Annotated in this window: 54 protein-coding genes and 2 pseudogenes (2 of these 56 running past the window's edge); 36 read left to right on the top strand and 20 right to left on the bottom strand. The window is 73.0% G+C overall.

Annotated elements, in window-relative coordinates; all coding sequences use genetic code 11:
- Together ACZ4V1_RS08345 and ACZ4V1_RS08350 are read left to right on the top strand one after the other, a co-directional pair.
- A protein-coding gene (locus tag ACZ4V1_RS08345; protein ID WP_468331277.1) for a LacI family DNA-binding transcriptional regulator crosses the window boundary here: on the top strand, positions 1-354 show its 3' portion. 696 nt of this gene lie to the left of the window's left edge; 354 of the gene's 1,050 nt are visible here — the last part of the coding sequence; its start codon lies beyond the left edge, outside the window; the stop codon is at positions 352-354.
- Between the two features lie 69 nt (positions 355-423).
- Positions 424-1,467: a LacI family DNA-binding transcriptional regulator gene (locus tag ACZ4V1_RS08350; protein WP_468331280.1), complete on the top strand. Its 1,044-nt coding sequence runs from the start codon at positions 424-426 to the stop codon at positions 1,465-1,467.
- Positions 1,468-1,749: 282 nt separating this feature from the next.
- Here ACZ4V1_RS08350 and ACZ4V1_RS08355 read toward each other — a convergent pair whose 3' ends face one another.
- Positions 1,750-2,667, bottom strand: coding sequence for a LysR family transcriptional regulator (locus ACZ4V1_RS08355; protein WP_468331283.1), 918 nt, complete (start codon positions 2,665-2,667; stop codon positions 1,750-1,752).
- Between the two features lie 127 nt (positions 2,668-2,794).
- On the opposite strand from ACZ4V1_RS08355, the gene ACZ4V1_RS08360 reads away from it, so the two are divergent.
- The 17 genes from ACZ4V1_RS08360 to ACZ4V1_RS08440 all read left to right on the top strand — a co-directional run bounded on the left by ACZ4V1_RS08360 (position 2,795) and on the right by ACZ4V1_RS08440 (position 19,867).
- A complete protein-coding gene (locus ACZ4V1_RS08360) occupies positions 2,795-3,796 on the top strand; it encodes a fumarylacetoacetate hydrolase family protein (protein WP_468331286.1) in 1,002 nt (333 codons plus the stop codon).
- Positions 3,793-4,755: a cyclase family protein gene (locus ACZ4V1_RS08365; protein ID WP_468331289.1), complete on the top strand. Its 963-nt coding sequence runs from the start codon at positions 3,793-3,795 to the stop codon at positions 4,753-4,755. Before ACZ4V1_RS08360 ends, ACZ4V1_RS08365 begins: the two co-directional genes overlap by 4 nt.
- 23 nt (positions 4,756-4,778) lie before the next feature.
- Positions 4,779-5,909 (top strand): FAD-dependent oxidoreductase, encoded by a 1,131-nt coding sequence (locus ACZ4V1_RS08370; protein WP_468331292.1) that lies wholly within the window; start codon positions 4,779-4,781, stop codon positions 5,907-5,909.
- A complete protein-coding gene (locus ACZ4V1_RS08375; RefSeq protein ID WP_468331295.1) occupies positions 5,906-6,940 on the top strand; it encodes an amidohydrolase family protein in 1,035 nt (344 codons plus the stop codon). The genes ACZ4V1_RS08370 and ACZ4V1_RS08375 overlap by 4 nt, the downstream gene beginning before the upstream one ends.
- Before the next feature lie 5 nt (positions 6,941-6,945).
- Positions 6,946-7,878 carry a VOC family protein gene (locus tag ACZ4V1_RS08380; protein WP_468331298.1) on the top strand — a complete coding sequence of 311 codons (933 nt, stop codon included), beginning with the start codon at positions 6,946-6,948 and terminating at the stop codon, positions 7,876-7,878.
- A 129-nt stretch (positions 7,879-8,007) separates the two neighbouring features.
- Positions 8,008-9,075: an MBL fold metallo-hydrolase gene (locus ACZ4V1_RS08385; protein WP_468331301.1), complete on the top strand. Its 1,068-nt coding sequence runs from the start codon at positions 8,008-8,010 to the stop codon at positions 9,073-9,075.
- Between the two features lie 23 nt (positions 9,076-9,098).
- Positions 9,099-10,070 (top strand): fumarylacetoacetate hydrolase family protein, encoded by a 972-nt coding sequence (locus ACZ4V1_RS08390; RefSeq protein ID WP_468331304.1) that lies wholly within the window; start codon positions 9,099-9,101, stop codon positions 10,068-10,070.
- The gene (locus ACZ4V1_RS08395; RefSeq protein WP_468331307.1) at positions 10,067-10,819 is read left to right on the top strand and encodes an SDR family NAD(P)-dependent oxidoreductase; all 753 of its coding nucleotides are present in this window, start codon (positions 10,067-10,069) and stop codon (positions 10,817-10,819) included. The genes ACZ4V1_RS08390 and ACZ4V1_RS08395 overlap by 4 nt, the downstream gene beginning before the upstream one ends.
- A complete protein-coding gene (locus ACZ4V1_RS08400; protein WP_468331310.1) occupies positions 10,816-11,613 on the top strand; it encodes an SDR family NAD(P)-dependent oxidoreductase in 798 nt (265 codons plus the stop codon). Before ACZ4V1_RS08395 ends, ACZ4V1_RS08400 begins: the two co-directional genes overlap by 4 nt.
- Complete coding sequence (locus ACZ4V1_RS08405; RefSeq protein WP_468331313.1) at positions 11,610-12,365, top strand: CoA transferase subunit A; 756 nt, start codon at positions 11,610-11,612, stop codon at positions 12,363-12,365. Before ACZ4V1_RS08400 ends, ACZ4V1_RS08405 begins: the two co-directional genes overlap by 4 nt.
- Entirely contained in the window at positions 12,362-13,012 is a 651-nt protein-coding gene (locus tag ACZ4V1_RS08410; protein WP_468331316.1) for a CoA transferase subunit B, read from the top strand. The genes ACZ4V1_RS08405 and ACZ4V1_RS08410 overlap by 4 nt, the downstream gene beginning before the upstream one ends.
- 155 nt (positions 13,013-13,167) lie before the next feature.
- Positions 13,168-14,382 carry an FAD-dependent monooxygenase gene (locus ACZ4V1_RS08415; RefSeq protein WP_468331318.1) on the top strand — a complete coding sequence of 405 codons (1,215 nt, stop codon included), beginning with the start codon at positions 13,168-13,170 and terminating at the stop codon, positions 14,380-14,382.
- A gap of 23 nt (positions 14,383-14,405) precedes the next feature.
- Positions 14,406-15,446, top strand: coding sequence for a cupin domain-containing protein (locus tag ACZ4V1_RS08420; protein ID WP_468331321.1), 1,041 nt, complete (start codon positions 14,406-14,408; stop codon positions 15,444-15,446).
- Between the two features lie 32 nt (positions 15,447-15,478).
- Positions 15,479-16,345, top strand: a complete 867-nt coding sequence (locus tag ACZ4V1_RS08425) for a fumarylacetoacetate hydrolase family protein (RefSeq protein WP_468331324.1) — start codon at positions 15,479-15,481, stop codon at positions 16,343-16,345.
- A gap of 97 nt (positions 16,346-16,442) precedes the next feature.
- Entirely contained in the window at positions 16,443-16,892 is a 450-nt protein-coding gene (locus tag ACZ4V1_RS08430) for a MarR family winged helix-turn-helix transcriptional regulator (RefSeq protein WP_468331327.1), read from the top strand.
- 47 nt (positions 16,893-16,939) lie between these two features.
- Positions 16,940-17,755, top strand: coding sequence for an IclR family transcriptional regulator (locus ACZ4V1_RS08435; RefSeq protein ID WP_468331329.1), 816 nt, complete (start codon positions 16,940-16,942; stop codon positions 17,753-17,755).
- Between the two features lie 711 nt (positions 17,756-18,466).
- Positions 18,467-19,867, top strand: a complete 1,401-nt coding sequence (locus tag ACZ4V1_RS08440) for an MFS transporter (protein ID WP_468331332.1) — start codon at positions 18,467-18,469, stop codon at positions 19,865-19,867.
- Positions 19,868-19,909: 42 nt separating this feature from the next.
- On the opposite strand, the gene ACZ4V1_RS08445 is transcribed toward ACZ4V1_RS08440, so the two are convergent.
- The 4 genes from ACZ4V1_RS08445 to lnt all read right to left on the bottom strand — a co-directional run bounded on the left by ACZ4V1_RS08445 (position 19,910) and on the right by lnt (position 25,060).
- Entirely contained in the window at positions 19,910-21,910 is a 2,001-nt protein-coding gene (locus tag ACZ4V1_RS08445) for a helix-turn-helix domain-containing protein (protein ID WP_468331335.1), read from the bottom strand.
- A gap of 132 nt (positions 21,911-22,042) precedes the next feature.
- On the bottom strand, positions 22,043-22,843 hold the full coding sequence (locus ACZ4V1_RS08450; RefSeq protein WP_468331337.1) for a 3-hydroxybutyrate dehydrogenase: 801 nt from the start codon (positions 22,841-22,843) through the stop codon (positions 22,043-22,045).
- A 55-nt stretch (positions 22,844-22,898) separates the two neighbouring features.
- The gene (locus ACZ4V1_RS08455) at positions 22,899-23,378 is read right to left on the bottom strand and encodes an NUDIX hydrolase (protein WP_468331341.1); all 480 of its coding nucleotides are present in this window, start codon (positions 23,376-23,378) and stop codon (positions 22,899-22,901) included.
- 68 nt (positions 23,379-23,446) lie between these two features.
- Positions 23,447-25,060 carry an apolipoprotein N-acyltransferase gene (gene lnt / locus ACZ4V1_RS08460; protein ID WP_468331344.1) on the bottom strand — a complete coding sequence of 538 codons (1,614 nt, stop codon included), beginning with the start codon at positions 25,058-25,060 and terminating at the stop codon, positions 23,447-23,449.
- Positions 25,061-25,148: 88 nt separating this feature from the next.
- Here lnt and ACZ4V1_RS08465 point away from each other — a divergent pair.
- Positions 25,149-25,335, top strand: a pseudogene (locus ACZ4V1_RS08465) (O-antigen ligase family protein); the annotation flags it as partial.
- A gap of 173 nt (positions 25,336-25,508) precedes the next feature.
- On the opposite strand, the gene ACZ4V1_RS08470 reads toward ACZ4V1_RS08465, so the two are convergent.
- Positions 25,509-26,051: a hypothetical protein gene (locus ACZ4V1_RS08470; protein WP_468331347.1), complete on the bottom strand. Its 543-nt coding sequence runs from the start codon at positions 26,049-26,051 to the stop codon at positions 25,509-25,511.
- Positions 26,052-26,130: 79 nt separating this feature from the next.
- Positions 26,131-26,916 (bottom strand): glutamate racemase, encoded by a 786-nt coding sequence (locus ACZ4V1_RS08475; protein ID WP_468331350.1) that lies wholly within the window; start codon positions 26,914-26,916, stop codon positions 26,131-26,133.
- 39 nt (positions 26,917-26,955) lie between these two features.
- On the opposite strand from ACZ4V1_RS08475, the gene ACZ4V1_RS08480 reads away from it, so the two are divergent.
- Positions 26,956-28,167, top strand: coding sequence for a glycosyltransferase (locus ACZ4V1_RS08480; RefSeq protein ID WP_468331353.1), 1,212 nt, complete (start codon positions 26,956-26,958; stop codon positions 28,165-28,167).
- 22 nt (positions 28,168-28,189) lie between these two features.
- On the opposite strand, the gene ACZ4V1_RS08485 is transcribed toward ACZ4V1_RS08480, so the two are convergent.
- Positions 28,190-29,494: a TerD family protein gene (locus ACZ4V1_RS08485; protein WP_468331356.1), complete on the bottom strand. Its 1,305-nt coding sequence runs from the start codon at positions 29,492-29,494 to the stop codon at positions 28,190-28,192.
- Positions 29,495-29,794: 300 nt separating this feature from the next.
- Between ACZ4V1_RS08485 and ACZ4V1_RS08490 the strand changes: the two genes are divergently transcribed.
- From ACZ4V1_RS08490 to ACZ4V1_RS08505, 4 genes are all read left to right on the top strand, one after another.
- The gene (locus tag ACZ4V1_RS08490) at positions 29,795-30,235 is read left to right on the top strand and encodes a DUF6643 family protein (protein ID WP_279563018.1); all 441 of its coding nucleotides are present in this window, start codon (positions 29,795-29,797) and stop codon (positions 30,233-30,235) included.
- 42 nt (positions 30,236-30,277) lie between these two features.
- Positions 30,278-31,105 carry an MOSC domain-containing protein gene (locus ACZ4V1_RS08495; protein ID WP_468331359.1) on the top strand — a complete coding sequence of 276 codons (828 nt, stop codon included), beginning with the start codon at positions 30,278-30,280 and terminating at the stop codon, positions 31,103-31,105.
- Positions 31,106-31,309: 204 nt separating this feature from the next.
- On the top strand, positions 31,310-31,915 hold the full coding sequence (locus ACZ4V1_RS08500) for an Rv1733c family protein (protein WP_468331362.1): 606 nt from the start codon (positions 31,310-31,312) through the stop codon (positions 31,913-31,915).
- Positions 31,916-32,023: 108 nt separating this feature from the next.
- Positions 32,024-34,471 carry a right-handed parallel beta-helix repeat-containing protein gene (locus ACZ4V1_RS08505; RefSeq protein WP_468331365.1) on the top strand — a complete coding sequence of 816 codons (2,448 nt, stop codon included), beginning with the start codon at positions 32,024-32,026 and terminating at the stop codon, positions 34,469-34,471.
- 169 nt (positions 34,472-34,640) lie between these two features.
- Here ACZ4V1_RS08505 and ACZ4V1_RS08510 read toward each other — a convergent pair whose 3' ends face one another.
- The gene (locus ACZ4V1_RS08510) at positions 34,641-37,043 is read right to left on the bottom strand and encodes a hypothetical protein (RefSeq protein WP_468331368.1); all 2,403 of its coding nucleotides are present in this window, start codon (positions 37,041-37,043) and stop codon (positions 34,641-34,643) included.
- A 304-nt stretch (positions 37,044-37,347) separates the two neighbouring features.
- On the opposite strand from ACZ4V1_RS08510, the gene ACZ4V1_RS08515 reads away from it, so the two are divergent.
- The gene (locus ACZ4V1_RS08515; RefSeq protein ID WP_468331371.1) at positions 37,348-38,169 is read left to right on the top strand and encodes a DeoR/GlpR family DNA-binding transcription regulator; all 822 of its coding nucleotides are present in this window, start codon (positions 37,348-37,350) and stop codon (positions 38,167-38,169) included.
- 163 nt (positions 38,170-38,332) lie between these two features.
- Positions 38,333-38,806, top strand: a complete 474-nt coding sequence (locus tag ACZ4V1_RS08520) for an SRPBCC family protein (protein WP_468331375.1) — start codon at positions 38,333-38,335, stop codon at positions 38,804-38,806.
- 50 nt (positions 38,807-38,856) lie between these two features.
- Here the strand turns inward: ACZ4V1_RS08520 and cds1 are convergent, their stop codons facing one another.
- Complete coding sequence (gene cds1 / locus ACZ4V1_RS08525; RefSeq protein WP_468331378.1) at positions 38,857-39,981, bottom strand: L-cysteine desulfhydrase Cds1; 1,125 nt, start codon at positions 39,979-39,981, stop codon at positions 38,857-38,859.
- A gap of 347 nt (positions 39,982-40,328) precedes the next feature.
- On the opposite strand from cds1, the gene ACZ4V1_RS08530 reads away from it, so the two are divergent.
- Positions 40,329-40,652 carry a hypothetical protein gene (locus ACZ4V1_RS08530; protein ID WP_468331381.1) on the top strand — a complete coding sequence of 108 codons (324 nt, stop codon included), beginning with the start codon at positions 40,329-40,331 and terminating at the stop codon, positions 40,650-40,652.
- 184 nt (positions 40,653-40,836) lie between these two features.
- Entirely contained in the window at positions 40,837-41,367 is a 531-nt protein-coding gene (locus ACZ4V1_RS08535; protein ID WP_468331384.1) for an ATP-binding protein, read from the top strand.
- 114 nt (positions 41,368-41,481) lie between these two features.
- On the opposite strand, the pseudogene ACZ4V1_RS08540 reads toward ACZ4V1_RS08535, so the two are convergent.
- Both ACZ4V1_RS08540 and ACZ4V1_RS08545 read right to left on the bottom strand, forming a co-directional pair.
- Positions 41,482-41,711: pseudogene (locus ACZ4V1_RS08540) on the bottom strand (ABC transporter ATP-binding protein); the annotation flags it as partial.
- A complete protein-coding gene (locus ACZ4V1_RS08545; RefSeq protein WP_468331387.1) occupies positions 41,708-41,992 on the bottom strand; it encodes an SHOCT domain-containing protein in 285 nt (94 codons plus the stop codon). The pseudogene ACZ4V1_RS08540 and the gene ACZ4V1_RS08545, both read right to left, overlap by 4 nt.
- Positions 41,993-42,371: 379 nt before the next feature.
- On the opposite strand from ACZ4V1_RS08545, the gene ACZ4V1_RS08550 reads away from it, so the two are divergent.
- Positions 42,372-42,467 (top strand): tautomerase family protein, encoded by a 96-nt coding sequence (locus ACZ4V1_RS08550; protein ID WP_468331390.1) that lies wholly within the window; start codon positions 42,372-42,374, stop codon positions 42,465-42,467.
- A 42-nt stretch (positions 42,468-42,509) separates the two neighbouring features.
- Positions 42,510-42,908, top strand: a complete 399-nt coding sequence (locus ACZ4V1_RS08555) for a VOC family protein (RefSeq protein ID WP_468331394.1) — start codon at positions 42,510-42,512, stop codon at positions 42,906-42,908.
- Between the two features lie 32 nt (positions 42,909-42,940).
- Here ACZ4V1_RS08555 and ACZ4V1_RS08560 read toward each other — a convergent pair whose 3' ends face one another.
- Positions 42,941-44,179 carry an ROK family protein gene (locus ACZ4V1_RS08560; protein WP_468331397.1) on the bottom strand — a complete coding sequence of 413 codons (1,239 nt, stop codon included), beginning with the start codon at positions 44,177-44,179 and terminating at the stop codon, positions 42,941-42,943.
- A gap of 64 nt (positions 44,180-44,243) precedes the next feature.
- Entirely contained in the window at positions 44,244-44,912 is a 669-nt protein-coding gene (locus ACZ4V1_RS08565; protein WP_468331400.1) for an alpha-ketoglutarate-dependent dioxygenase AlkB family protein, read from the bottom strand.
- Between the two features lie 245 nt (positions 44,913-45,157).
- On the opposite strand from ACZ4V1_RS08565, the gene ACZ4V1_RS08570 reads away from it, so the two are divergent.
- On the top strand, positions 45,158-46,291 hold the full coding sequence (locus ACZ4V1_RS08570; RefSeq protein WP_468332309.1) for a methyltransferase: 1,134 nt from the start codon (positions 45,158-45,160) through the stop codon (positions 46,289-46,291).
- Here ACZ4V1_RS08570 and ACZ4V1_RS08575 read toward each other — a convergent pair.
- Complete coding sequence (locus ACZ4V1_RS08575) at positions 46,281-47,141, bottom strand: class II fructose-bisphosphate aldolase (RefSeq protein ID WP_468331404.1); 861 nt, start codon at positions 47,139-47,141, stop codon at positions 46,281-46,283. The two genes, ACZ4V1_RS08570 and ACZ4V1_RS08575, sit on opposite strands and share 11 nt — an antisense overlap.
- A gap of 59 nt (positions 47,142-47,200) precedes the next feature.
- Positions 47,201-48,082, bottom strand: coding sequence for an SIS domain-containing protein (locus ACZ4V1_RS08580; RefSeq protein WP_468331406.1), 882 nt, complete (start codon positions 48,080-48,082; stop codon positions 47,201-47,203).
- A 160-nt stretch (positions 48,083-48,242) separates the two neighbouring features.
- Here ACZ4V1_RS08580 and ACZ4V1_RS08585 point away from each other — a divergent pair, with 160 nt between their 5' ends.
- Positions 48,243-49,022, top strand: a complete 780-nt coding sequence (locus ACZ4V1_RS08585; protein ID WP_468331409.1) for a DeoR/GlpR family DNA-binding transcription regulator — start codon at positions 48,243-48,245, stop codon at positions 49,020-49,022.
- Positions 49,023-49,064: 42 nt separating this feature from the next.
- On the opposite strand, the gene ACZ4V1_RS08590 is transcribed toward ACZ4V1_RS08585, so the two are convergent.
- Complete coding sequence (locus tag ACZ4V1_RS08590; RefSeq protein ID WP_468331412.1) at positions 49,065-50,024, bottom strand: hypothetical protein; 960 nt, start codon at positions 50,022-50,024, stop codon at positions 49,065-49,067.
- A 201-nt stretch (positions 50,025-50,225) separates the two neighbouring features.
- Between ACZ4V1_RS08590 and ACZ4V1_RS08595 the strand changes: the two genes are divergently transcribed.
- The 3 genes from ACZ4V1_RS08595 (at position 50,226) to ACZ4V1_RS08605 (ending at position 53,985) form a co-directional block, all read left to right on the top strand.
- On the top strand, positions 50,226-50,471 hold the full coding sequence (locus tag ACZ4V1_RS08595) for a heavy-metal-associated domain-containing protein (RefSeq protein ID WP_468331415.1): 246 nt from the start codon (positions 50,226-50,228) through the stop codon (positions 50,469-50,471).
- A gap of 76 nt (positions 50,472-50,547) precedes the next feature.
- Complete coding sequence (locus ACZ4V1_RS08600; protein WP_468331418.1) at positions 50,548-52,812, top strand: heavy metal translocating P-type ATPase; 2,265 nt, start codon at positions 50,548-50,550, stop codon at positions 52,810-52,812.
- A 447-nt stretch (positions 52,813-53,259) separates the two neighbouring features.
- Positions 53,260-53,985, top strand: coding sequence for a phosphatase PAP2 family protein (locus ACZ4V1_RS08605; protein WP_468331421.1), 726 nt, complete (start codon positions 53,260-53,262; stop codon positions 53,983-53,985).
- Here ACZ4V1_RS08605 and ACZ4V1_RS08610 read toward each other — a convergent pair.
- From ACZ4V1_RS08610 to ACZ4V1_RS08620, 3 genes are all read right to left on the bottom strand, one after another.
- Positions 53,958-54,410 carry a phospholipase gene (locus ACZ4V1_RS08610; RefSeq protein ID WP_468331424.1) on the bottom strand — a complete coding sequence of 151 codons (453 nt, stop codon included), beginning with the start codon at positions 54,408-54,410 and terminating at the stop codon, positions 53,958-53,960. The genes ACZ4V1_RS08605 and ACZ4V1_RS08610 overlap by 28 nt on opposite strands.
- Before the next feature lie 324 nt (positions 54,411-54,734).
- Positions 54,735-55,496: a cupin domain-containing protein gene (locus tag ACZ4V1_RS08615; RefSeq protein ID WP_468331427.1), complete on the bottom strand. Its 762-nt coding sequence runs from the start codon at positions 55,494-55,496 to the stop codon at positions 54,735-54,737.
- On the bottom strand, positions 55,490-55,564 hold the 3' portion of the coding sequence (locus ACZ4V1_RS08620; RefSeq protein WP_468331430.1) for a DUF6807 domain-containing protein. 855 nt of this gene lie beyond the right edge of the window; only the last 75 of its 930 coding nucleotides appear in the window; the start codon falls outside the window, past its right edge; its stop codon occupies positions 55,490-55,492. The genes ACZ4V1_RS08615 and ACZ4V1_RS08620 overlap by 7 nt, the downstream gene beginning before the upstream one ends.

Raw genomic sequence — 55,564 nt, forward strand, 5'->3', positions numbered from 1 at the left:
TACTCCGACGACGGCGGCTTCAAGGCGGGCATGACACTGCTGACGGCCGACCGTCCGCCGACCGCCGTGATGACCGGTGCGGACGTCGCCGCACTGGGCGTCTACCGCGCCGCACACGAACTCGGCCTGCGCATTCCCCGGGACCTGTCGCTCGTCGGCTACAACAACACCGCGCTCGCCGCCCTGGCCCCCGTGCAACTGACCAGCGTGGACCAGGCGGGACACACCATGGGTTCCGCCGCCGCCCGGATGCTCGTCGAGCGCGTCGAAAGCCGAAGGGACAGAGCCATGCAGACCACGATGACCCCCCGTCTGGTGGTGCGCTCCACCACCGGCGCGCCGCAGGGACGCTAGGCCGTGGACCGGCGACCGACCGCCACTCCCCCAGCTCACCGCGAACGTGGCTCCGGCGGAGCGACGGCGGTGGCCGGACCTGTCGGCCGCCCACGTCCCCGGGTCGGCATCAAGGACGTGGCGCGGGAGGCAGGCGTCTCGCTCGGTACGGTCTCCAACGTCCTCAACCGGCCCGAGATCGTGTCCGAGGGAACGCGCTCGCGCGTCCTGGAAGTGATCGACTCCCTCGGCTACGTCCGGGCCGAGGGCGCGCGGCAGTTGCGCGGCTGGGCCTCCCGGGTGATCGCCGTCATGGTGCTCGATATGGCGAACCCGTTCTTCACCGCGCTCGCCTCCGGGGTGGAACAGGCCGCCCGTGAGGCGGACCTCGGCGTCATGGTCTGCACGGGCGCCCACGACCCGGCAGAGGCGGCACGTCACCTGTCGCTGATCACTTCGCACCAGGTCCGCGGTGCCGTGCTGGCCTCCGGCGAAGGAGTCGGGCGCACCGTCGCGGCCTTCCGCCGCAACGCCGTGCCCTTCGTCGTGGCCGACCAGTACGCGCCCCAGCCCGCGGCATGCTCCGTCGGCATCGACGACGTGGCGGGCGGACGGGCCGCGGTACGGCACCTGCTCGAGCGGGGCCACCGCTCCCTCGCCTACGTCAGCGGCCCCGACCGCCTCCAGCAGGTGCGGGACCGCCGCCGGGGCGCCCTCACCGCGATCAGCGAGTCCGGCCTGCCGTCCGCCGCGCTGAGAGAACTGTCCTGCGACGCCCTCACCGTGACGGCCGGCAAGGACGCCGGGCACCGCGTCCTCGGTCTGCCCGAGCGGCCCACCGCCGTCTTCTGCGCCAACGACCTGCTCGCCCTCGGTGTCCTGCAGGCCCTGTACGAGGCCGGTCTGAGAGTGCCGGACGACATCGCGGTGGTGGGATACGACGACATCGAATTCGCCGCGTCCGCCGTGGTACCGCTCACCTCGGTGCGACGACCGGCATCCGCTATGGGACGGCAGGCCGGCCGACTGCTCATCGAGGACACGGCCCACGGGATCAGGCACACGCACCGCCACGTCGTGCTGCAACCCGAACTGGTCGTACGCCGGTCGACGCTGGCGGCTCCCGCGCGCTGACGGGGTCGGCTCGGGGCCGTGGGGAGCGTGTGCGGGAGCGATGACGGGTACGGCGGGGAAGACGGGCACGGCGAAACTCCGGCCGACGGTACGGGAGGGTCGACCGCGGAGACGATGATCATCTCCGGCTGTCGGAGAGACGTCGAGCGAGAACGCACCGACGGGCCCCGTCCGAGCATGCGTCCTGCCGGGCGGCCCTGCCCACCCCCACCGTCATTCACGTTACGGATGGTGTCCATCCGTAAGGTGAATAGGGCCCTCCGTTCACGTGCGGGGCTTCGCTCATCCCCCGGTCTCGTCGGCCATCCGCCTGCCGACCCGGGCGGCGGTCTCGCGCAGCCAGATGTGGGCCGCGTCGTGGGTGTGCACCGGGTGCCACCACAACGCCTCTCGCAGGGGCACCGCCTCGTAGGGCGGCTCCACCACGCGCACGGCGGCGAGCGGGGCGAGGAGCCGTGCGAGGCGGGCCTGGATGAGGGCGATGCGCCGCGTTCCGCTGACCAGCAGCGGCATGATCTGGAAGCTGTCGACGGAGACCTCGACGCGGGGCTCGATGCCCAGCATCCCGAGCTGGCGCACGGCCGGGGCGTCATAGGTGCGCTGGTAGGTGACCCAGGGCAGCCGGGCCAGGTCCTCCCGGGTCAGCCGGTCGTCGACGCTCGGGTGGTCGTCGGCGACGAGGAAGACCCACCGGTCCTGGTAGAGGTCGGTGGCGGGGAAGTCGCTGATGACGCCGTGCGGCATGAGCAGGCCGTCGGTGGTGCTCAGCAGGGTGTCCGTGGCGTCCACCACGGTGGTCGGCGTCTGCGCGAAACGCAGCCGGATGCCGGGGGCCTCCTGGTGCACGACCCGGGCGAGTTCGGCGCCGAAGACGGCGACCGCGTAGTCGGACGCCACAAGCTTGAACTCACGGCTCTCCGTGGCCGGGTCGAAGTCCGCCTGGCTGGCGAAGAGACGTTCCAGCAGGTCGTAGGCGGTGGACGCGCGGTCGAGGAGAACCTGCCCGAGGGCGGTGAGTTCGTAGTGGCCGCCGACCCGGGCCAGCAGGTCGTCGTCGAAGTGCCGGCGCAGGCGGGAGAGTGCCGCGCTCATCGCCGGCTGGCTGAGGCCGACGCGCTGTCCGGCGCGGGTGACGTTGCGCTCTTCGAGGAGAGCGCGCAGGGCGACGACGAGGTTGAGGTCCAGGCGACTGAGATTCACGGCGACTTTTCTCGTTGTTCGGCGATGACCTGCGGAAATTCGACTCATGGATGACTGCCATCCACGGAATCTATTTCCCTGATCGCGGGTGGCGAGTCCAGATTAGTGCCATCGCAATCAGGAGGACATGTCCGTGAAACCTGAAGCCGCGTCCGCCCTCTTCGCCGGACCCTTCGCCCTCGCCACCCTTTCGGCCCTCGACGGGGCCGCCTTCCCCGCTCTCGTCACCTCCGACGCCCAGGTGATCGACCTGCGAGACGCTCTGGACGACGCCGACCTGAGCGTGCGGGACCTCCTGAACGACTGGGAGGCGGTGCTGCCCCGGTTGACGGCCCTGGCCGGCGACAGCGCGCCACGACGCGCGCCGCTGGCGGACTTCCGGGTGCACGCACCGGTCGAACCGCGCCAGGTGTTCCAGTCCGGCGCCAACTACCGGCAGCACGTCATCGACCTGCACGTCGCGCACCGCGCCCCGGGTGACGACCGGCCGGAGGAGGAGCGCCGCGCGGAGGCCGCGGAGATCATGGACCGGCGGGCGGCCGAGGACTTGCCGTACGTGTTCATCGGCCTGCCCAGCGCGATCACCGGTCCCTACGACGACGTCGCGCTGCCCGCGTGGGCCGAGAAGCCCGACTGGGAACTGGAACTGGCCGCGGTGATCGGCCGCCCGGCCTACCAGGTGTCCGTCGAGGAAGCCCTGGACCACGTCGCGGGCTACACGATCGCCAACGACCTGACCGACCGGGCCACCGTCTTCCGCCGGGACATGCCGCAGATCGGCACCGACTGGCTGCGCAGCAAGAACGCCCCGGGCTTCACGCCGCTCGGGCCCTGGATCGTGCCCGCCGCCTCGGTCGGGGACACGGGCGACCTGCGTCTGACGCTGAAGCTCAACGGCGAGACCATGCAGGACGAGTCGACCAAGGACATGATCTTCGACGTCGCCCGGATGGTCTCCTACGCCTCGCAGACCGCCCGGCTGCTCCCCGGCGACCTGGTGCTCACCGGCTCCCCGGCCGGCAACGGCATGCACTGGGGTCGGCTGCTGCGCGACGGCGACGTCATGGACGCCTCCATCACCGGGGTCGGCGCCCAGCGCACCCGTTGCGTGGCGGAGGCGGCCCGATGACGCTGGACCGCACGGACCCCGAGGGGTCGATCGCCCGGACCGCGAAGGCGTGCTCGAACTGGGGCCGCTGGGGCGGGGACGACGTGCTCGGCACGCTCAACTTCCTCGACGAGGCCAAGCGCCGCGAAGGTGCCGCACTGATCCGGCGGGGTGTCAGCTTCTCCCTCTCGCAGCGGTTCGACATCGACGGCCCGCAGAAGGGCTGGCGGCGGCGCACCAACCCGGTGCACACCATGCTGGACACCGGCACGGACGCGGCCCTCGGCAACCAGGGCCTGCCGCACGGCATCGGCGGCGCCGACGACGTCATCGCGATGCCGCTGCAGTGCTCCACCCAGTGGGACGGGCTCGGCCACATCTTCGACCACGGCAAGGCGTGGAACGGGCGCCCGGCCGAGCAGGTCGTCACCTCCGACGGCGACCAGGTCACCGGCATCGAGCACATGGCCCCGCATGTCGCCGGACGCGGAGTACTCCTGGACGTCGGCCGGGTCGTCGGTGAGAACGGTGAGCTGCCGGACGGCTTCGCGATCACCGAGGAGCACCTGGCCGCGACCGCCGAGGCGCACGGTGTGCGGGTGGGTCGCGGCGACATCGTCCTCGTCCGCACCGGCCAGCTCGCCCGGGTGCGCCGCGACGGATGGGGCGACTACGCCGGCGGGCCCGCCCCCGGCCTGTCGTTCACCACGGCGGGCTGGCTGCACGGCAGCGAGATCGCCGCGATCGCCACCGACACCTGGGGCTTCGAGGTCCGCCCGAACGAGTTCGAGCACGCCTTCCAGCCGCTGCACCAGGTCGCCATCCCCCACCTCGGCCTGCTGATCGGCGAGATGTGGGACCTGGAGGCGCTCGCAGCGGATTGCGCGGCCGACGGGGAGTACGCCTTCTGGCTCACCGCCGCGCCCCTGCCCATCACCGGCGCGGTCGGCTCACCCGTCAACCCGATCGCCGTCAAGTAAACAGCGGAACGAGGGAGTTCCCCATGAGCGAAGCCCGTAAAGTCCTGGTGATCGGCGGGGGTGCGGCCGGCAACGCCGTCACGATCCTGCTGCGTCGCGCCGGCCTCACCGTGGACCTGGTCGAGGCCAAGGACGACTGGAACGCCACCGCCGGCTCCGGCATCACCCTCCAGGGCAACGCCCTGCGCGTCCTGCGTGGACTCGGCGTCTGGGAGCAGGTGGAGACGTCCGGCTTCGGCTTCGGCTCCGTCGGCATCACCGCCCCCGACGGCACCGTCCTGCACGTCCAGGACGACCTGCGCACCGGCGGCGACGACCTGCCCGCCACCGTCGGCATGCAGCGCCCCCGGCTCCAGCAGATCCTCATCGACGCCGTGCGCGCCGGCGGCGCCGCCGTCCGCCTCGGCACCACCGCCGAGATCCTGGACCAGGACGCCAACGGCGTCTCCGTGCGCCTCTCCGACGGCACCGAGCACCGCTACGACCTCGTGGTCGCCGCCGACGGCCTCGGCTCCCGCACCCGCGCCGCGATCGGCATCAAGGACAAGCCGGAACCGACCGGCATGGCCATCTGGCGCATCGCCGCCCCGCGCCCGGCCGGCGTCACCCGTACCGACCTCGCCTACGGCGGCTCGGCCTACATCGCCGGCTACTGCCCGACCAGCGAGACCACCCTGTACGCGTACGTCGTCGAGGCCAACCGTGACCGCGCGTCGATCCCGCCGGAGTCGTACGCCGACGAGATGCGGCGCCTGACCTCCTCCTACGGCGGCTTCTGGCCGGAGATCACCGAGCACATCACCGACCCGGCGAAGGTCAACTACACCTGGTTCGACCGGCTGCTGGTCGAGGGCTCCTGGCGCCGCGGCCGGGTGGTGCTCGTCGGCGACGCCGCGCACTGCTGCCCGCCCACTCTCGCCCAGGGCGCCGCGCTGTCCCTGGAAGACGCCTGGGTGCTCTCGCAGATGCTGACCGGGTCCGACGCGTGGGACGACGTCCTGTTCCAGGCGTACTACGAGCGGCGGATCGCCCGTGTCCGCCCGGTCGTGGAGGCGTCCGTACAGATCGGGCAGTGGCAGCTCGACGGGGTGCGCGACGCGGACGTGCCCGGCCTGATGGGCCGCACGATGACCATGCTCCGGGAGCTGCCGTGACCGCCGAGAACGCGCCCACCGCCGTGACCGCGGCGAACGCGCCCACCGTGGACGTGCACGCCCACGTCCTGCTGCCCGAGGTCGAGGCGCTCGTCGCCGGCCTGCCCGGCCACCCCGAGGCCAGGGAGCTGGACGCCCGCCGCAACGGCCCCGCCGCCCTCGCCGTCAGCGGCCCCATGGTCCGCGAGCGCGTCCCGAGGCTGACCGACCCCGCCGTTCGCCTGGCCGCGATGGACGCGCAGGGCGTGGACGTGCAGCTGGTCAGCCCCTCGCCCTCGCACTACCACTACTGGACCGACGAGGACACCGCCGAGAAGCTGTACCGGCTCGCCAACGAGGCCACGGCCGCGCACTGTTCGACCGCCCCCGAGCGGCTGCGCGGACTCGGACTGGCCCCGCTCCAGCACCCCCAGCAGGCGGTACGCGCCCTGGACCACGCCCTGGAACAGGGCCTGGCCGGGGTGGAGATCTCCAGTCACGCCCCGGGACGCGACCTGTCCGACCCGGCCTACGAGCCCTTCTGGACCCGGGCCGGGGAAACCGGCGCGCTCGTCCTCCTGCACCCCTTCGGCTGCACCCTGGACGAGCGGCTGGACCGGTGGTACCTGTCCAACACGGTCGGACAGCCCACCGAGAACGCCGTCGCGCTGTCCCACCTGATCTTCTCGGGCGTGCTCGACCGCCACCCGGGGCTGACGCTGATCGCCGCGCACGGCGGCGGCTACCTGCCCACCCACATCGGCCGCTCCGACCACGCCTGGTCGGCCCGCTCCGACGCGGGCGCCGACTGCGCGCACCCGCCCAGCAGCTACCTGAAGCGGCTGTACTTCGACTCGCTGGTCCACGACCCGCACGTGCTGCGGGAGCTGATCCGGGTGGCCGGCGCGGACCGGGTGCTGCTCGGCTCCGACTTCCCCTTCGACATGGGCACCGAGGACCCGGTCGGCGCCCTGCGCGCCGCGCGCCTGTCCGACGCCGACTTCCACGCCGTCCGGGGCGGCAACGCCGTCGCCCTCCTCCGGAAGGACTGATCATCATGCGCCTGCTCACCCACCTGCGGCACGTCGACCTCGCCGTGCCCGACTACGACAAGCAGCTCGACTTCTACGCCGGCGTCTGGGGCCTGACCAAGGTCGCCGAGGACTCCGGCATCTCCTTCCTGGCCGCCGAGGGCTCCCCGGAGCAGTACGTCGTGCGGCTGCGCAAGGCCGAGGAGAAGCGCCTCGACCTCGTCTCCTACGGTGCCGCGTCCCCCGCGGACGTCGACACCCTCGCCGAGCGACTGCTCGCGGGCGGCGTCCAGTTGATCTCCCGGCCGGGCAAGGTCGAGACCCCCGGCGGCGGTTACGGCTTCCGGTTCTTCGACGTCGACGGCCGCACCATCGAGGTGTCGGCCGACGTCGAGGTCAGGCGGCACCGCAGGATCGAGGAGAAGGAGGCCATCCCGGTCAAGCTCTCCCACGTCGTCCTCAACTCCCCCGACCTGAACCGCACCCGCGAGTGGTACGAGCGCCACCTCGGCTTCGCGCTGTCGGACACGCTCAGCTCGCCGCACATGGGCGAGGTCATGCACTTCATGCGGATCAGCAGCCAGCACCACTCCATGGCCCTCGCGAAGGGCCCGCACACCGCGCTGCACCACATCTCCTTCGAGATGCGCGGCATCGACGAGTACATGCGCGGCTCGGGCCGCGTCATCCGGGCGGGCCACAAGAAGGTCTGGGGTCCCGGCCGGCACATGGCGGGCGACAACACCTTCACGTACTTCCTCGACCCGCACGGCAACACCGTCGAGTACACCACCGAGCTGGAGTGCCTGGACGAGGACACCTGGCACCCGCACGTCTACGACTTCTCCCAGCCCGAGGTCACCGACCAGTGGGGCACCGCCAACCCGATGAACGAACTGATCGCCAAGGAGTCGTTCAACGACCCCGACCGCGGCGTGTTCGTCGCCCCGCCGGTCTGATCCGCTCCCCGCGCACCGGGGACGCGGCGGCGGCGTCCACGCCCTGACTCCCGCCGCCGCGGCCCCGGCCCCCGCTCCCCCTTCCCCCCCACGGCTCCCGCATCAACGACGATCGAAGGAACCGCCCCGATGACCCCTCGCACGACCCCGCTGTCCCGTCGCGGCCTGCTTGCCGGCGGCGCGGCCGCCACCGCGCTCGCCGTCACCCCGCAGGCCGCCGCCGCGCCCCGCGCCGAGCCGCGGGACAAGTCCCGGCCGGGAAAGGGCACGGTCGTGCACCTGCTGGGCACGGCGGGCGGCCCCCCGCCGTACAGCGAGCGCATGGGCATCGCCTCCGCCGTGACCGTCGGCACCGACACCTACCTGGTGGACTGCGGCCGGGGCGCCGTGACCCAGTACCTGCGGGCGGGACTGTCGATGCCGTCGCTCGAGGGGATCTTCCTCACCCACCTGCACGCCGACCACATCGTCGACTACTTCGACTTCCCGCTGCTGTGCGCCGGCGTCATGCCGCCCCAGCCGGGGTTCGGCGGCACGGTGCGGGTGTGGGGTCCTGGACCGAGCGACACGGTCACTTCGGGTCCCGTCACCCCCGAGCAGCCCGCGCCCGGAATCGTCGAGACCACCCGGCGTGCGAACGCCACCTTCGCCGCCTCCACCAACGCCTTCGTCGCCGGGGGCTTCGGCATCGACCCCGTGTCCATGCTCGACGTGACCGAGCTGTCGGCACGGCCCGGCACGGTGGTGACCGTCCTGGACACCGCCACCGTGAAGGTGACGGCGACCCGGGTCCCGCACGGCAACATGTCCCCCTCGTACGCCTACCGGTTCGACACCGCGGACGGTTCCGTCGTCTTCTCCGGCGACACCAGCCGCAGCGACGACCTGATCGCGCTGGCCCACGGCTGCGACCTGCTGGTCCACGAGGCCGTCGACGCCGCGTGGTTCGAAAGGCAGGGCATGCCCGCTCCCCTCGTCGACCACATGCGCGAGGTGCACACCGACGTCGCCGAGGTGGGCGCCATCGCCGCCGCCGCGGGGGCGCGCCAGGTGGTCCTCAGTCACCTCGCGCCGGCCGACCCGGCCCAGTTCTCCGACCGCGAGTGGGGCGCGGCGGCCCGTGCCTCCGCCCGGGCGGCCGGCTACCGGGGCCGCGTCACCGTGGGTCACGACCTCATGCGCATCCCCCTCTCCTGATCACACTCCGCTGGAGCCGCACCATGCGTTTCGCCGCATACGAACACCGACACCACCACCGGGTGGCGGTCGTGGAAGAGGACGGCACCCTCTTCCCCCTGCCGGGCGTCACCTCGCTCACCGCACTGATCCAGCGGACCGACGGGCTCCCCGGGCTGCTCGCCGCCGGCGCCGCGGCCCTGGACGTCCCCCCGGGCCCGCATGTCTCCCAGGTCCGGTTGCTGCCTCCGCTGCAGCCCACGTCCGTACGGGACTTCGTGACCTTCGAGGAACACGTGGAAGGGGTGCGCCGATCCGTGGAGGGCACCGGCGGCGTCCCCGAGCAGTGGTACGCGGCCCCGACCTTCTACTTCACCAATCCGCACGCGATCTACGGCCCCGGGGACGGCGTCCCCGTACCCCCCGGTTCGGCCGTGCTCGACTTCGAACTCGAAGTGGGCGCCGTGGCCGGCCGGGAGGGCCGCGACCTCACCGCCGAACAGGCCCGCGACCACATCGTCGGCTACACCGTCTTCAACGACTGGTCCGCGCGGGATCTCCAGGGCGCGGAGATGAAGGTGGGCCTCGGCCCGTGCAAGGGCAAGGACACCGCCACCACCCTCGGCCCGTACCTGGTCACCGCGGACGAGCTGGAGCCCTACCGGGACTCCGAAGGCTTCCTGCGCCTGGCCCTGACCGCCGAGGTCAACGGCGAGAAGGTCGGCGAGGACCTGCTGTCCAACATGAGCTGGACGTTCGAGGAGATGACCGCCTACGCCTCCCGCGGCACCCGCCTCGTCCCCGGCGACGTCCTCGGCTCCGGAACCTGCGGCAACGGTGGCTGCCTCGCCGAACTCTGGGGCCGGCGCGGCGAACAGACCCCGCCGCCCCTGAAGCCCGGCGACACCGTCACCCTCATCGTCGAGGGCCTCGGCACCCTAGCGAACACCGTCGTCCCCGGCGTCGAGCCCGTCCCCCTCCCCACAGGCCGGCGCCGCTCCCGGGAGCGGCCGTGACCGAACTGCACCCCAAGAGGCTGCTCGGCAAGGTCATCGTCGTCACCGGCGCCGCACGCGGACAGGGCGCCGCCGAGGCCGAGGCCCTCACCCGGGAGGGCGCCCGCGTCATCGCCACCGACGCCACCGAAGCGCCCGGCTGCCGGCGCCTGGACGTCACCCGCGAGCAGGACTGGGCCGAACTCGCCGCCGAGCTGCGGGAGTCGTACGGGCACGTGCACGGCCTGGTCAACAACGCCGGCATCACCTGGCGGGCCCGCCTCGGCGACGTACGCCCCGAGGATATGGCCCGCGTCCACGCGGTCAACGTCACCGGCCCACTCCTCGGCATCCAGCACCTTGCCCCGCTCATGCCGCCCGGCTCCTCGGTCGTCAACGTCGGCTCCTCGGCGGCCCTCACCGCGCACTACCCGGTCGCCTACACGACCAGCAAGTGGGCGCTGCGCGGCCTGTCGAAGACCGCCGCACTGGAACTCGGGCCGCGCGGCATCCGCGTCAACACCGTCCACCCCGGCTACATCGAGACCGAGATGACCGCCTCCGCCGCGCCCGCCTTCCGCGAGGCCAACGTCAAGGAGACGCCGCTCGGCCGCACCGGCACCGTCGGCGAGGTGGCGCCGCTGGTCGTGTTCCTGCTGTCCGACGACGCGTCGTTCATCAGCGGCGCGGAGATCCCGGTGGACGGCGGCATGACCGCGCACGGCGGCGTCAAGTCCGTCTCCGACGCCCTGCGGGAGGGGGCGCCGTGAAGCGGCTGGAAGGCAAAGTGGCGCTGATCTCGGGGACCGCGCGCGGCCAGGGCCGGGCCGCCGCGGTGCGGTTCGCCGCCGAGGGCGCCCTCGTGGTCGGCGGTGACCTGCTCCACGAGGAAGCCGTGGAGACCCAGCGCCTCATCGCCCGCGAGGGCGGCACCGCCCTCACCCCCGGCCCGCTCGACGTCACCGACGGGGAGGCCGTCCGTGCCTGGGTGGAAGAGGCGGTGGACGCGTTCGGCGGCATCGACATCGTGTACGCCAACGCGGGCGCCGTCCGGTTCGGCGCGATCGACAGCCAGCCGTACGAGGACTTCGCGTTCACGATGCGCGCCGAACTGGACTCGGTGTGGCTGACCGTGCGGGCGGCCTGGCCGCACCTGGTGCGCAGCCGCGGCTGCGTCCTGACCGTCGGCTCGACCGCGGGACTGACCGGTTCCCTCACCAACGACCGGACGGCCCATTCGGCTTCGAAGGGCGCGGTCATCGCGCTCACCCGCCAACTGGCCGCCGAGGGAGCACCGCACGGCGTCCGGGTGAACTGCGTGAGCCCGGGGACGATCGACACCGAGGGCTCGCGCGGCAACCTGCTCGCCGACGACCACCCGATGAACGACATCTGCGGTCACATCCCGCTCGGGCGGCTGGGCCACCCCGACGACGTCGTCAACGCGGCCGTCTTCCTGGCCTCCGACGAGGCCTCCTACATCACCGGCGCCAACCTCGTCGTGGACGGCGGCTGGTCCACCGTCCTGCCCGGCGCCCCGAACCGAAAGGCAGTCCGCACGTGAACAAGGTCCGCGCCGGCGTCGCCGAGGCGGTCGCCGACATTCCCGACGGCGTCTCGCTCGCCGTCGGCGGCTTCGGCCTCAGCGGCGTCCCCGAAATCCTGATCCGTGCCCTGTACGAACAGGGCACGACTGGCCTGAAGGTCGTCTCCAACAACTGCGGCGTCGACGGCCGGGGACTCGGCATCCTGCTCTCCGCGGGCCGCATCGCCCGAGTGACCGGCTCCTACGTCGGTGAGAACAAGGAGTTCGCCCGCCAGTACCTCGGCGGAGAACTGGAAGTGGAACTGACCCCGCAGGGCACCCTCGCCGAGCGGCTGCGGGCCGGTGGCGCGGGCATCCCCGCCTTCTACACCCCGGCCGGCGTCGGCACCCAGGTCGCGAACGGCGGACTGCCCTGGCGCTACGCGCCCGACGGCACCGTGGCCGTCGCCTCCCCGCCCAAGGAGACCCGCGACTTCGCCGGCCGCCCGTACGTCCTGGAGCACGGCATCACCACCGACTTCGCCCTCGTACGGGCCTGGCGCGGCGACCACCACGGCAATCTCGTCTTCCGCCGGACCGCCGCCAACTTCAACCCCCTCGCCGCCATGGCCGGCCGCGTCACCGTCGCCGAGGTCGAGGAACTCGTTGAACCGGGCGCGCTCCGACCCGACGAGATCCACGTGCCCGGGATCTACGTTCAGCGGGTCGTGGCGCTCACCGCGGGCCAGGCCGCCGACAAGCCCATAGAGAAGAGGACCGTACGCCCATGAGCTGGACCCGCGAGCAGATGGCCGCCCGCGCGGCCGCCGAACTCACCGACGGCTCCTACGTCAACCTCGGCATCGGCCTGCCCACCCTGATCCCCGGACACCTCCCGCCCGGCGTCCACGTCGTCCTCCATTCCGAGAACGGCATCCTCGGCACCGGCCCCTACCCCACCGAGGACGAAGTCGACCCCGACCTGATCAACGCCGGCAAGGAAACGGTCACCGTCCTGCCCGGCGCCTCCTTCTTCGACTCCGCGCTCTCCTTCGGCATGATCCGCGGCGGCCACATCGACACCGCGGTCCTGGGTGCCATGCAGGTGTCCGAACGGGGTGACCTCGCCAACTGGATGATCCCCGGCAAGATGGTCAAGGGCATGGGCGGCGCCATGGACCTCGTCCACGGCGCCCGCCGCGTCATCGTCCTCATGGAACACACCGCCAAGGACGGCACCCCCAAGATCGTCGACGAGTGCACCCTCCCCCTCACCGGCGAGCAGTGCGTCCACCGGATCATCACCGACCTCGGCGTCCTCGACGTCACCCCCCAGGGACTCGCCCTGGTCGAAACCGCACCCGGCGTCACCGTCGAGGACATCACCGCCCGCACCGGCACCGCCCTGGAGGTGGACAGCGTCTCCGCCGCGTGCTGACCGGCGGCCGAGAGAGTTTGTCCACGAACCATTGACACGGGGGAAACATCCTCGGAATATAGTCCGTACATCAATGATTGGTGTACGGACCATCGGAGGCCGGGTCTGACCGCCTCCGCTCCCGATGTCCTCCCGAGCTGACTTTTGGAGGCCAGATGCCCGTCCTCACCTCTCCCCTCCACATCGCCGTAGTCGGAGGCGGTATCGGCGGACTGGCCGCCGCCCTGGCGACCGCCCGCGCCGGCCATCGCGTGACGCTCATGGAGCGGGCCGCCCGCTTCGGCGAGATCGGGGCCGGCCTGCAGCTCGCCCCGAACGCCTCCCTCGCCCTCGACGAACTCGGCGTACTGCCGGCCGTCCGGGCATCCGCGGTAGCCCCACCCCGGCTGGTCATGATGGACGCCCTGACCGGTGACGAGGTCACCTCCCTCGATCTGCGCAGCTCGGCCTACACCGACCGCTTCGCGCACCCGTACCTGGTCACCCACCGCACCGACCTGCACGCCGCACTGCTGACCGCCTGCCAGGAGCACCCCGCCGTCGCGCTGCGCACGGGACACACCGTCACCGAGGCAGACCAGGACGGATCCCGGGTACACCTGCACTTCGCGGAGGGCCACGCCCCGCTGACCGCCGACGCGGTCGTCGCCGCGGACGGACTGCACTCCCGGCTGCGCCAGGTACTGGTCGGCGACGGGGAACCGGTCTGCTCGCGCTACGTCGCCTTCCGCGGCGCCCTGCCCACCGGGAAGATGACCGGCCGGATGTCCCAGCACGCCGCCTCGGAAGCGGTCATGGTGTGGGCCGGGCCGCGCATGCACCTGGTGCAGTACCCCGTACGTCGCGGCGAGCTGTACAACCAGGTCGCCGTGTTCGAGAGCGACCACTACACGCCGGATTCCGACGACTGGGGCACCGACGCCGAGCTGGAGGAGCGCTTCGCCGGCGCCTGCGAGGCCGTGCGCGACGCGCTGCCGCTCGTCTCCCGCGACCGTCGCTGGCCGCTGTACGACCGTGCCCCGATCAGCACCTGGGTGTACGGGCGGATCGCGCTTCTCGGAGACGCCGCCCACCCCATGCTCCAGTACCTCGCGCAGGGCGCCTGCCAGGCGCTGGAGGACGCCGTGGCACTCGGCCAGGCTCTCGGCCAGAGCGCGGACCCTGCCGAAGCCTTCGCCGCTTACGCGGACCGACGTCAGGAACGGGCGACTCTCATCCAGACCAACGCCCGCCGCTTCGGCGAGATCTGTCACCTCGAAGGCATGGGAGCCACCCTGCGCAACATGCTCCTCTCGTCGCGCGACCCCGATGCGTTCGAGGACATCTCCTGGGTGTGGACCCCCACCCCCGCACTTGCTCCCGCCCTGTGATCCGGCTCGCGTAGGAGGACACCATGACAACCGACGAACTCGCCTACAAGGCCCTGGAGGGCCTGGGAGCCGCCCCGCTGTGGCGCTTCTACGGCAACCTGTTCCCCGCCCAGCCCAAGAGCCGCGCCGTCCCCTACCGCTGGGACTGGCGCGAACTCCGCCCCCACCTCCTGCACTTCTCCAAGACTCTGTCCCTGGAGGAGGCCGAGCGACGGGTCCTCATGCTCGTCAACCCCGGCCTCACCGACCCTCCGGCCACGGTCAACACTCTCTACGCGGGCCTCCAGATCATCCTGCCCGGCGAGACGGCCCAGGCGCACCGGCACACCTCCAACGCCTTCCGCTTCATCCTCGAAGGCGACGGTGCCTGGACCACCGTCAACGGCGAGCGGGTCTTCATGGCCCCCGGCGACCTCCTGCTCACCCCGGGCTGGCACTGGCACGACCACACCCACGAGGGCGACGCGCCGATGATCTGGCTCGACGCCCTCGACTACCCCCTGGTCAACGCCCTGGAAGCCGGCTTCTACGAGCAGTACCCGCAGCGGCTCCAGCCCGTGACCAAGCCTGACGACGCCGGCAGCCGCCAGTTCCTGCACGGCCGGCTCACCCCCGCCTGGCTCACCCAGGACGGACCCAACTCCCCCGTCACCCGATACACCTGGCAGGAGACCGAGCGCGCCCTGAACGCCGTCGCCGACACCGCCGACGGAAGCGATGTCGACGGCGTCGTCCTGGAGTACAGCAACCCCTGGACCGGCGGCCCGGTCATGCCCACCATCGGCTGCCGCGTCCAGCGGCTCCGCCCCGGCTTCGAGGGAGCCGGTCGCCGCCACACGGCCTCGACCATCTTCAACGTCGTCCGCGGCGAGGGCGCCACGATCGTCGACGGCGAGCGGCTGGAGTGGTCCGAGCACGACACCTTCGCCGTCCCCGGCTGGGCCTCCTACCGCCACGTCAACACCTCGGCCTCCGCGGACGCCGTCCTCTTCTCCTACAGCGACGAGCCGGTCATGCGCTCCGTCGGCCTCTACCGCACCGAAGACGCCGACCCCGGCGCCTGACCCTCCCACCCGACACCCACAAGGAGGCCAGCATGCGTCTGGCACTGTTCAACAAGGGGCGCCTCGGACTCGTCGTCGGTGACGACCTCGTCGACGTGACCGACCAGGTCGCCGGAGCCGACACCGCCGGCCCCGTCGGTGCGCTCCAGCGGTACGTCGAGGCGGCCGCCGACGGGGAGACGGCCAGTTTCGAACCAGCCGGCCGGCCCCGCATCCCCCTGGCCGAAGCGGTCCTGGAGGCCCCGCTCCCCCGCCCCGGGAAGATCATCGGCGCGCCGGTCAACTACCTCGACCACAAGGCCGAGATGGAGTACACCACCTCGGTCGCCGACCTGGGCGTCTTCCTCAAGGCGAACTCCTCCGTCATCGGCCCGGGCCAGGACATCCTCCTCCCCTACTCCGACAAGCGCATCGACCAGGAAGGCGAACTGGGCGTCGTCATCGGCCGCACCGCCTCGCACGTGAGCAGGGACGAAGCCCTGGACCACGTCTTCGGCTACACCTGCGTCCTGGACATCACCGTCCGCTCCGACGAGGACCGCTCCACCCGCAAGTCCTTCGACACGTTCACCCCGCTCGGCCCCTGGATCGTGACCGCCGACGAGATCCCGGACCCAGACACCCTCGACCTGCGCTGCGACGTCGGTGGCACCACCCGGCAGCGCACCAACACGGCGGACCTCATCTTCGGCGTCCGTGAACTGATCGCCTACACCTCCTCCGTCATGACCCTGCACCCGGGCGACGTGATCGCGACCGGCACCCCGGCCGGAGTGGGACCGCTCAGCCACGGAGACCGCGTGGTCCTGGAGATCGAGAAGGTCGGTCGCCTGGAAGTCGGTGTCGACGGCTCCCGTGCTCTTCCTTACGACCAGCGCCCCGGCCGCCGCAGTCGCTGACCACGCGGTCGTCGCCGGGGTGGTGCCGGCACTCGTAGACTCCCCACACCGGCCGTCCCCGGCCGGCACCACCCCGGCGACAGACGGACGGAAGACTGTGGCGCGCGCACTGGAACTGCACAACTACGTCGGGCACCTGATCCGACGCGCGGAACAGGTGCACACCGCCCTGTGGTACCGGCACGTGTCCAGGGAGATCACCTCCCAGCAGTTCGCCGTCCTCAACGCCCTCAGCCGTGACCCCGGCATCGACCAGCGCACCCTGGCGCGCTTCACCTCACTGGACCGTTCGACGGTCAACCACATCGTCCGCCGGCTGACCGAGCAGCACTACGTCAGTCAGGTACGCGACGAGGAGGACCGTCGGCGGACCCTGCTGAGCCTCACCGATCAGGGAGCCGAACTACTCGACTCCCTGATCCGTCCGGCCGAAGCCGTCAACGAGCAACTGCTCGACGCGCTTCCCGGTGACGAACGCAAGCTGGCCGTCGACGTCCTTCGCAAGATCGCGTCGCTGGACGCCGAGGCACTCAGCGACGGCCCGTGAGCTAGGTGAAGCGCGGGACGTCCAGGTAGCGAGGAAGGACTCACGCCTTGACCCGTCACGCCCTGCGCAGCGCGCCTTCCTCCCCTTCCCCGCAGGAAGCCGGATCCTCGTCCGCCACCGCGACAGGGCCCGTCATCGGCCGGGCTCTGCGCATCCTCGGTGCCTTCAGCGCACAGCGTCCTCACCTGTCCCTGAGCGAGCTGGCCCGGCGATCAGGTCTGCCCGTGTCCACCGTGCACCGCATGCTGGGTGACCTGCTCGTGTGGGGCGCTCTGGAACGCGACGCGCAAGGCCGCTACCGCATCGGGCTGCGGCTGTGGGAGGTCGCGTCCTTGGCTCCGCGCAGTCAAGGGCTGCGCGAGCGCGCACTGCCTTACCTGGAAGACCTCTCCTCCCACGTCCGTGAGAACGTCCAGCTCGCCGTCCGTGACGCGAGCGAGGTGGTCTTCATCGAACGCATCGCGCCGAGCTGTGCCGTGCCCACGCTGACACGAGTAGGAGGACGGCTGGGCATCACCACGACTGCGGCGGGACTGGTGCTGCTCGCTCACGCGCCGGCAGCCGTTCAGGAAGAGGCTCTCGCGCGGACGATACCCCGGCACACCCCGCTCACGCTCACCGACAGCGGCCGGCTCAGAGCGGTCCTCGCCCAGGCACGCACGTGCGGCTACGCGGTCAGCGACCGGCAACTGTCCACCGACACCCTCTCCGTCGCCGCGCCCGTCACCACCGACGACGGCGAGGTGACCGCAGCTGTCTCCGTGGTGGTCCGGCACGGGTCCACCTCCGTCGGAGCGCTCGCCGATCTGGTCCGCTCATGCGGCCGCGCCATTTCGCGAGCTTTTGACACGCCCGACCTTTGAAGGACATCGTCCCGGACCAAGACGTTCTGACCTGCACCTTCCTGCCCGCGCTGGACTGCCGTAGACGTCCCTGGACGGTCTCTACAACCTGTGCCATGTGGTACCGCGGCCCACTCGCTAGCACCACGTACCACTCATCGAGATCCGGACCAGGTGCGGACCGAATCAGCCTGGCACTCGACGTTTCCACTCTTGGTCGCAGGTCAGGAGCGAGGTCAGACGTGTACCACCAGCAGACGAAGAGCCTCCTGGGACAAGGATGTACCGCGCCCAGACACAGCGCCTTGCCCACGCCGACGGCGGCTGAGGGGCAAAGCCGGACTCGGTCTCTCAGTCCGGTCGCCTGCCATGCAACGACTCTGAGTCGATCAATCCCAGAGGCCCGAGTTCAACGGAGCGTAGTCAGCACCAAGTCAGCACGGGACAGGTGAGGACAGGTGAGGACAGGTGATGACGTGGGCGTTTAGCCAGCACCGAACCAGCACGGGAGTCAGCACCGCATCGTCGAATCACCCTGAACTGCGTGTCCCGGACAGCACTCGCTTCGATCACCATCGAGCCCCTGAGACGCCTTCCCATGAGTCGGCATGGTGGCCGCACGCATAGCCGACTCCCGAACTATGTTGCCCCGCCACATGTGCGCCTGACCTGCGGATTCCTACGGTGTGGCGACACGCAAACGTCCCCGTCACACCCCAGGAAGTGGTGCCGATGTCGTCGCCCGCAGCCGCTCCACCAGCCCCGAACAACCTCAAGCGCATCGTCGCCGCTTCCCTCATCGGGACCACCATCGAGTGGTACGACTTCTTCCTCTACGGCACCGCAGCCGCCCTCGTCTTCAACAAGCTGTTCTTCCCGGACTCCGACCCGCTGGTCGGCACGCTGCTGTCGTTCCTGACGTACGCCGTCGGGTTCGCCGCGCGGCCGCTGGGGGCCCTGGTGTTCGGGCACTACGGTGACCGGCTCGGGCGCAAGAAGCTGCTGGTGCTGAGCCTGTTGATGATGGGCGGGGCGACCTTCGCGATCGGCCTGCTGCCCACGCACGCGACCATCGGGACGGCCGCTCCCGTGCTGCTGACCGTGCTGCGGCTCGTCCAGGGTTTCGCACTCGGCGGTGAGTGGGGCGGAGCCGTGCTGCTGGTGTCCGAGCACGGGGACGCGCGGCGGCGCGGGTTCTGGGCTTCGTGGCCGCAGACCGGGGCGCCGGCGGGGCAGTTGCTCGCGACCGGCGTGCTGTCGCTGCTGACGGCCGTGCTCTCGGACTCCGCGTTCGACAGCTGGGGCTGGCGGGTCCCGTTCCTGCTCTCCGGAGTGCTGGTCATGGTCGGTTTGTGGATTCGTCTGTCCGTCGATGAATCGCCGGTATTCAAGCAGGCGCTGGCGCAGGCACGGACGCGCAAGGCGGACGCCGAGCCGCTTCCGCTGGTCGACGTGCTGCGGCACCACTGGCGTGACGTGCTGATCGCGATGGGCGCGCGGATGGCGGAGAACATCAGCTACTACGTCATCACCGCCTTCATCCTCGTCTACGCCACCACCTCGGCCGGCCTCTCCAAGCAGACCGCGCTCAACGCGGTGCTGATCGCCTCGGCCGTGCACTTCGCGGTCATCCCGGCGTGGGGCGCGCTGTCGGACCGGATCGGCCGGCGCCCCGTGTACCTGCTGGGCGCGGCGGGTGTCGGCCTGTGGATGTTCCCGTTCTTCATACTGATCGACTCCGGTGACTTCGGCAGTCTGCTCCTCGCCGTGACCGTGGGCCTGGTGCTGCACGGAGCGATGTACGCACCCCAGGCGGCCTTCTTCTCCGAGATGTTCGCGACGCGGATGCGCTACTCGGGTGCCTCGATCGGCGCCCAGTTCGCCTCCGTCGCGGCAGGTGCCCCCGCGCCACTGATCGCCACGGCACTGCTGGCCGAGTACGACAGCTCCACCCCGATCTCCCTCTACGTCGTCGCCGCCGTCGTGCTGACACTGATCGCCGTGGGCGTGGCGAAGGAGACCCGGCATCGAGACCTCAACGAGATCACGTCGTCCTCCACCGGGAACAGGGGCCGGGACGAGAAGGGAGCCGAGGGGGGTGCCTCCCGAGTACCGGGGGCGCGCACCAGGTGACCTGTCCCGCCACCGGCCCTCGTACGCCCGTGCGTGCGGGGGTCAGTGCTGTGCCGGGAGCGACAACCGGTGGAGTCTGAGGGCCAGTTGTATTTCCAGTGCGCGGTCGGGGCGCTGCCAGTCCTCGCCCAGGAGGCGGCCCACCCGTTCCAGGCGCTGGGCGACCGTGTTGACGTGGACGTGCAGGGCGTCCTTGGTGCGGGCGGGGCTCATGCCGCAGGCGAAGTACTCGTCGAGGGTGCGCAGGAGCTCGGTGCCGCGTCGCTCGTCGTAGGCCACGACCTGGCCGATGGTGCGCTCGACGAAGCCGGAGACGTTCTGCTCCCCGGCCAGCAGCAGCCCCAGGAACCCGAAGTCCTCGGCGGCGGCGCCGTCCCCGGAGCGGCCCAGCAGGCGCAGGGCGTCGAGGCATCGTCTGGCCTCGGTGTAGGCGGCGGCCACGGCGTCGGGGTGAGCGGCGAGGTCCTCCACGGGGGCGGAGGCGCCGACGGTGACGGCCTCGTGGACGGCCGTCCCGAGTTGCCGGGCGGTGCGGCGGGCCAAGTCGGTGGCACCGTCCCCGGTGGTCAGGGGCAGCAGCAGTACGGTGCCGCCGTCCCGGGCGGCGGCCAGGCCGTGCCGGGTCGCGGCGAGGTGGGAGGCGGCGGCCCACAGGCGTCGGCGCGCGTCCGCCTCCTGGTCGGCGTCGGGTGCGGTGGCGGCGAGGCGGGCGGCGAGTACGACGTGGGTGGTGTCCAGGTCGGCACGCAGCCGCCGGGCGCGGTCGCCCAGCAGGCGCGGGTCGCGGTCGCGGGCGTCGAGCAGGTCGTCCAGCAGCTCGCCGCGCACGCGCTGTTCGGCCTCGGCGGCGGAGCGCCGGGCGAGCAGGAGTAGGGAGGTGACCATCGCGGCGCGTTCCAGGGTGAGCTGGTCGACGGGGTCGAGCCCGGGGTGGCCGCGCAGGACGAGGGCGCCGAGCAATTCGTCGCCGGCGGCGACGGCGGCGATCCAGTCGTCCTCGTGCCGCACGGCGTGGCCTTCTGCCCGGGACGTCTCCAGGGCGCGCGCCGGCGTCGATGCGGCCTCGGTGAACTCGACGGTGCCGGCCAGCACCTGGGAGACGGCGGCGGCGACGTCGTGGACACCGCCGCCGCGCAGGACGAGCTCGGCGAGCCGGTCGTGGACGTCGGAGGCACGCTCGATGACTGCGCTGCGGTCCCGGATGATCTCGTTGGCCCGCTCCAGGCCGGCGAGGGCCGAGCGGGTCTCGGCGAGCAGGTTCGCGGTGTCGATGGCGGCTGCCGCGAGGGCGGCGAAGGAGCCGAGCAGGGCGATCTGCTCGCGTTCGAAGACGCGGGCGCGCCGGTCCGCGGCGAAGAGCACGCCGATGACGTGGTGGCCGAGCATGAGGGGTACGCCGAGGATCGCGACCAGGCCCTCGTCGCGTACGCCCGCGTCGATGGCGCGGGTGTGCTGGAAGCGGGCGTCCTCGAAGTAGTCGTCGGTGACGTAGGGGCGGGCGGTCTGGGCGACGAGGCCGCCGAGCCCCTCCCCCATGCCGAGCCGCAGTTGCTGGAAGCGGGCCGCGACCGAGCCCTCGGTGACGCGCATGTAGGTGTCGCCGCGGTCCGGGTCGTTGAGGCTGAGGTAGGCCACGTCGGTGCCGAGCAGCGAGCGGGCCCGCTGCACGATCGCGCGCAGGACGGCGTCCAGGTCGCGCAGCCCGGCGAGGTCGTGGGCCGTCTCGAACAGTGCCGACAACTCGGCCTCACGCCTGCGTCGGCCCTCCAGTTCGGAGCGCACGCGCAGGGCGAGCTTCTTCGCCCGGTCGAGCGCGGCGATCCGCTCGGCCGGTCCTCCCTCGGCGCGGGCGAGCAGCACCGGCTGCTCGTAGGCGTCGGCGGACGCGCCCCGGGCCAGCAGCTCCAGGAACGGCGCCTCGACGACGGCGGGCGCCCGGTGCACGGGGTCGCCGGCATCGCGGAGCGACGGCTCGGCGTCGCCGGCCGGCGCTCCGGCACCTTGGGCGAGGCGCTCGGCGGACTGCACGTGATCGCGGGACATGCTCACAGGATTCCCCATCGCGCGGTCGTCCCGGCAGCCCTGTGGAAAACCCGGTCCGCCGAGGACGCCTCCGGGCTCGGTGCACGGGCCGCCGCCCTGCTCAGTACGCGGTCCGGTCAGTACGCGGTCCGGTCAGTGCGCGGTCCAGCCGCCGTCCAGGACGAGTGAGGTGCCGGTGACGAAGGACGCCTGCGGGCCGCACAGGTAGGCCACGGCGTCGGCGACCTCCTCCGGTTCGATGAGCCGCCGTACGGCGCTGTCCCGCAGCAGTACGTCGGTCAGCACCTGCTCCTCGGGAATGCCGTGCGCCCGGGCCTGGTCGGTGATCTGCTTCTCCACGAGCGGGGTGCGCACGTAGGAGGGGTTCACGCAGTTGGAGGTGACGCCGTGAGCGGCGCCTTCGAGGGCGGCGGTCTTGGACAGGCCCTCCAGGCCGTGCTTGGCGGAGACGTAGGCCGCCTTGTAGGCCGAGGCGCGCAGGCCGTGGACCGAGGAGATGTTGACGACGCGGCCCCAGCCCTGCCCGTACATGTGGGGCAGGGCGCCCCGGATGAGGCGGAAGGGGGCCTCGAGCATCACGGTGAGCACGGTGTGGAAGACGTCCGGCGGGAACTCCTCGATCGGACGCACCAGCTGCAGACCGGCGTTGTTCACCAGGATGTCGGTGCCGGCGGCGGCGAGTTCGGCGGCGTCCAGGTCGGTCAGGTCCAGGACGTGGGGTTCGACGCTGCCCGCGAGGTCCCCGCAGCTCTCGGCGAGGGCGTCCAGCCCGGCGGCGTCCCGGTCGACCGCTCTGACCTTGGCCCCCGCTGCGGCCAGCCGCTGCGCACAGGCACGGCCGATGCCGCCGGCGGCGCCGGTGACGAGGGCGGTACGGCCGCCGAGGTCGAGCGGGGAGGCGTGGGGGGCCGGGAGGACACGGGGCGAGGTCATGACTCGACCCTAGGCAGCGCCCGCCCCACCCCCCCATATGGGCTCGCCCCATACTTCAGAGCGAACCAGTGGGGTCAAACCATGTGGGTGCGTCGGACAGCGCCTGCTTGACCCGGGCCTGCCCGAATTCCTTGAGGTCCGGCAGCGCGTCGACCGCGAACCACCCCACCTCCAGCGACTCGTCGTCGTTGACCCGGGCCTCGCCGCCGCTGACCCGGCAGCGGAAGGTGATGTCCATGTACTGGCACACGTCGCCGTTGTCGTACGTGACCGGGTCCAGCGCCTGGACGAGGACCACCCGCTCGACGACGCACCGTACGGCCGTCTCCTCCTCGACCTCGCGCACGGCGCAGGCGGCCGGCTGCTCCCCCGGCTCCGGGATGCCGCCGATCAGTGACCAGCGCCCGTTGTCGGCCCGTCGGTTCAGCAGCACCCGGCCCTCGTCGTCGAAGACGACGGCGGTGACTCCGGGGAGCCACAGCAACTGGTGTCCGGCCGAGGCGCGCAGGTCGCGGATGAAGTCGGGAGTAGCCATGCGCACGACCCTAACGGGCCGGTCGGGCCGTCTCCGCCGAGGTCGCGGGGCGTGCGGCGGGCGTACGGCTACACGCCGCGGGCGCGTCGCCCGCGCACACCGGCGCCGACGGCCCAGCCGAGCCCGCCGGCCGCGACCAGCAGGAGAGCGATCTCCGGCCCCACGCCCAGCCGGGTGGCGGGCGTCTCGGAGGAGCGCAGGGGCACCTCCTGGACCAGGGAGTCCGCGACGAACATGCCGGTCTTCTGGGTGATCCTCCCATCCGGCATGATGATGGCGCTGACCCCGCTGGTCACCGGCACGGTGACGGTCCGGCTGTGCTCGACCGCGCGGACGCGGGACATGGCGAGCTGCTGGTAGGTCATCTCGCTGCGGTCGAACGTCGCGTTGTTGCTGGGCACGGAGATCATCCGGGCGCCGTCGGCGACCTCGGAGCGCACTGCCCAGTCGAAGGCGGCCTCGTAACAGGTGACGAGCCCCACCTTGGTGCCGGCCATGGTGAACACCCCGGGCTCGGTGCCCCGGCTGAAGTCCTGGCTGACCATGGAGGTCCAGTCGTCGTTGATCGCCCCGATGAGCGAGCGCAGCGGGAGGTACTCGCCGAACGGCTGGATCTGCCGCTTGTCGTACGTGTCCACGGGGCCCTTGTCCGGGTCCCAGAGGATCTGCTCGTTGAACAGCCTGCCGTCGCGTTCCACCACGCCACCGACCGAGATGGGCGCGCCGATCGCCTTGGCGGCCCGGTCGATGACCGCGCGGGCGTCGGGGTTGGCGAACGGGTCGATGTCCGAGGAGTTCTCCGGCCAGAGCACGAAGTCGGGCCGGTCCACCTCGCCGGCCCTGACCTCGGCGGCCAGACGGTCCGTCTCGCGCGCGTGGTAGTCGAGTACGGCCCGGCGCTGGGCGTTGAAGTCGAGGCCCGCGCGCGGCACGTTGCCCTGGATCACGGCGACGGTCGCGGTGCCGGCCTCCGCCTCGTCGCTGACCAGCGGCAGGGCGGCCACGGCACCGGCGACGGGAACCGCCACACCGAGGAGGGCCACCGCCGCCGTCCCCCGCCGCACCTCTCGGGTGCGGCGCGCCCGGACGGCCAGGCGCACGGCCTCGTAGAGGCCGAAGCCGCACAGGACGACCGCGAAGCCGAGTACCGGTGTGCCGCCGACCGCGGCGAGCGGCAGGAACGCGCCGTCCGCCTGCCCGAACGCGATCTTGCCCCAGGGGAAGCCCTCGAAGGGCACGCGCGCGCGTGCGGCCTCTCCGGCGATCCACAGCGCCGCCGCCCACAGGGGCCAGGCCGGCAGCTTCGACACGGCGGCGACGCCCGCGCCGACCAGCGCGATGAAGAGCGCCTCGATCGCGACCAGGGCGAGCCAGGGGCCGGGGCCGACCTCCACACCGGTCCACACCAGCAGCGGCAGCAGGAAGCCCAGGCCGAAGAGGTAGCCGAGGCCGAGTCCGGCCTTCCACCCGCGGCCGCGCAGCACCCAGCCGAAGGCGGTGAAGGCGAGCGGGGCCAGCCACCACAGGGTGCGCGGCGGGAAGCTGACGTAGAGCAGCACTCCGGAGAGCGCGGCGGCGGCGGCCGGGAGGAGGCGCGGGAGCAGCGCGGCGACCCGCGAGGCGGGCGTGGTCTGCGGCTGCGTCCGGTCCGACTCGCCGACGGAGGTTGCGGTGGCTGTCACCCCCCGGAGTGTACGGCGGGTGACCGCGCCGCGGACAGCACGGTCGGAGGCCGCCGGGAGCCCTGGCGGCCTGTGCCGCATCGTTTCGCTCGGCACGGCCTTCGGCTGGATGCTGTACACCCTGTGGCGCTCGTCGCGCCCCACACCGGTCGTTCTCAGAGCCCGGCGTGGCCCCCACCGGGCTCGCGGCGATCGCCGCCGTCGGCAACGCGCTGAGCTTCACCGCGGTGTCGGTGGGCGCGGGATGCCTCGCGGGCCTGGCCACGGCCGCCCCGTCGCCGACGATTCGCCGGTGCGTGCGGACGGCGGCCTGCGGCCGCGGGGGGACCGGCTGTCCGGGTGGCTGGCGGGGCCTTTGGTACCGGCGGGAGAGTGGCGCGGGTCTCGGGTGGCGGGAGGGAGGGCGGAACGGGTCGGCGCACCTCCCCCGCCCGGAATCCCGCGGCGCTCAGTGCGCCGGGCCGGGTGCCTTCGGGCGCAGTCGGTCCTTGATGACCTGGACCGCCACTTCCGCGTCGTCCACGGTGATCGTGAAGGTGTGGCCGTCCCACAGCCGCAGGATGACGCCCTCCCCACGCCGTACGACGACCGCGGTGCCCTTCTCGGGCCGCCAGCGGTAGCCCCAGCCGCCCCAGTGGCGCGGGGTGACGTGCGGGGCGAACTCGGCGCCCGCGACGTGGGAGAGGGGGATGCGGCGCCGGGGCAGGCCCATGTGCCCGCAGCGCACTTCGAGGCATTCGTCGTCGACCCTCAGCGCGACGTGCACGAACGCCAGCGTGCCGAAGAGCACCAGCAGGCCCGCCGCGATGCAGCCGACGACCGCCATGGCCAGCGGGGCGACGCCGGACTCCCAGGCCGAGTCGACGGCCAGCGCGATGCCGAGCGCCATGCAGGCGGCGCCGATGAGCGCCAGGAGCCACTGGACCCGGTTGGTGGCGCGTCCGGTCCAGACGTCCGGCTGGGGGGTGGTCTCGCCGCGGCGATGCCTCATGGATACGAGATTACTCATGTTTCGCTGTGCGGGTACCTCGTCGCACAGGGTGACTGGGCCGACCGGGCGGACCCGCCGGTCAGCGGGCGGGGGTGACCGCGCGCAGGAGCCGGCCCTCGTCGTAGGCCAGCGCGGGCGCGGGCAGCGTTCCCTCTCGTCCGCTCAGCAGGACGGTGAGGGTGCCCTCGGCCGGGGCGCCGGGGTCGGGACGGGCGCCGATCCGGCGCAGCGCCTGGGCGGCGACCGCACCGGCGGAGCCGTGCAGGACGAGGCGCGGGGCGCCGGGACGCTGAACGGCGGCACGGATGCGTTCGGCGACCAGTTCGTAGTGGGTGCAGCCCAGGACGACGGTCGTCACGGCGTCGGGTGTCAGGGCGGCCGCGGCGGCGACGGCCGCGCCGATCGCGGTCTCGTCCGCGTGCTCGACCGCGTCGGCGAGCCCCGGGCACGGCACCTCGGTGACCTTCGCGTCGCCGGCGAACGCTTCGATGAGCCCGCGCTGGTAGGGGCTGCCGGTGGTGGCGGGCGTCGCCCAGATCGCCACGGGGCCGCCGCCGGCCGCGGCGGGCTTGATCGCCGGGACGGTGCCGATGACCGGCAGGGCGGGCTCCAGCCGGGCGCGCAGCGTGGTCAGCGCGTGCACGGTGGCGGTGTTGCAGCCGACGATCAGGGCGTCCGGACGGTGCGCGGCGGCGGCCTCGGCGACCGCGAGGGCCCGTTCGGTCAGGTCCTCGGGGGTGCGCGGGCCCCAGGGCATGCCGTCGGGGTCCAGGGAGAGGATGAGATCGGCGTCCGGTCGCAGGCGCCGTACCGCGGCGGTGGCCGCCAGCAGACCGATTCCGGAGTCCATGAGCGCGATCTTCACCCGGCCACCATAGACGATGCGCCGCCGCGGGCCGGTGCCGTGGGGCAGACTGCGCACGTGAGCGCCGAAGCGTGGACTTCCGTCGTGACTGTCGTATCCGCCCTGTCCCTCGCCTCCTGGCTGTGGCTGCTGCTCGCCCGGGGTTTCTTCTGGCGTACGGACGTCGGGCTGCCGGACCGGGAGGAGCCCGGCGCCTGGCCCTCCGTGTGCGTAGTCGTTCCGGCGCGTGACGAGGCGGCGGTCCTGCCCGACAGTCTGCCGTCGCTGCTCGCCCAGGACTATCCGGGGCGGGCGGAGGTCTTCCTGATCGACGACGGCAGCACGGACGGCACGGGTGGGCTGGCGTGCGAGCTGGCCCGGCGGCAGGAGGGTCTGCCGCTCACCGTGGCTTCGCCGGGGGATCCGCCCGCCGGCTGGACGGGCAAGCTGTGGGCGGTGCGGCACGGTATCGACCTGACACGCGCGCGTGAGCCCGAGTACCTGCTGCTGACGGACGCCGACATCGCCCACGCGCCGGACAGCCTGCGCCGGCTGGTGGCGGCCGCCCGCACCGGCGGTTTCGACGTCGTCTCGCAGATGGCCCGGTTGCGGGTGGAGAGCGTGTGGGAGCGGCTCGTGGTGCCGGCCTTCGTCTACTTCTTCGCGCAGCTGTACCCCTTCCGGTGGATCGGCTCGAGGGATACGCGGACGGCGGCAGCGGCGGGCGGCTGTGTGCTGCTGCGCGCGGAGACCGCCGAGCGGGCGCGGATCCCGGACGCGATCCGGAACGCCGTCATCGACGACGTGGCCCTCGCCCGGGCGGTCAAGGGCGGCGGCGGACGGGTCTGGCTGGGACTGGCCGACCGGGTGGCGAGTGTGCGCCCGTATCCACGGCTGCACGACCTGTGGCGGATGGTCTCGCGCAGCGCGTACGCGCAACTGCGGCACAACCCCCTGGTGCTCGTTGGAACGGTCGTCGGCCTGGTCCTGGTGTACATCGTGCCGCCGGTGTCGGTGTTCGTGGGGGCGGCGGCGGGGAGTACGGCGGCGGCGGTCCTCGGCGGCGGTGCCTGGCTGGTGATGGCGGGGACGTACGTGCCGATGCTGCGCCACTACCGGCAGCCGCTCTGGCTCGCTCCGCTGCTGCCGTTCACCGCGTTCCTGTACCTCCTGATGACGGTCGACTCGGCGGTGCGGCACTACCGGGGGCGCGGCGCGGCCTGGAAGGGCCGCACCTACGCCCGTCCGGACGCCGTGCCGGACGAGGGCTGAGCGCCCGCGCCGGCGAGGGCGTTCACTTGCGGCCGGGGGTCCAGTTCATGCCCCATCCGTAGGCGTGGTCGACCGTCCGCTGCGGGCTCACCCCGCGGTCGGGCACCAGGTAGCGGGCCTCACGCTGGACCACCAGGTCACTGCCGGTGTTGGTGATCAGCGCGAGGGCACACACCGTCGAGGGGACCGTGCACTCGTCGAGGGAGAAGTCGATCGGGGCGCCGTACTGCGGCTGGAGGGTGACCGTGGCGTGCAGGTCGGCGAAGGAGCGGGCCCCCTGGTAGATGGTGACGAAGACGAGGACGCGCCGGAAGTGCTGCTTGTGGTCGAGATTGACGGTGAGGTTCTCGCCGGTCGACACGGCGCCGGTGCGGTCGTCGCCGTCGAGGTGGATGAAGGGCGGCTGGTGCAGGGACCCGAAGGCGTTGCCGAGAGCCTGGACGACTCCCTTGCTGCCGTCGGTGAGTTCGTACAGGCAGCACAGGTCGAGGTCGAGGTCGTCGTGCATGGCCACCGGACGGGCGAGCTTGCGGGCCCAGCCGGAGAACTGCTTGCGCACCTGCCAGTTGAGGTTGACGCGCATGGCACCCGAGGTGCCGCCCTGCTTCGTCAGCGAGACCGAGGGCGCCGCCTTGGTGAGCGTGACCTTGGTCAGGCGGACCGGCTCGGCGGAGGGCGCCACCGGTGGGGACGGCGGGGCGGCGGCCGGTGGTGTCGCGGCCGGGGCCGGGGGTGCCTGAGGGGGCGTGGTGACGGTGGGGGCCGGGGGCGCGGGCGGGGCCGCCGGGGCGGCCGGGCTCGCCTGCTGCGGCTCGTCCACCGAGATGCCGTAGTCCGTGGCCAGACCCTCGAGCCCGCTGTCGTATCCCTGGCCGACGGCGCGGAACTTCCAGGCGCCCTGGCGGCGGTAGAACTCGCCGAGCACGAAGGCCGTCTCCACGGTCGCGCCCGGATTGTCGAAGCGGGCCGCCACGGTGTTCCGCGCGGCGTCGCGGACCTCGATGTACAGATCGGGGACCTTGCCGAACGACCCGCCGTCCGAGGAGGCCGCGAGGATCACGGTCTCGATCGCGGGCTCCACGCGCGCGAGGTCGACGAGCAGGCTGTCGGTCACTCGGTCGCCGGCGTTCCGCTTGCCCTCGTGGCTCACCGCGCCGGAGGAGTGCGCCGGCTGGTTGTAGAAGACGAAGTCCGCGTCGGAACGGACCTTCCCGCCCACCAGGAGCAGGGCCGAGGCGTCCGCGTCGGGCACGCCGGGGCCGGACCGCCAGCCCAGTTCCACCCGCAGCGCCGTCGTCGGCACCGGGGTGTTCGATCCCTTCGACATTGACATGTCCGCCCCCATTCACGTGTCACCGAACCGGGCTGCGTCCCGGCGGTTCGCCAAGCTTTCCGCGCCCAACCTATTCCCCCTGTCACCCGCCCCTCCCCCACGAGGAGTGCGGGAGACGCGCGGCCAACCGCCGGTAACCCGCCCGGAACTCGGCCTTTACCGCTAGATCGCGTTGCGCGATGCCCCATTTTGCCAAGTTCGCTCACATTGGGGATCCCACGTCACCGCGGACACGGAAAACAACCCTCTTATCGGTCTCCCCAACCAGCACATCGTGGGCTTAACTTATGTGCCATGACCTCCCCCCGCTCCACTTATGGCGGCGGCTATTACTCCGCCTCCTTCCCGGACACTCCGATCTACGACTCGCTCGTGGCCGAGCGGGGCACCCCGCAGATCGCCCCGATCCGGGTCCCCGCCGCCTACGACGCGCCGGGCAGTCACCTGCCCGCGCTCCCGTCGGCTCTGCCCGCCCTCCCGGCGGGCCCGTCCCAGCCCTCCTACGGCTACCCGCAGCAGGCGCCGCAGCCCGCCCCGCTGCAACAGGCCCCCGCCGCGTACATCCCGCACCAGGCGACCGCGCCGCGCGGGTACCCCGGCCCCCAGCAGCCGCAGCAGCCCCGCCCGGCCGCGCCCGGCCCCGCGGGGTACGAGGCGATGCGTCCCGCGGCTCCCCGGCCGGCCCCCGCGCCGTATCAGGATCCGTACAACCAGCAGCAGTACCGCGGCTACTGAGCCGTTCCCGGAGTCGTCGGTGCCGCCTGGCACGATGACCTCATGGGGAACGCGCGACTGCAGTCGATCCACGTCCATCCGGTCAAGGCGTTGCGGAGCCTGTCGCTCCGGGAGGCCGTCGTGGAGCCCTGGGGGCTGACCGGAGACCGCCGCTGGATGCTGATCGACCACGGGGGAAGGGTCGTCACGCAACGACGGCAGCCGCGCCTCGCCCTGGCCGCCGCCGAGCTTCTGCCCGGCGGCGGCGTCCGGCTGTCCGCGCCCGGCCGGGAGCCGCTCACCGTGCCGGTCCCCCGTGCGGGGAGCACGTTCGTGACGCAGCTCTTCCGCGACAAGGTCGAGGCGCTCCCCGCGGAGGGCGAGGCGGCGCACGCCTGGTGCAGCGCCTTCCTCGGCGCGGACGTGCGGCTGGTGTACCTGGACGACCCCGCCACGCGCCGGCCCGTGGACCCGCAGTACGCGCGGCCGGGCGAGACCGTCTCCTTCGCCGACGGCTTCCCACTGCTGCTCGTGACCACGGCCTCCCTCGACGCCCTCAACTCCCTGATCGCCGAGGGCGCGCACGCGGACGAGGGCCCGCTGCCCATGAACCGCTTCCGGCCGAACCTGGTCGTCTCCGGCACCGGCCCGTGGGCCGAGGACGGCTGGTCCCGCATCACCGTCGGCGAGGTCGCCTTGCGGGTCGCCAAGCCGTGCGGCCGGTGCGTCGTGACGACCACCGACCAGGGCACCGCCGGGCGTGGCAGAGAACCCCTGCACAGCCTCGGGCGGCACCGCAGCGTCAACGGCAAGCTGGTCTTCGGGCAGAACCTGGTCCCCGCCGCCCGCGGCACGGTCCGGGTCGGCGACCCGGTGCGGATCGTCGAGTGACGCCCCGTTTCCCGGGGCGGGTTCCGGACACCGGTTGGAATCCCGGAACCGGCTCCGCGGCCCGCGCGTTGGACGTCCTGAGACGTTCATGAGCATTCCGGCCGCGAGCCCCGACGAGAGGCGATGGCGCGCTCTCCCGGACCGTCCCGCGCGCGAGCGGCTCGGCGGGGAGGTGCGGTACGGAGCGGGAAGGGAGTGCGGATCGTGCGGGCGATCAGCGGGCTCTGGCGCTGGCGGCACAATCCCCTGTGCCGCGCGACCGACCGGGCCGAGGCGTGGGTGGCGCTGGCGGGACTGCTGCTGATCCTGTTCGCGGCCCTCCTGACCGGCGCGCTGGTGGGCGGTGCGGCGCAGGACGCACTGCAGCGGTCGGTACGCGACCAGCACGAGTCCCGGCACCGGGTCACGGCCACCGTGGTCCGCGCACTGGAGCGTCCGCCCCTGACCGTCGACCCCGAGGGCACTTCCGCCGGGGACCGGCGCGGTCGTGTCCTCGCCGAATGGACCGCACCGGACGGCTCGCGGCACGAGGGCTCCGTCATGGCGCGCGTCGACGACCCGGCCATCGGCGACCGCTTCGCGATATGGACCGACGGACAGGGCCGGACGGTGGCCCGCCCGCTGGACTCCGCGACCGCGACGACCCATGCCGTGCTCGCCGGTTTCGGTGCCGCCGTGGTGGCAGCCGCCCTGGTCGAGACCGGCAGGCGGATCGTCGTGTGGCGCATGGTCCGCCGCAGGTACGCGTACCTGGAGCAGGAGTGGGACCGGGCCGGCCCGGACTGGGGCAGGACGGGCGCGGGCAGTTGACGGGCTTCCGCCTCCGGTCAACTCACCAGCTGTGCGCACGCTACGGTGGACCGGCCGAACCGAATCGGCGACGACCCGCGTACGACGAGGTGGGGGCACAGCAACGCCATGGCACAGGGCACGGTCCAGGTGACGCACACCGGTACCTCGCGGTGGCGGCGCCGCACAGGTGAGTACGCATCGCTCGCCGCCGCCCTGGAGGCCGCGGCCGACGGTGACGTCCTCACCATCGCCCCCGGGACCTACCGGGAGAACCTCGTCGTCCAGCGGGCGGTGACCCTCCGCGGGCCCGAGGGCGTCCAGGGATCGGTACGGATCACGCCGGTCGACGGCGTCCCGCTGACCGTGCGCGCCTCGGCGGTGATCCAGGACCTGCACGTGGAGGGCCAGGACGCGGCGGCGCCCGCGGTGCTCGTGGAGGACGGGACACCGGAGCTGCTGGACCTGCGGGTCGTCACGCGTTCCGCGTCCGGGATAGAGGTGCGCGGCAGCGCACGGCCGACGGTGCGGCGTTGCACCGTCGACAATCCGGCCGGTGTCGGTATCGCCGTTCTCGACGGCGGCGGCGGTGTGTTCGAGGAGTGCGAGGTCGTCTCGGCCGGTCAGGCTGGTGTCGCGGTGCGCTCCGGGGCGCACCCCCGGCTGGACCGCTGCCGGATCCACCACGCCGCGGGTTCGGGCCTGACGGCGACGGGTGAGGGGTCCTCGCTGGAGGCCGTGGGCTGCGAGGTGTACGAGGTACGGGGCAGCGGCGTGCAGGTCACCGGCCGCGCCACCGCCCATCTCACCGACTGCGACGTGCACCGCACCACCGGCGACGGCGTCACGCTCGACACGGACGCCGTTCTCACGCTCGCCGACTGCCGTATCCACGACATCCCGGAGAACGCGGTCGACCTGCGTTCCCGCTCCGTCCTCACCCTGACCCGCACCAGCGTGCGGCAGTTCGGGCGCAACGGCCTGTCGGTGTGGGACCCGGGCACCCGGGTGGACGCCAACCAGTGCGAGATCTTCGACAGCACCGGCGACTACCCGGCGGTCTGGGTCAGCGACGGCGCGACCGCGGTGCTCGACTCCTGCCGGGTGCACGACGTACCGGACGCGCTGTTCGTCCTGGACCGCGGTTCGCGCGCGGACGTCGTCGACAGCGACCTGTCGCAGGTGCGCAACACGGCGGTGTCGGTGAGCGACGGTGCCACCGCGCAGCTCGACGACTGCCGCATCCGGGACGCGGCCACCGGCGCCTGGTTCCGCGACCACGGCAGCGGCGGCACCCTGAACAACTGCACCCTGGACGGCAACCGCACCGGTGTGATCGTCACCAAGGGCGCCGACCCCACCATCGAGCGTTGCACGGTCGACTCCCCTTCGGAGGCGGGCGTCTACGTGTCGGCCGGCGGCCGCGGCAGCTTCCTGAACTGCCGGGTGACCGGCAGCGCCGGCTACGGTTTCCACGTGATCGACGGCTGCCGTACGACGCTGCGGAAATGCCGTACGGAGCGGTGCGCGCGCGGCGGATACGAGTTCGCGGACGGCGGCCCTGACACGGCGTACGACTCCGGTCCGCTCGTCGAGGACTGCACCAGCGACGAGAGCGGTGGCCTGACACCGCCTCCCGCGCCGGAGCCCGTCGTGCAGACGGTGAGCCAGACCCCCGGCCTGCTGGGCACGATCCCGGGGCAGCGCAGCACCGAGCAGGAGCCCCTGCTCGCGGGCGCCGGTCCGCAGGAGCCGACGCGGACCTCCAAGGCCGTCCTCGGCGAACTGGACGCGCTGGTGGGCCTGGACAGCGTCAAGCGCGAGGTGCGGGCCCTGACCGACATGATCGAGGTGGGCCGGCGCCGGCAGCAGGCGGGTCTCAAGGCCGCGTCGGTCAAACGCCATCTGGTCTTCACCGGCTCCCCCGGCACCGGCAAGACGACGGTCGCCCGGCTGTACGGCGAGATCCTCGCCTCCCTCGGTGTGCTGGACAAGGGGCACCTGGTGGAGGTGTCCCGGGTCGACCTGGTCGGCGAGCACATCGGCTCCACGGCGATCCGCACCCAGGAGGCGTTCCAGCGGGCGCACGGCGGCGTGCTGTTCATCGACGAGGCGTACGCGCTGTCCCCCGAGGACGCGGGCCGGGACTTCGGCAAGGAGGCCATCGACACGCTGGTGAAGCTGATGGAGGACCAGCGCGACGCGGTGGTGGTGATCGTTGCGGGGTACACGGCGGAGATGGAGCGCTTCCTCTCCGTCAACCCCGGGGTCGCGTCCCGTTTCTCACGGACCATCACCTTCGGCGACTACGGGCCCGGAGAGCTGCTGCGGATCGTGGAGCAGCAGGCCGACGAGCACGAGTACCGGCTCGCGCCGGGCGCGTCCGAGGCACTGACGAAGTACTTCACGGCGATCCCCAAGGGCCCGGCCTTCGGCAACGGCCGTACCGCACGGCAGACTTTCGAGGCGATGGTGGAACGGCACGCGAGCCGGGTCGCCCAGGTGGCCGATCCCAGCACGGACGACCTGACCCTGCTGTACGCCGAGGACCTGCCGGAGCTGCCGGAGCTGCCGTAGCTGCCGTAGGAAGACCACCCGCCGGGGCCGCGGTGGCAGCCCCGGCGGGTGCGGATCCATACGGAACCTCGGATCCACACGGAACCTCGGGTCCACGCGGATCCTCGGGTCCACGGGGGCCGCGGGGGTCCGATCGCCCCGGCAGACCTCAGCGGTCCCTCATCGGTCCTCAGCAGTCCTCGGGCCCGCCGTCCGCCGCCGGGACGGACGCCGGCCGGTCGGTGTGGCGCGGCGCCGGTACCTCCGGGCGCAGCCGGGCCAGCAGCCGCTGCCGTTCCTCGGCGAAGGCCGGGTCGGCCTGGTAGTCGGAGTGGCCCAGGATCGGCGCGGGCAGCGGGTGGAGTTCGGTGCGGCCGTAGGTGAGCGGGTCCTTGAGGGGGGCGCGGTCCACCGCGGGGCCCGAGTCGCCGGGCAGCCGCATCGGACCGCCGATCGGGTCGGTGCGCCGGTACAGGTTGCGCCAGCAGTCGACCTCCTCGTGCAGTGAGGCGAGCGCGGCCGGTCCGAAGTGGGCGGGGAACCAGCGGCCGTACAGCCGCTCCAGGGGTGAGCCGTAGGTGAGCAGGGCGACCCGCTTGCGTGCCGCCGGCTCCAGCTGCCAGGCCGCCGAGGCGGCCAGCACGCTGCCCTGCGAGTGGCCCGAGATGACCAGCCGCCCGCCGGTGGCCCGGGTCCAGGTCGCCATCCGCCAGGTCAGGTCGGGCACGGCGCGCTCGGCGTAGCAGGGCGGTGCGAAGGGGTGGGCGGCGCGCGGCCAGAAGGTGCCGACGTCCCACAGGATGCCGATGGTGCGCCGCGCGGAGGCGTCCTTGTAGGCGCGCCTGCCCCAGGTGACGAACAGTATGAAGCCGAGGCCGACGAGCCAGGAGCCCAGCGCCTGCGCGGTCTGTGCGGCCCCGTGCACGACGGGGTACGTCCCGCGCGCGGCGTCGCCGGGTACCTGGTCGGTCGTCAGGGCACCGACGAGGGCTCCGGCACCGAGCAGCAGCGTGGCGGCGGAGACGATGGCGACGAGGAGGGGTGCCCGGTCGGTGAGGGCGGCCATGGCGCGGGTGAGCGCGATGCGTCGGGTGCGCCCCGGATCCCCCGCCTCCCCCGGATGGTCGTCGCCCTCCACGGCGTCCCGTTCGGCGCGGGCCAGGCGCCAGGTGTGCCGGGCGAGCGCGGCGCAGAGCAGGGATACGACGACGAGCAGGGGTGGGATGACGGACGCCTGCCAGGTCAGCAGGACGGGCGGGCCGTCGATGGAGGCGCCGGTGCCGTCCAGCCAGTCCGACACGCGCTGGGAGACACCGCCGGACATCACGCCGCCCAGCGCGCAGGCCAGCATGGCGACGGCGGGCCCGCCGAGGCCGCGGACGGCGGCGCGGTCGTCGGGCAGGCTGCGGTGCAGCAGGTGCGCGGCCACGGCGAGGGCGATGACCAGCAGACCCTGCACCAGGGCGATGCCGCCGAAGGTCATGTCCCCCGGCAGCCGCCCGGCCGACCGCCACTCGGGGCGGGCCCAGCCGCCGTACACGAGCGCGAGGACGAACAGGACGAGGGCGGCGAGCGGCAGGCGACGTACCAGGTGCTCGTCGAGTTCCCGGTCGAGGCGGTTCTCGCTGCGGCCCCGGCGGCAGACCACCGCGACCACGACGACCGCCCCTGCGGCGAGGGCCGCCTCCAGGACCCAGCCCAGTGTGTCGAGCAGCGCGGGCCCGCCCGGCCGGCGGTCGAAGCGGGCCGCCGGTGCGCCGACCGCCGCGGCGACCGTCAGCAGGGCGGCGGCGGTGTGGGCGGCGCGCAGCCGGGCCACCAGGCGGCGCCCGTACCAGAACCCGGGCCGGCCGAGGGCGGTGCGGGAGGGGTCCGCCTCGGGGTCGGTCTCTCGGTCCATCGGCTGCTGGGATTCGTACGCCCGCCAGGTACGCAGCGACAGGTACCACAGGAGGCCGGTGAGCGCGGCGGGCACCGCGGCGGCGAGGGCGAGCCTGCGGCCGGGCGGGCTCCACCAGCCGCCGTCCGACATCACCGGCGACAGGAAGCCCAGCCAGGAGTGCCGCTCGGCGCACGCGCGCGTGCCCGCGCACTGCCAGGCCACGAGGTCGAGCGCGACCTCGCAGGCCGCGGCGACCAGCAGCACCGTCAGAGTGAGTCCCGCGAGCCGCACGAGCAGCCCGTAGAGGCGGACCGTCCGGATCCGGCCGTGTGCGGTGGGCCGCATCCAGTGGGCGAGGTTGACCACCATGAAGGGCAGGAGCAGCAGCCACAGGGCGCGGGTGCCGTTGCCGGAGGTGAGGTTGCACCAGACGTAGGCCTCGGGCACCGGCCGGCCCCGGTAGTCCTCGGGCCGGGACTCGGCGTCGGCGTCCTCGGTGCGCCGGAAGACGGCCGCGATGTGGTCGCCGGTGATCCGCACGGTCCGCGGGTCGTCCAGCATCTCGGCGGGTGTCGTGCCGCCGACTCCGTGCACCAGGAGCTCGAGGGCGGTGCCGGTCCTCCCCTCGCTCCCGCCTTCGCCGCCTGTCCCGTCGCGCGGTCCGGAAGCGTCCCGTCCGCCTGTTCCGGCCCGTTCCTGTGCCTGTTCCACTCTCCGCACTCCCCCGTGACGCGCCGTCGGCTCTGTCCGCGCGGGCACCAGGATCTCCGCTGAGCGGGCGTCGCACACCCCTCGGCACGGAATCTCCCCGAACCGTGTGACGGTGACGCCGGGATGGGTGGACTGGAGTCGGTGTGGTGGGTGAGTGGCATGTGCGCGGCGTGCAGGCGGTGGCGCGGCCCGTGCCGGGGCGTGCGAGGATGGGACGTCCGCGCACCGGAGCGGGGGAACTCCTCGTCGGAGCAGGTGCGCCGGGTGTGTCGGACGGTTTCGCGGCGAAAGGACCGAAGCGTACGTGAGTGAGAACCCGAACCTCCTCGCGGAGCAGCGGCGCGCCCTGATCCTCGACGAGGTGCGCCGGCGGGGCGGAGTCCGGGTCAACGAGCTGACCCGCAAGCTCGGCGTGTCGGACATGACGGTCCGCCGCGATCTCGACGCGCTGGCCCGGCAGGGCGTCCTGGAGAAGGTGCACGGCGGCGCGGTCCCGGTGGTCGAGGCGAGCACGCACGAGCCGGGGTTCGAGGCCAAGTCGGGTCTGGAGCCGACCGCCAAGGAGGACATCGCGCGGGCCGCGGCGGAACTGGTCGCGCCGGGCGCGGCGATCGCCCTGTCGGGCGGCACGACCACGTACGCGCTGGCGCACCGGCTGCTGGACGTGCCGGATCTGACGGTGGTCACGAACTCGGTGCGGGTGGCCGACGTCTTCCACGTGGCGCAGCGCACCTCCGGGGCGCGGCAGGGTGCGGCCACGGTGGTGCTCACGGGCGGTGTGCGGACTCCGTCCGACTCCCTGGTGGGCCCGGTCGCCGACCAGGCGATCGCGACGCTCCACTTCGACGTGCTGTTCCTCGGCGTGCACGGGATATCGGCCGAGGCCGGTCTGTCGACGCCGAACCTCGCGGAGGCCGAGACCAACCGGCGGCTGGTGCAGTCGGCGCGGCGTGTCGTGGTGGTCGCCGACCACACCAAGTGGGGTGTCGTGGGCCTGAGTTCGTTCGCCGCCCTGGAGCAGGTGGACACGCTGGTGACCGACGCCGGCCTGCCGGCGGACGCCCGTGCGGAGATCGCGGAGCACCTGGGACTGGTCGTGGCGGGCGAGCCGGAGACGGCCGACTGACCTCGGTGAACGCCGTCGGGCGTTCCTGGTCCTGCCCCGAGAAACGCCGTGGTGCCGCCGTGGTGCCGTCCGGGTCCCGCTGACACCCGGCGCGGCCCCGGCTATCGTGACGCCTCCCGGCCGATCGTCCGCGTGCGCGGTTTCGCTCAAGGGGGTTGTGCTCATGGTTCGCCGTCTGCGTCCGGTGGGTCTCGACTTCGTCGAGACCGCTCCGGTGCGCCTGATCTTCGCGCGCGAGATCTCCGCCGCCCCTGATGTGGTCTTCCGCGCGCTCGCCGAGGACGTACCGGGCTGGACGGCTTGGTTCTCGGCGGTGACGTTCGCCCGGCCCGTCGGTGAGGGCGCGGGCCGCGAGATCCGTCTCAAGGGCGGTACGCGCTTCGTGGAGACGGTGCTGACGGCCGAGCGGCCCGAGGTGTACGCCTACCGCGTGGACGTCACCAACGCGCCCGGCGCCCGGGCCGTGGTCGAGGAGTGGCGGCTGACACCGGCCGGGGCGGGTACGCGCGTGCGGTGGACGTTCGCGGCGGACGGTACGGCGCCGTTCCGGTTCGTGCTGAACCGCGCGCGTCCGGGTCTGGGACGGGCCTTCCGGGACGCGGTCACCTCGCTGGACCGGCGGCTCACCCGCCCGTAGCACGCCGCCACCCGCCACCCGCCCCGCGGCCCACGGCTCGTCGCGCCGGGTCAGCCGGGCCAGGTGCCCGTGTGCAGCAGTGATTCGATCGCCGCCGTGTACGGGCCGATGTCGAGGCCCTGTTCGGCGAGCCAGGCGTCCGAGTAGTACTTGTCGAGGTACCGGTCCCCCGGGTCGCACAGCAGCGTCACCACGCTCCCCTGCCGCCCCTCCGCCACCATCTCGGCGACGATCTTCAGCGCGCTCCACAGCCCGGTGCCCGTGGAGCCGCCCGCCTTGCGGCCGATGGCCTGTTCCAGGGCGCGGACGGCCGCCACGCTCGCCGCGTCCGGCACCTTCATCATGCGGTCGATGGCGCCGGGTACGAAGCTCGGCTCCATACGGGGCCTGCCGATGCCTTCGATCCGGGAGCCGCAGTCGCAGGTGACGTCCGGGTCGCCGGTGGTCCAGCCCTCGAAGAAGCAGGAGTTCTCCGGGTCGGCGACGCAGACGCGGGTGTCGTGCTGCATGTAGTGCACGTAGCGGGCGAGGGTCGCCGAGGTGCCGCCGGTGCCGGCCGTGGCGACGATCCACGCCGGTTCGGGGAAGCGTTCCAGCCGCAACTGCCGGAAGATCGACTCGGCGATGTTGTTGTTGCCGCGCCAGTCCGTGGCGCGTTCGGCGTAGGTGAACTGGTCCATGTAGTGGCCGCCGGTCTCGGCCGCGAGGCGTGCGGACTCCTCGTACATCCGGCGGGAGTCGTCCACGAAGTGGCACCGGCCGCCGTGGAACTCGATCAGGCGGATCTTCTCGGGACTGGTCGTGCGCGGCATGACCGCGATGAAGGGGACGCCGATCAGCTTCGCGAAGTACGCCTCGGAGACGGCCGTGGAGCCGCTGGACGCCTCGATCACCGGGCGGTCCGGCCGGATCCAGCCGTTGCACAGGCCGTAGAGGAAGAGCGAGCGGGCGAGGCGGTGTTTGAGGCTGCCGGTGGGGTGGGTTGACTCGTCCTTCAGATAGAGGTCGATGCCCCACCGCTCGGGCAGCGGGAAGAGGAGCAGGTGGGTGTCGGCCGAGCGGTTGGCATCGGCCTGGACCTTGCGCACGGCCTCTTTCAGCCATGCGCGGTAGGCGGTGTCGCTGTGGTCGACGTCGAGGGTGGCGCCGGTGCGGGTCTGCTGGGGGGTGCTCACGACGGGGCTCCTTACGCTGCGCGCCGACGGCGCGTCGCGCGGCCGACGCCTCGATCATAGGCACCTTCCACACGCTTCTCACCTGCATAAACACAGCTTTGGGAGCCTCAAAGGCACCCCTGGGGGCCAGGGGCCGGCCCGGTGGGGGCGCATTCGCGCGAGTGCTCCGGCCGCCTCCGGAAAGAGGCGGCGCGTACTGGTGCTCGACGCGGGGTACGGGCAGACTGCCAGCGGGCGGGACCGGGGTTCCCGCCGCGGGCGCACACTGGAGCACGACACGAGCCGGCCGGTACGGGCCCAGCGAGGTGCACGGTCCGGCAACCGACGCGCACGAGGGGGGCGACGGCATGGCGGAGCCGGAGTTCAGGGCCACGGGGGTGCGGATCGGCAAGCGGCTGCGCTCACTCACCGAGGGCGGAACGGTCCGGATCAGCGGTGGCCGGGTGGAGTTGCTCACCAGCTACGGCAGTGAGATCGACAGCGCTCCGGTGCAGGCGGTGCGCGCCTCCCGGCCCTGGTTCGCTCCTCAGGACCGGGCCCTCGCCGACCTAGACGGCAAGCGGTACCTGCTGACGCTCGGCGAGCGGGACCCCGCGCCGGGTGAGCCGGGACCGCCGGCTGCTCGCCGTTTCATCGAGGCGGTGCGCAGGGCGGCCGGGCACCACGGTTGAGATGTCCGTAAGTTGCGGTGCCTTACCCCTTGCGTCACGCTGGTCTCACGTCACTCTGGGTTTACCGGCGATAACGCTGCGAACCAGCCCGCCGGCCTTGGCAGCAGGCGGCGGCGTGCCGCGTGCGCCCTGCTGGATCCGAACTCCGTGTTCTTCCGGACCTCTATGTCGGGGAGTCGCAGCCGTGATCAGTCACCCAAGCAGACACTGCACGGTAGAGCTCCAAGCCCTGCCGTCGCGGATCGGCCAGGTCCGCAGAATCGTATCTGCGCAATTGCGCTACTGGCATCTGGATCTCCTGATCGACCGGGCAGCGCTCGGCGTCACGGAGTTGTTGACCAACGTCCATCTCCATGCCCGGCCCGACAAGACGTGCACCGTGGAGATAGAGCTGCTCCTTGACCGGCTCACCGTCTCCGTGCGCGATCACGACCCGCGTCTGCCCGTGGTGGACGACGCCGAGCCGTTCGCGACCTGCGGACGCGGGCTCTCCATGGTGGCGGCGATGAGCGAGAGCTGGGGTGCCCGGCCGGACGGCGAGTCCGGCAAGGTCGTCTGGTTCACGCTCCCGACGCCCGCCGCCCCGCCCGTCTCCGCACGCCCGCCGCGGCGCCTGGTCGAGGAGGTGCCGGCCGCCGCCTTCGCGGACGTGGAGCACGCGGTCGACCTGGGCAGGTCCCAACCCGCTCCCGCCCGGTCGGCCGTTGCCGGCTGACCGGGCGGTGACCCTTCGCCGCCGCGGGCGGAGCGGGCGGAGCGGGCGGTACGGTACCGGCCGTCGCCGCCCGGCGGACGGGACCGGCGACGCCCCCGGCCACCGCCCCTCGCCGTCGGTGTCGCCGATGCGCGCGGTGCCCGAGGTGAGCGTGTCCGGTCCGGCCGCGCAGTGCGTCAGGGTGGGCTTGCCGGAACCCGAGGGCCCGTCACGGCGGTGAAGCGGCCGGCCGGGAAGTCCACGCCGACCCCGTCCAGGGCCTGTACGGCGGTGTCGCCACCGCCGTACACCTTCACGGGGTCGACGACCCGGACGGCGGTCCGGGCGGCGGTCGTCGGGGTCATGCCGCACCGCCGTTGCCTTTGCGGCCGAACTGCTCGTCCAGCACGGACAGCCGGCGCCAGTACTCGTCCTCGTCGATCTCGCCGGAGGCGAAGCGGTGGCCGAGGACGCTGATGGGTGAATTGTCGTCGACGGTGGGCGGCCGCCCCGGGCCACGGCGTCCGCGCCAGACCGTGCGGCGCAGCAGGGTGATGCCGCCTGCGATGACCAGCGCCCAGATGACCGGGAAGAACAGGATCCACGGGCCGGGCCCGCCGTCGCCGAAGTGTGCCAGGATCTGCATGTCGTCCAACTCCTCGGTAGCGATGTCCTCGGTGACGTCCTCGGTGACGTGCCGGTGACGTCCTTGTTCGTCGCTTCCGAGCCTCGCCCCCGGGACGGGTCCGGGTCGTCGTACGGCCAGCGGCAGTGTGCCTACCTCGCGAGGAGTACGCGCCGGGTCCGCTGCTGCTTCCCGCGCTCCTGATCGAGTCCGCCCGCGGGCTGCCGTCGGGAGCGCGGGCACGCGGGCACCAGCCCGCCGGCGGGTCTGGAGCGCGCGGGCGCCGGCCAGGGCACCATGTGCCGCCGGTCGGGCGGGTGCGTCGCCCGTGGCCACCTGTTCCTCGCCGGCCGCAGGCTGCCCGGTGAGGGACCGCCGGCCTGCCGTACGGAAGGAGGCGTTGTACCGGCGGATCGCCGAACTCGCCGAGGCGTACCCGAGTGCCGAACCCCGGGACGCCTTCGTCGTCCTCACCGAGAACACCTTCGCCGACTGATCGCCGGGGCCACGGGCGCGCCCGGCGCGTAGGCTCGGGCCCATGCTGAGACTTGGTATCCCCGTCATCGGCGTCACGGACGTGCCGCGCGCGGTGGCGTTCTGGACGGCCGCTCTGAACCTGACCGCAACCGAGGAGTGGGCGAGCGAGACGTGGCGCACGCTCGGCCACGCGGACGGTTCCGGCCGGGCCCTCGGCCTGCTGCGCAGCGAGTCACCGGCCGAGCCGCGCCCCCGGCTCCACCTCGACCTGTTCACGGACACGGCGGAGGAACAGCGGGCGGAGGTGCGGCGGCTGATCGGGCTCGGTGCGCGGGCCGTCGACTGGGACCTCTACCCGCCCGACCCCGACTTCGTCGTCCTGGCCGACCCGGACGGCAACATCTTCTGCGTCGTCGACCTCAGCCACGCCCCCAGCGGCGGCGACCGGCCGGCACCCTGAACCCGCGGGCCGCTCCGGCCGGACGCGGCCCGCTACCCCAGCGCGGCCAGCGGGTCGTCCAGGACCGGCTGCCAGGCCAACTCGGCCGCGCCGACCAGGCTGTTGTGGTCCAGAATGCTCGGCAGGATCGGCACCCCTCCGCTCTGGCCCCACAGGCTGCGGTCGGCGACGACCGCGCGCAGACGCCCGGGATCGGCGTCGAGGAGTGCGCGGTGGAGTCCGCCGAGGACGATGCGGTCCGGGTTGAGGATGTTGACCAGGCCGGCGAGGCCCAGGCCGAGCCGGTCGATGAGGGTCTCGGTCGCGGTGCGGACGGCCGGGTCGGCGTAGTGACCGCGGATCAGGTCGATGGACTGCTGGAGCAGGGACACCTCGGGTCCGGGCTCGCGGCCGGCCGCCGTGAGGAAGGCCAGCGGGTCGGTCTCCACGTCCAGGCAGCCGTGGCCGCCGCAGTGGCAGGGGCGGCCCTCGGGGTTGACGGTGAGGTGGCCGACCTCCAGGGCGAGGCCCGAACTGCCCATGTGCAGGCGGCCGTCGAGGACCAGCGCGCCGCCGACCCCTCGGTGCCCGGTGGCCACGCAGAGCAGGTCGCGGGCTCCGCGCCCGGCGCCGTGCCGGTGCTCGGCGAGCGCGGCGAGGTTGACGTCGTTCGCGGCGAACGCGGGGCCGTCGATACCGGCGGCGCGCACCTGTTCGGCGAAGATCCGCCGCACGGGCGCGCCCGCCGGCCAGGCCAGGTGGAGCGGGTTCAGGGCCAGGCCCTCCGGTTCCGCCACGGCGGACGGTACGGCGAGTCCCGCACCGACGCAGCGGCGCCCGGTCTCCCGGAGGAGTTCCGCGCCCGCCTCGACGACGGAGCCGAGCACCTTCGCCGGGTCGGCGTCGACCACCTCGCAGCCGGGCGCGGTGGCGACGATCCGGCCGCCGAGGCCGACCAGGGCGGCACGGAATCCGTCGGCGTGGACCTGGGCGGCCAGCGCGACGGGCCCGTCCTCGGCGACCGCGAGGCGGTGCGAGGGGCGGCCCTGGGAACCGGCCGCGGCACCGGGCCGTGCGTCCACCCGGATCAGGCCGAGCGCCTCCAGTTCGGCGGCGACCGCGCCGGCCGTGGCCCGGGTCACGCCGAGTTCCGCGGTGAGGACGGCCCGGGTGGGGGCGCGTCCGGTGTGCACGAGCTCCAACGCGGGTCCGAGCGCGCCGCGCCCCCGGTCCAGCCGCGTCCTCGAGGTGGTCCCTTCCCCCGCCGTCCGGGGGTCCGCCTTGCCGCTCATGAGGGGGAGTCTCCCATGATCCGCGGGCGCGGGGCCCTATGGTCTGTCCGGATGGCCTGTCCGGTCAGCACACCCGGCCGGACTCGAGGCCGCTGGCCCGGAGCGTGATGTTCAGCCGCCCGGTGAGCCCCAACTCGGGTGGCGCGGTGCCCGGGTGCACCCTGGGGACCCCGTGGTACGCGAGCCTGGACGGCCCGCCGAAGACGAACAGGTCGCCGCTGCGCAGCTCGACGTCGGTGTAGGGGCGGGTCCGGGTCTCGGGGTTGCCGAAGCGGAAGACACAGGTGTCTCCGAGGCTGAGGGAGACCACGGGCGCGTCCGACCGCTCGTCGGCGTCGCGGTGCATACCCATGCGGGCGTCGGCCTCGTAGAAGTTGATCAGCGCGATGTCGTACGGCGTCTCCCGCACCGCGCCGGCGCCGAGCGCGTCGGTCACCGCCCGGCGGGCCAGGTCTCCGAGCCAGGCCGGGAAGGGCTTCACCGGCGCGCCGTCGCCGTCGACGACGGTGCGGGCGTAGGCGTACGGGTACCAGTGCAGGCCCAGGCAGACCTGCCTCGCGGTCATGGTGCCGCCGCCGGGAGTGCGGACCGTGCGCAGTCCGGCCGGTGGGCGGGCCCACTCGCGGCAGGCGTGCAGCAGTTCGCGCTGCGGTCCGATGCCGAGCCAGTCGGGCACGTGGACGGCGCCGGGCGCGGTCTCGGTACGGCTCCTGGGGAACAGCTCGGCGTCCATGTCACCCATCCTGCCCGCCGCCCCCTGCACTCCGCTCCTGCCCGCCACCCCCTGCACTCCGCTCCTGCCCGCCGCCCCACTGCACTCCGTTCCTGCCCGCGTCTTCCTTCGCCACGCTCCCTCCTGCCTCCCCTGCACCGGGCTCCTGCCGCACCTCGCGCCCCGCAGGTCCCTGGCTCCGCCCGGCACTGCCTGAGCTGCGGCTCGGCTAGCCTGGACGCACGATGAACGACCGCAGCGACCGTATGACGACTCCGTGGGGCGAGCACGTGCTGGCCCGCTTCCCCGAGGACCCGCGCGACCGGCTCCGTGCCTGGGACGCCTCCGACGAGTATCTGCTCGGACACCTCGCGGAGCAGGGGGTCCCGCTGTCCGGCACGGTCGTGGTCGTCGGCGACCGCTGGGGAGCGCTGGTCACGGCGCTGGCGGCGCACCGGCCGGTGCAGATCACCGACTCCCACCTCACGCGGGAGGCGACGCGCGCCAATCTGGAACGGGGCGGCGCCGAGCCCGGCGCCGTGCGGCTGCTCACCACCCAGGACCCGCCGCCGGACCGTGTCGACGTGCTGCTGGTGCGGGTGCCGAAGAGCCTGGCGCTGCTGGAGGACCAGTTGCTGCGGCTGGCACCCGCGCTGCACGAGGGCACGGTCGTCGTCGGCACGGGGATGGTCAAGGAGATCCACACCTCGACGCTCAGGCTGTTCGAGCGGATCGTCGGGCCGACCCGGACCTCGCCGGCCGTGAAGAAGGCCCGGCTCGTCTTCGCCACGCCCGACCTCTCGCTGAAGCGCCCCCCGAACCCGTGGCCGCTCGGCTACCGGCTCCCCGACGACGTCGGGCCGCTCTCCGGCCGGCCCGTCGTCAATCACGCCGGTGTCTTCTGCGCCGACCGGCTCGACATCGGCACCCGGTTCTTCCTCCGGCACCTGCCGGGCGCCGGCCGCGCCCGGCGGGTGGTGGACCTGGGCTGTGGCAACGGCGTGGTCGGTACGGCGGTGGCGCTGGCCGACCCCGGGGCCGAGGTCCTGTTCACCGACGAGTCCTTCCAGGCCGTGGCCTCGGCGGAGGCGACGTACAAGGCGAACGCGGCGGCGGGGCAGGCGGAGTTCCGGGTCGGCGACGGACTGGCGGGGGTGCCGGACGGCAGCGTCGACCTGGTACTCAACAACCCGCCCTTCCACTCCCACCAGGCGACGACCGACGCCACGGCGTGGCGGATGTTCACCGGGGCGCGGCGCGTGCTGCGCCCCGGCGGTGAGCTGTGGGTGGTCGGCAACCGGCACCTGGGCTACCACGTCAAGCTGCGGCGCCTTTTCGGCAACAGCGACCTGGTGGCCAGTGACCGGAAGTTCGTCGTGCTGAAGGCGGTCAGGAAGTAGCCCGGGCGACCACCTGCACCATCGTCGCCACCGTGCGCACCATGGCCTCCCTGCCCGCGGTGAGGTAGCCGCGCGAGTCGACGGCTTCGGGGCGGGCGGCGAGGTACTCCCTGATGGCGCCGGTCATGGCGATGTTGAGCGCGGTGCCGACGTTGACCTTGGAGATGCCGCCCGCGACCGCCGCGGCGAGTTCGCCGTCCGGGACTCCGGAGGAGCCGTGCAGTACGAGCGGCACGTCCAGCGTGCCCGACAGTTCCTTGAGCAGGTCGTGGTCGAGGGCGGCGGTACGCGTGGTCATGGCGTGGGAGCTGCCGACGGCGACGGCCAGGGCGTCCACGCCGGAGTCCGCGACGAAGGCGCGCGCCTCGGCGGGGTCGGTGCGGGCGCCGGGCGCGTGGGCGTCGAGGGGCGGTGCGCCGTTCTTGCCGCCGACCTCACCCAGCTCGGCCTCGATCCACAGCCCCTGGGCGTGGGCCCAGTCGGCGGCGGCCCGGGTAGCCGCGAGGTTCTCCGCGTACGGCAGCCGCGAGGCGTCGTACATGACCGAGCTGAACCCGGCGTCCCGGGCCTGGCGCAGCAGGCCGTCGTTCTGGATGTGGTCGAGGTGCAGGGCGACGGGCACGGCGGCGCCCTCGGCGGCGGCGACGGCCGCGCGGGCCAGTGGCAGCAGACGGCCGTAGCGGTACTTCACGGCGTTCTCGCTGACCTGGAGGACGACGGGCGTGCGCGCGGACTCGGCGCCCGCGACGACCGCCTCGATATGTTCCAGGGTGATGACGTTGAAGGCGGTGACGGCGGAGCGCGCGGCGGCGGCGCGGCCGACCAGGTCGCCGGTGGTGGCGAGGGGCACGGTCTCTCCCTTCCCGCACGTCGGGGCGCGGGTGTCGGGGGTCGGTGTCGGGACGGACGTCAGGGGGCGAGGATCACCGAGCGGGTCAGGTGGCGGGGCCGGTCCGGGTCCAGGCCCCGGGCGGCGGCGACGGCGACCGCGAGGCGCTGGGCGCGGACCAGTTCGGCGAGCGGGTCGAGATCCCCGGGCACCCACAGGGCGCCGGTGTCGCGGACCTGGTCGGCCAGGCCCTCGGGCGCCTCGCCGAACATCCAGGTCGCCGTGCCGGCGGTGCTGATGCTGATGGGGCCGTGTCGGTACTCCATGGCCGGGTAGGCCTCGGTCCAGGACAGGGATGCCTCACGCATCTTCAGGCCGGCCTCGTTGGCCAGTCCGACGGTCCAGCCCCGGCCGAGGAAGGTGAACTGGGTGCGCTCGACGAGCCCTTCCGGCAGCTCGGCCGCGAGTGCGGCGTGCGCGTCGGCGACGACGGCGTCGGTGTGCAGGCCCAGGTGGGCGCGGAACAGGGTGAGAGCGGTGGTCGCGAACCGGGTCTGCACGACCGACCGTTCGTCGGCGAAGTCGAGGACCACCGCGTCGTCGGCGGCGGCCATGACGGGGGTGTCCGGGTCGGCGGTGAGCGCGACGGTGCGGGTGTGTCCCCCCACATCCGTGAGCAGTTCCAGTACTTCGGTGGTGGTGCCGGAGCGGGTGAGGGCGACGACCCGGTCGTACGCGCGGCCCCTGGGGAACTCGGAGGCGGCGAAGGCGTCCGTCTCGCCCTGGCCCGCGCCCTCACGCAGCGCCGCCGCGGCCTGGGCCATGAAGTACGAGGTGCCGCATCCGACGATGGCCACTCGCTCCCCCGCCGCCGGGAGCACCGCCGTGTGCCGTGCCGCCTGGGCGGCGGCGCGTGTCCAGCACTCGGGCTGGCTGTTGAGCTCGTCCTCGACATACGTCATGCCGCACACTCCCCGATCTCTGACCCGTGAGCACCCGGGTCCGCCTCCACGACTGGCTGATTGTTCCTGCAAGATATAGCGAGATTTCGAGCACAATCAAGCAATCTGAGGAAGAGTCCGGTGCGCTAGGGTCGCGGGAGATCGAGGAACGGAGGCGCGGATGTCGCGCGACGCCCGCTGGAAGGCGCTGCTGGAGCTGCTCGTGGAGCGCGGCCGGCTGGACGTCGAGGAGGCGGCGACCGAGCTGGAGGTCTCGGCCGCGACGATCCGCCGCGACTTCGACCGGCTCGCCGAGCAGCAGATGCTCGTGCGCACGCGTGGTGGCGCGGTCGTGCACGGGGTGTCGTACGAACTGCCGCTGCGCTACAAGACGGCCCGCCGGGCCTCGGAGAAGCAGCGCGTCGCACAGGCGGTCGCCGCGCTTGTGGCACCCGGCGAGGCGGTCGGACTGACCGGGGGCACGACGACCACCGAGGTGGCGCGCGCCCTGGCCGTGCGCCCCGACCTGGCTTCCGGCACGCCCGCGCTGACCGTGGTCACCAACGCGCTCAACATCGCGAACGAGCTGGCCGTCCGGCCGCAGTTCAAGATCGTGGTGACCGGCGGCGTGGCCCGGGCGCAGTCGTACGAGCTGATCGGTCCGCTCGCGGACGGGGTGCTGGGTCAGGTGACCCTCGACGTGGCGGTGCTGGGCGTCGTCGCCTTCGACGCCGCGCACGGCGCCGCGGCCCACGACGAGGCGGAGGCCGCGATCAACCGGCTGCTGTGCGAGCGCGCGGAGCGCGTGGTGGTGGCCGCCGACTCCAGCAAACTGGGCCGGCGGGCGTTCGCCCGGATCTGCGCGGCCGAGTCCGTGGACACGCTGGTCACGGACGGTGCCGCCGACCCGGACCTGGTGCGGCGGTTCGAGGAGGCAGGGGTCCGGGTCGTCACGGCCTAGGACGGTCGCTCCCGCCGGTCGCCAGGTCGTCGGCGGTGACCGTCAGTGCCCGTGGCCGTCGGTGTGTTCGCTCGGGGCCGTCGGAACGGAGTCGTGCGCCGCGGGTGCCGATCCGGCCCTTACGGTGAACGCGGCGGTGTGCACCTTCCCCTGGTGCCTGAAGTCCAGGAAGAGGCGGTAGGTGCCGTCACTGGGCGCGGTGGCCGTGAAGGAGATCTCCGGGCCGGGCTTCGTGGAACCGTCGCCGGGTTCGCCGTCCGGATGGACGTGGAGGTAGGCGAGGTCGCCGGAACGCAGGGCGACCAGGTGGCCGTAGGCGCCGAGGTAGGGCTGGAGGTCGTTGACGGGGACCCCGCCGCGGGAGACCTTCAGCTTCAGCTCGCTCGCCTTGCCCGGGGCCGGTGTTCCGGCGAGCTCGACCTGATAACCGTCGATTCGGGCGGTGTCGCCGGGGGCCGGCAGGCTCGCGGGCTCGTAGCGGCCGGAGGCGGCGAGGTCGGCACCGAGGGTGAGGTTCTCCGCGTTCTCCTTCGCCGGGGTGAAGTCGGCGAAGACACGGTAGCCGCCCGCGCGAGGCAGGTCGACGGGGGTGCTCCAGGTGCCGTCGGCGGCGCGGGTGGGGTGCAGGTGCCGGTAGGTGACCAGGTCGCGTGAGGCCAGGATGAGGTGCAGCTCCTTGTCGTGCTCGCGCCGGTAGGCGGTGACGGCCTCGCCGTCGCCGTCCCGGACGGTGAAACGCAGTTCGGTCCGTTGACCGGCGGTGACGCGCGGGGTGGCGAGGTCGAGGGTGTAACCGCCCTCGGAGATCTGCAGTCCACCGGGCGGAGTGTCCTCGTGCCCTCCGCCCCGCTCAGGCTCGGCTGACGGGCGACCGTGCTCGTCGTGCGGCGCGGGCGCGCTCTCCGCGACGACCGGGTCCACCCCCTTGCCGACGCCGTAGGCGGTGCCGAAGGTGGCGGCCAGCGCGGCGGTGAACGCGGCGATCCTCAGTCCGGTGTGCATGACGGTCGTCTCCTCGGATTCCGGGTCTCCGGCTCGCACGGAGGCCTCTCCATGCGCTTCACCATACCCCCGGGGGGTACAGAGTCAAGCCGGGTCCAGGGTTGCGTCCGGTACCCCCCAGGGGTATACATGGAACTCGGCGGGGATACCCCGCCCCCGTAACGCCGCCCCCGTAACGTCCACCACTTTCCGGAGGAAGCCATGGCTTCGACCGTCACCACCGCCGCCACCCAGCCGGTCAGCACCACCTACGCCGTCGCCGGGATGAGCTGTGGCCATTGCAAGGCGACGCTCACCCGCGTGATCGGTGAGCTGGACGGTGTCACCGGTGTCGACGTCGAGCTCGACACCGGCCGGGTCACCGTCACCACGGCCGCCGAGCCGGACGACACGGCGATCGCCGAAGTCGTCGACGAGGCCGGCTACGAGCTGACCGGCCGCGCCTGACCGGCCCGCACTTCCCCGCCACACCGCCGGGACCCGCCCGCCGGGTCCCGGCCGACGACCCGCATCAGGAGCAGCCATGACGACGAGTACGACCAGCGCACCGGCCGAGGTGGAACTCGCCATCGGCGGCATGACCTGCGCCTCGTGCGCCGCCCGGATCGAGAAGAAGCTCAACCGGATGGACGGGGTCACCGCCACCGTCAACTACGCGACGGAGAAGGCCAAAGTCCACTACGCCGGTGACGTGTCCGTCCCGGAGCTGATCGCCACGGTCGAGGCGACCGGCTACACCGCCCGCGAGCCCGAGCCGGTACGTGCCGAGCCCGCACCCGGCACGGAGCACGCCGAGCCCGCCGACGAACTGCGGCCCCTGCGGGAGCGCCTCGTCACCGCCGTGGTGCTGGCCGTCCCGGTCATCGCGATGGCGATGGTGCCGGCGTTGCAGTTCGAGTACTGGCAGTGGCTGTCGCTGACCCTGGCGGCGCCGGTCGTCACCTACGCCGCCTGGCCCTTCCACAAGGCCGCGTTCACCAACGCACGGCACGGCGCGGCCACCATGGACACGCTGATCTCGGTGGGCACGTCGGCGGCGTTCCTGTGGTCGCTGTGGGCGCTCTTCCTCGGCACCGCGGGCACGCCGGGCATGACGCACCCCTTCGAGCTGACCATCGCCCGCAGTGACGGCGCCGGGAACATCTACCTGGAGGCCGCCGCCGGAGTGACCGCCTTCATCCTGGCCGGGCGCTACTTCGAGGCCCGTTCCAAGCGCAAGGCCGGCGCCGCGCTCAAGGCCCTGCTGGAGCTGGGCGCCAAGGACGTCACCGTTCGGGACCCCGACGGCGGTGAACGGACGATTCCGACGGCGGAGCTGGCGGTGGGCGACCACTTCCTGGTCCGCCCCGGTGAGAAGATCGCCACCGACGGCACGGTCGTCGAGGGCACCTCCGCCGTGGACGCCTCCATGCTCACCGGAGAGTCGGTGCCCGTCGAGGTCGGCGTGGGCGACCCGGTCACCGGCGCCACCCTGAACGCGGGCGGCCGTCTCGTGGTCGAGGCCACCCGGGTCGGCGCCGACACCCAGCTCGCCCGGATGGCCAAGCTGGTCGAGGACGCGCAGAACGGCAAGGCCGCCGCCCAGCGCCTGGCCGACCGCATCTCCGGGGTCTTCGTCCCCGTCGTCATCGCCCTGGCCGTGGCCACCCTCGGCTTCTGGATCGGCAACGGCTCCGGACTGACCGCCGCGTTCACCGCCGCCGTCGCCGTACTGATCATCGCCTGCCCCTGCGCCCTGGGCCTGGCCACGCCGACCGCGCTGATGGTCGGCACCGGGCGCGGCGCCCAGCTCGGCATCCTCATCAAGGGTCCCGAGGTCCTGGAGTCGACCCGCAAGGTCGACACCATCGTCCTGGACAAGACCGGCACCGTCACCACCGGCCGCATGACTCTGCTCGCCGTCCACACCACCGAGGGCACCGGCGAGGCCGAGGTGCTGCGTCTCGCGGGGGCGCTGGAGCACTCCTCCGAGCACCCGATCGCCCAGGCGGTGGCGGCAGGAGCGGCCGACCGCGTCGGCACCCTGCCCGTCCCGGAGGACTTCGCAGGCGTTCCCGGTCTCGGCGTGCAGGGCGTCGTCGACGGCCACGCCGTCCTCGTCGGCCGCGAGAAGCTGCTGCGGGAATGGGCCATGGACCTCCCCGCCGGCCTGGCACGCGCCAAGGCCGAGGCGGAGACGGCCGGCCGCACCGCGATCGCCGTCGCCTGGGACGGCGAGGCCCGGGCGGTCCTGGAAGTCGCCGACGCCGTCAAGGACACCAGCACCGAGGCCATCGGCAGGCTGCGCGCCCTGGGCCTGACCCCGATCCTTCTCACCGGCGACAACCAGGCCGTCGCCCAGGCGGTGGCCGCGGAGGTCGGCATCGACCCCGAGCACGTCATCGCCGAGGTCATGCCCGAGGACAAGGTCGACGTCGTCAAGCGCCTCCAGAGCGAGGGCCGTTCGGTCGCGATGGTCGGCGACGGCGTCAACGACGCCGCCGCACTCGCCCAGGCCGACCTGGGCCTGGCCATGGGCACCGGCACCGACGCCGCCATCGAGGCCGGTGACCTCACCCTCGTCCGCGGCGACCTGCGCGCCGCTGCCGACGCCATCCGCCTGGCCCGCAAGACCCTGGGCACCATCAAGTCGAACCTCTTCTGGGCCTTCGCCTACAACATCGCCGCCCTGCCACTCGCCGCCGCCGGACTCCTCAACCCGATGATCGCCGGAGCCGCCATGGCCTTCTCCTCCGTCTTCGTCGTCGGCAACTCCCTGCGCCTGCGGTCCTTCCGCGCCGCGGCCTGACCCACCACCACACCGCGAGCCGCCGGCCTGCCCTCACGGGTCGGCCGGCGGCTCACACGCGGCTCCGGCCGCTCGGTGATCGCGCCGTGCGAGCCGACGGCGGCCGGCACCGTCGCCCCCACGGCCCAGCCCCCATGCAGTCCGGTCGCCCTCGCGGGACAGCCCCATCCGGTCCGGTCGCCCCCCGGCCCACGGCAAGCCCGCCCGCGCGGGAGCGACGCAGGCCGGCCCGTTCCTCGCCGAAGAACGGGGCACCCGCGCCGTCCCCCGGACGGGCCCCGCCGGCGCGCCGTACGCCCCAAGTCGACTCAGGCTGGTGCGGCGACGGAACACGCGCGGTGGGTCGTCGGGCCCACGGCGCTCCCGGCGCCCGAGTCGTCGGGGCGGCATGCCCCGCGCGGCACCCGGGCGTCAGCCCCGCCCCATCGCCCCGCGGAGCAGGAGCCCATGACCGAACCGACCAACGCCGACGGGGACACCGCCGGCCCGCTCGCGCCGGATCCCGGCCCGGCCCGCTCGCGCAGGAGCGTCCTGACCGCCGTACTCGGTGACCTGCGTGCCGTGGACGGCGCCCTGTACGCGGCGGTGGCCGCCACGTCCACGCCCACACTGGATCGGGCGCTGCGCCGGCTGTCCCACGCCGCCGACCACTCCAAGGTCTCGCTCGGAATCGCCGCCGCCCTCGCCTTGAGCGGTGCGCGGCCCCGGCGGGCGGCCCTAGCCGGGGTGGGGGCCGTCGCCGTGGCATCGGCGTCCTCGAACCTGCTGGGCAAGCGGCTGGTGCGCAGGGCACGGCCCGACCGGGAGGCGGCGCGGGTGACGGTGGACCGGTATGTGCCCATGCCCGCGTCCGCCTCGTTCCCGTCCGGGCACACGGCCTCGGCGGTCGCGTTCGCCACGGCGGTCGGCATGGTCCTGCCCGCGGCGGCCGTACCGCTCGGCGCGCTGGCGAGCGCCATCGCCTACTCCCGGGTCCACGTCGGCGTCCACTATCCCGGCGACGTGGCCGCGGGCGCCGTCCTGGGCATCGCCAGTGCGGCCGCCGCGCTCGCTGCGGCGGCGGCCGCTCCGGTGCCCGGCCTGCGGTCGGTCTGCTCGGCGGCGCCGTCCTCCGCGTACGGACGCGGCGGCGCGGCGCCGGACCGTCAGCCGAAGGCCCGCACGGCCTGGTAGTACGTCCACGCCGTGCTGTCGCAGGCGGTTTTGGTGGCGCCGCCGTAGCGGGCGCAGACACGCTTGAGGTCCTCGTAGAAGGCGCTGTCGAGGCGGGACTTGTTGGCGCTGAAGGAACCGGCGGCCTTGTAGTTGCGGTAGCCGAAGTCGTGCCGTGCGCAGGAGGTGCTGAAGGGGAAGCCGAACGGGTTGTCCGGCGAGGAGGAGCAGTAGTCGGTGGTCCAGTCGAACTCGTAGGCGGCCCAGGCGGACTGGTTCGCCCGTGCCGCGGTCCAGGCGTTGTAGCTCGACGCGCTGGTCTGGGTCCAGCTCGCGAGTACCCGCGGTTTGTCGGCGGGAGCGGCGTCGGCGGTCGCGGCGGTGGCCACGACGGTGGTCACGGCAAGAGCCGAGGCGGCGAGTCCGGTGGCGAGTCTGCGGTGCATTCCACACCTCCATGAGGCTGCGACCCGCCCCTCGGGCCGCAGGTTCATGTCAAGAGGATGCGCATCTCGACCATCCCTTCACACATCCGTCGCCCTAATGGCCCATCAATTCTTCCGCCCGGTGGGAGAACGGGACGTGAACGCCGCCGTGCCGGCCCCCGGCCGCCCGACTCCCCTGTGCGCCACGCGCACCGAGGGCCACGAGCGTCAACTCCGGTACTCCCGGCGCCAGATCCGGCCCGCGTCCGCCGTCGCGGCAGCGCCACGTGGCGTCCGGCGGCGCCCGGCAGGTCCCTCGCCGCCTCCGCTCCCCGCGGGTCCGGTCTACTCCCCCTGGTACGGCAGCGTCGTTCCCGGCAGCGCGTACTCGTCGCGGCGGCCGCACATGCCGTAGCCGCCGACCCGGGTGGGTGCGGCCTCGTACGCGGTCGCCTCGGTGAGATACGCCGGGTCGCCGTCGGTGAGCGCGTCGAGCTGGGCACCGGTGCGCTCGGCGGTGGCCAGCGCGCCGGCCCGCCACAGCTCTCGCCAGCCGGGCACCTTGTCGCGCACCAGGTGGGCGGCGGCCCGCTGGAACTCCCGGTAGGGGCCGTCGTCCCCGGCGACCAGGGCCTCGCGCAGGACGAGGTACCCCTCGACGGCGAGGTCCCTGCGCCGCCGGGCCGCCGCCGCCGTCTCCGGCCCCGTGCCGGGCGGCAGCGTGGCCGCGGCGGCGTACGCTCCCGGGTCGGCCAGCACCTCGGGCGGGAACGTGAAGACGGCGTCCCCGGCCTCGGGCAGGCCGCTGTTCTGCATCAGCACCGTGACGCGCAGGTCGCCGCCCTGCACCATGCGGTGCACGGTGCCCGGCGTGAACCAGGCGACCGAGCCGGGCTCCAGCGGGATGTCCCGGTAGCCGTCGGGGCTCAGCGTCTGAACCGCGCCGCGGCCGCCGGTGACGACGTACGCCTCCGTGCACACCAGGTGCAGGTGGGGGCTGCCGCCGCACACGCCGTCGGTGGCGGCCCAGTCGTAGGCGCTCAGGTGGGACAGGCCGACCGCGCCGGGCAGCGGGCGGGGAAGGCAGGCCTCGGGGTCGCTCACCACGGCAGCCCCTTCAGGTAGGCCTCGGCCCGGTCGCCGTCCCAGGCGCCGTCGGCGACCACGACGCGGTA

Source organism: Streptomyces sp. NPDC028991 (assembly GCF_055564775.1).

Coding starts and splice junctions, on each gene's coding strand:
- ACZ4V1_RS08360 (WP_468331286.1), top strand. CDS start 2,795: ATGTCCGTGAAACCTGAAGCCGCGTCCGCCCTCTTCGCCGGACCCTTC.
- ACZ4V1_RS08365 (WP_468331289.1), top strand. CDS start 3,793: ATGACGCTGGACCGCACGGACCCCGAGGGGTCGATCGCCCGGACCGCG.
- ACZ4V1_RS08370 (WP_468331292.1), top strand. CDS start 4,779: ATGAGCGAAGCCCGTAAAGTCCTGGTGATCGGCGGGGGTGCGGCCGGC.
- ACZ4V1_RS08380 (WP_468331298.1), top strand. CDS start 6,946: ATGCGCCTGCTCACCCACCTGCGGCACGTCGACCTCGCCGTGCCCGAC.
- ACZ4V1_RS08385 (WP_468331301.1), top strand. CDS start 8,008: ATGACCCCTCGCACGACCCCGCTGTCCCGTCGCGGCCTGCTTGCCGGC.
- ACZ4V1_RS08390 (WP_468331304.1), top strand. CDS start 9,099: ATGCGTTTCGCCGCATACGAACACCGACACCACCACCGGGTGGCGGTC.
- ACZ4V1_RS08410 (WP_468331316.1), top strand. CDS start 12,362: ATGAGCTGGACCCGCGAGCAGATGGCCGCCCGCGCGGCCGCCGAACTC.
- ACZ4V1_RS08415 (WP_468331318.1), top strand. CDS start 13,168: ATGCCCGTCCTCACCTCTCCCCTCCACATCGCCGTAGTCGGAGGCGGT.
- ACZ4V1_RS08420 (WP_468331321.1), top strand. CDS start 14,406: ATGACAACCGACGAACTCGCCTACAAGGCCCTGGAGGGCCTGGGAGCC.
- ACZ4V1_RS08425 (WP_468331324.1), top strand. CDS start 15,479: ATGCGTCTGGCACTGTTCAACAAGGGGCGCCTCGGACTCGTCGTCGGT.
- ACZ4V1_RS08440 (WP_468331332.1), top strand. CDS start 18,467: ATGTCGTCGCCCGCAGCCGCTCCACCAGCCCCGAACAACCTCAAGCGC.
- ACZ4V1_RS08445 (WP_468331335.1), bottom strand. CDS start 21,910: ATGTCCCGCGATCACGTGCAGTCCGCCGAGCGCCTCGCCCAAGGTGCC.
- ACZ4V1_RS08450 (WP_468331337.1), bottom strand. CDS start 22,843: ATGACCTCGCCCCGTGTCCTCCCGGCCCCCCACGCCTCCCCGCTCGAC.
- ACZ4V1_RS08455 (WP_468331341.1), bottom strand. CDS start 23,378: ATGGCTACTCCCGACTTCATCCGCGACCTGCGCGCCTCGGCCGGACAC.
- ACZ4V1_RS08470 (WP_468331347.1), bottom strand. CDS start 26,051: ATGAGGCATCGCCGCGGCGAGACCACCCCCCAGCCGGACGTCTGGACC.
- ACZ4V1_RS08485 (WP_468331356.1), bottom strand. CDS start 29,494: ATGTCGAAGGGATCGAACACCCCGGTGCCGACGACGGCGCTGCGGGTG.
- ACZ4V1_RS08490 (WP_279563018.1), top strand. CDS start 29,795: ATGACCTCCCCCCGCTCCACTTATGGCGGCGGCTATTACTCCGCCTCC.
- ACZ4V1_RS08495 (WP_468331359.1), top strand. CDS start 30,278: ATGGGGAACGCGCGACTGCAGTCGATCCACGTCCATCCGGTCAAGGCG.
- ACZ4V1_RS08505 (WP_468331365.1), top strand. CDS start 32,024: ATGGCACAGGGCACGGTCCAGGTGACGCACACCGGTACCTCGCGGTGG.
- ACZ4V1_RS08520 (WP_468331375.1), top strand. CDS start 38,333: ATGGTTCGCCGTCTGCGTCCGGTGGGTCTCGACTTCGTCGAGACCGCT.
- ACZ4V1_RS08530 (WP_468331381.1), top strand. CDS start 40,329: ATGGCGGAGCCGGAGTTCAGGGCCACGGGGGTGCGGATCGGCAAGCGG.
- ACZ4V1_RS08545 (WP_468331387.1), bottom strand. CDS start 41,992: ATGCAGATCCTGGCACACTTCGGCGACGGCGGGCCCGGCCCGTGGATC.
- ACZ4V1_RS08555 (WP_468331394.1), top strand. CDS start 42,510: ATGCTGAGACTTGGTATCCCCGTCATCGGCGTCACGGACGTGCCGCGC.
- ACZ4V1_RS08560 (WP_468331397.1), bottom strand. CDS start 44,179: ATGAGCGGCAAGGCGGACCCCCGGACGGCGGGGGAAGGGACCACCTCG.
- ACZ4V1_RS08565 (WP_468331400.1), bottom strand. CDS start 44,912: ATGGACGCCGAGCTGTTCCCCAGGAGCCGTACCGAGACCGCGCCCGGC.
- ACZ4V1_RS08570 (WP_468332309.1), top strand. CDS start 45,158: ATGACGACTCCGTGGGGCGAGCACGTGCTGGCCCGCTTCCCCGAGGAC.
- ACZ4V1_RS08580 (WP_468331406.1), bottom strand. CDS start 48,082: ATGACGTATGTCGAGGACGAGCTCAACAGCCAGCCCGAGTGCTGGACA.
- ACZ4V1_RS08585 (WP_468331409.1), top strand. CDS start 48,243: ATGTCGCGCGACGCCCGCTGGAAGGCGCTGCTGGAGCTGCTCGTGGAG.
- ACZ4V1_RS08590 (WP_468331412.1), bottom strand. CDS start 50,024: ATGCACACCGGACTGAGGATCGCCGCGTTCACCGCCGCGCTGGCCGCC.
- ACZ4V1_RS08595 (WP_468331415.1), top strand. CDS start 50,226: ATGGCTTCGACCGTCACCACCGCCGCCACCCAGCCGGTCAGCACCACC.
- ACZ4V1_RS08600 (WP_468331418.1), top strand. CDS start 50,548: ATGACGACGAGTACGACCAGCGCACCGGCCGAGGTGGAACTCGCCATC.
- ACZ4V1_RS08605 (WP_468331421.1), top strand. CDS start 53,260: ATGACCGAACCGACCAACGCCGACGGGGACACCGCCGGCCCGCTCGCG.
- ACZ4V1_RS08610 (WP_468331424.1), bottom strand. CDS start 54,410: ATGCACCGCAGACTCGCCACCGGACTCGCCGCCTCGGCTCTTGCCGTG.